Origin of the sequence: Veillonella parvula, assembly GCF_032550495.1 — a bacterium.
GTDB classification, from domain to species: Bacteria; Bacillota; Negativicutes; order Veillonellales; family Veillonellaceae; genus Veillonella; species Veillonella parvula_G.
Genome location: NZ_JAWFZJ010000001.1, coordinates 634387 through 692057, shown reverse-complemented (window position 1 = coordinate 692057; position 57671 = coordinate 634387). Strand labels below are relative to the sequence as shown.

Sequence of the window (57671 nt, the reverse complement as noted above, 5' to 3'; positions counted from 1 at the left end):
TAAAATCCAAAGGTGGTATTGACGTTATGTCTGTTAACCTTCTTTTGGAAAATGATACTGATCCTGTTTTATGGCGAGGTCCTATTCTAGGCAATGTTGTAAAGCAATTCTATACAGATGTTATTTGGAAAGACATCGACTATTTATTCGTTGATATGCCACCAGGAACAGGTGACGTAGCGATTACTGTATACCAATCCTTGAAATTGGATGGCATCATTATCGTTACATCTCCTCAAGACTTGGTATCCATGATTGTTGAAAAAGCAGTAAAAATGGCTGATTTAATGCAAGTGCCTATTATTGGTGTCGTGGAAAACTACTCTTACTTCCATTGCCCAGATAACGGTAAGGATTACCAAATCTTTGGTGAAAGCCACATTGAAGAAATCCTTCAAAAGTACGGTCTTTTATTGTTAAACCGTTTACCAATCGATCCAACTATTGCAAACCTTTGCGACCAAGGTGATATTGAGTCTATCGAAAAAACAAACTTAGAGAACGTATCTCTACCTGAATAGGATTTATATGATAATGAAAGCTGTGCATACTTTGTGATGCACAGCTTTTTCTCACATCTTTTTATCTTGAAATATATTATATTTATGATAAGAAGATATAAATATTTTTTTTGAGCTTTTTCCTATGTAGGAGGTATGTGTATGAAAAAACTATTAAACTGGATTATTCCAGCGGCCTTCGGGGTAGGCCTTTGGTTTATTCCAACTCCAGAGGGGCTAACTCCTCAGTCTTGGCATTTATTCGCCATCTTTGTAGCTACTATCGTAGGCTTTATTACTCAGCCATTACCGATTGGTGGCGTATCCATCGTTGTTATTACTGTGGCTGCTTTGACAGGTACGTTGAAAATTAGCGAAGGCATCTCTGGTTTTGCTAACTCTGCTATCTGGTTGATCGTAGGCGCTTTCTTATTCTCTCGTGGCTTTATTAAAACTGGTTTGGGGAAACGTATTGCGTATAACTTGATTTCTGCTTTTGGTAGCAGTTCATTACGTTTAGCATACGCATTGGCTTTATCTGATTTGATTTTGGCTCCCGCAACACCTTCTAACACAGCTCGTGTGGGTGGCGTTATCATGCCAATTACTACAAGCTTGGCAAAAGCTTTTGGTTCTGAACCACAAAATGGTCCTCGCAAAATTGGTTCCTTTTTGATGCAATCTATTTATCAAGTTAATACAATTACATCTGCTATGTTCCAAACATCCATGGCTGGTAATACCTTGGTGGCGGCTTTAGCACTTCAATCCTTTGGCATTGGCATTACTTGGGGGGATTGGGCTATGGCAGCAATTGTTCCTGGTATCATTGCATTGATTATTATGCCGTACTTCATTTACAAAGTATATCCACCTGAAATTAAAGACGCTCGCGAAGCGCAACAAATGATTCGTGAAGAGTTAAAAGGTCTTGGTAAAATGAGCTTCCAAGAATGGGTTATGCTTGGCGTATTTATTTTAGCCTTAGTATTATGGGCCACTTCACAATTCACAAAACTTGATGCGACAACAGTTGCATTTTTGGGTATTTCCATTTTGCTTGCTACAGGTGTTCTTATTTGGGATGATGTTAAGAGTGAAAAAGGTGCTTGGGATACATTGGTTTGGATGGGGACTTTGATGGGCTTTGCCGGGTTCCTTTCTAAATTAGGCTTTATCAAATGGGCTACAGTTCAAGTGGGTGGTATTATCCCTGAAGGCTCTTGGGTAATTGCTTTTGTTGTAGCAGTTCTTGTTAACACGTATGCACATTATGTATTTGCATCTTTGACAGCACATATTTCTGCAATGTTCGTAGCGTTCTCTGCTATAGCTATCTCTGCAGGTGCACCACCAATGTTGACATTATTGATGATTGCATTCACTTCTAACTTGTGTATGTCCTTGACTCACTATGCAGCAGGTCCATCTCCAGTAATCTTCAATACTGGTTATGTTCCTCAAAACACATGGTGGAAACTCGGTTTCTTTACATCTGTAATCAACTTAATCATCTTTATGGGTCTTGGTTCTGTATGGATGAAGTTGATTGGTATGTGGTAAGACTAGGTACTATAAATTTTATATGTGTAATGTATTTAACTTTAGGATTTCTTAGATAAAAGTTAAATGTAAATTACAATGTATGGTGAAAGCCGTCCCGTTAGGGGCGGCTTTTTATGATAAAATATGAGTAGTTAATAGATAATTAATGTAAATATTGTAGAATAATATACGTAATAAACTATTCAAGCTAATTGTACAAATTTATGTAATTTGTGCATAGGAGGGATCTATGAAGTTTGATAATGAACAATTATTAAAGTATATTGGCGCTTGTACATCTCCGTATCACACAGTAGATACAAGCTTACAAATGTTATTGGACTCGGGTTTTACAGAGCTCAGTTTAGAAGATGAGTGGCAGTTAGATTCTGGGTCTTATGTAGTTAATGTGTTTGGCACCACCTTATTTGCCTTTCATATAGGTAAGAAACCAGAGCACACATTACGTATTGCGTCGGCTCATACAGATTTTCCTGCTATTCGTGTTAAACCAAACCCTATAACCTCTGTCAAAGGATATACAAAATTAAATGTTGAAATGTATGGTGGTCTTATCGAAAATACATGGCTTGACCGTCCATTAGGTGCAGCAGGTACGGTTGTGTTAAAAGGGAAAAATGCCTTTGACGTAGATTCTGTTCTAGTCGATACAAAACGGCCTATCGCTATTGTTCCAAATTTAGCAATTCATATGAATCGCTCTGTTAATGATGGGATTAAACTAAATCGTCAAAAAGAAATGCTTCCTATATTGATGATGGAACGAAGTAATGAAGATAATCCTACAAAGCCTTTAAATAATAGAAATAATCCTAGTTTATTTCCAGAATCAGACACTCAATACGATGAGTGGACGAAGTTTTTAGCTGATGAAGTAGATTGTGATCCTTCTGAAATATTATCTTACGAAATGACTTTATATCCTACGGAACTAGGTTGTGTGCTCGGTACGGAAAGTGATTTTATTAGCTCACCTCGTTTAGATAATTTAACATCTTGCTTTGGTGTACTATCTGGTATTATTCAGGCACGTAAAATGAATGCCAATGGTGTTCGCTGTGCTATTTTCTTTGATAATGAAGAGGTGGGCAGTCGTACAAAACAAGGTGGGGCGGGTATGATATTACCAAATCTCATTAAACGCGTCTATGACGCATTAGGATATTCTAATCAAGAGATGGACAGTTTTATTTCTAAAGGTTTTATGATTTCCTCCGATGTGGCTCACGGATTACATCCAAACTATCCAGAGAAAAATGATATTACGAATATTCCTGTACTTAATAAAGGGTTATCCCTCAAGATTGCATGTAGCCAATCTTACGCCGGAGATGCTAAGGCCATTGCTATCGTTAAAGGTCTTTGTGAAGAAGCGGATGCACAGTATCAGATTTATGTAAATCGTTCAGATACTCCAGGTGGATCTACTGTAGGTTCGATTTCATCAGCTATGTTACCGATGCGTACTGTTGATGTAGGCTTGCCACTTTTAGCCATGCATTCTGCAAGAGAATTGATGGGGGCAGCTGATCAAGAGCAATTAAATCGATTAATGAATCACTTTTTAGGTGATAAATGATATAAAAAAGAATTAATTCGATGTGCATTATTAAAAGACATATGATTTTTTGTAATGAACAGTAAAAAATATATTTTATACTTTCATAATTGGTATAATCCTTTAAATATAATGAAAATATTGTATAATAAGTATATATTATTATGAATATAAAAACTCATCATAAATTTTGATGAGGTCTTCCGTAATATTGATTTATCTGTAAGTATAGGAAATATTCATATATTAATAAAAATGAAAGCTGATAGTTCATATTTGTGGAAGCTAGTAGGAGGCAATACATGAGAAAAATTAAATCCGTATTGGTTGCCAACCGTGGAGAAATTGCGATCCGCGTGTTCCGTGCATGTAATGAAATGGGTATTAAAACTGTAGCCATTTATTCTAAAGAGGATACATTATCCTTGCATCGTAACCAAGCTGACGAAGCCTATCTCGTAGGCGAAGGTAAAAAACCAGTTGATGCATATCTCGATATAGAAGATATCATCCGTATTGCAAAAGAACATGACATCGATGCTATCCATCCAGGTTATGGTTTCTTATCTGAAAATGAAGGCTTTGCTCGTCGTTGTGAAGAAGAAGGTATTATCTTTATCGGGCCTAAAATCAAGCATTTGAATATGTTTGGTGATAAAGTAAATGCTCGTGAGCAAGCTAAATTAGCAAAAATTCCAATGATCCCAGGTTCTGATGGGGCTTTAAAAGATTATGCTCAACTAGAAGAATTTGCTGATACACATGGGTTCCCATTGATGATTAAAGCCGTTAATGGCGGCGGCGGTCGTGGTATGCGTGAAGTTCATCATAAAGAAGACCTTCGAGATGCATATGATCGCGCTAAATCTGAAGCGAAAGCTGCATTTGGCGATGATGATGTATATGTAGAAAAACTTATCGTAGAACCTAAACATATTGAAGTTCAAATCTTAGGTGATGAACATGGTAATGTTGTTCATTTACATGAACGTGATTGCTCTGTTCAACGTCGTCACCAAAAGGTTGTAGAAATGGCGCCAGCTTTTGCGTTGTCCTTAGAAACTCGTAAAGCTGTATGTGATGCTGCCGTTAAAATAATGAAAAATGTTGGCTATGTGAATGCAGGTACTGTAGAATTTTTGGTAACTGCTGACGGTAGCTTCTACTTCATCGAAGTTAATCCACGTATTCAAGTAGAGCATACTGTAACAGAAATGATTACAGATATTGATATTGTTCATGCTCAAATTAGAATCGCTGAAGGCTTTAGCTTACATAGTCCTGAAATAGGTATTCCTGAACAAGATAAAGTCCCTTGTAAAGGTACTGCTATCCAATGTCGTATTACCACTGAAGACCCTAAAAACAACTTTATGCCTGATACCGGTAAAATCTTGGCATACCGTAGCTCCGGTGGTTTTGGTATCCGTCTTGACTCTGGTAATGCATTTACTGGTGCCGTTGTAACACCTTATTATGACTCTTTGCTTGTGAAAGCGACAGCATTTGGCCCTAATAACGAAGAAACTATTCGTAAAATGCTTCGTTGCTTAAAAGAGTTCCGTATTCGTGGTGTAAAAACAAATATTCACTTCTTGATTAATGTATTGGAACATCCTGAATTCCAAAGTGGTTCTTATAATGTAAACTTCATTGAAGAACATCCTGAATTATTCGAATTAAAACCAGATCGTGACCGTGGTACCAAATTGTTACGTTACATTGCTGATGTTACAATTAATGGTTATTCTGGTGCAGGGGCTCAAGAGGTTCCTGACTTTGAACCGATTCAAATGCCATCTACTTTGGATGTAAGTCCTGCAGCTGGTACAAAACAAAAATTTGATGAACTTGGACCAGATAAATTCAGTAAATGGTTATCTGAACAAAAACAAGTATTCTTTACTGATACCACATGGCGTGATGCTCACCAATCTTTGTTTGCTACACGTCTTCGTACCATTGATATGGCTCGCGTAGCAGGTCATGCTGCAAAAGGTGTACCTAACTTATTCTCCTTAGAATGTTGGGGCGGGGCTACATTCGACGTATCTTATCGATTCTTGCATGAAGATCCATGGGAGCGTTTGCGCATGTTCCGTCGCGAAGTTCCAAATACATTGCTTCAAATGCTTCTTCGCGGTGCTAATGCTGTAGGTTACACATCGTATCCAGACAACGTAGTTCGTCAATTCATTCAACGGGCTGCTGCTAATGGTATTGATGTTTTCCGCGTATTTGATAGCTTGAATAGTCTTGATAATATGCATGTTGCTATCGATGAAGTGCGTGCACAAAATAAAATAGCTGAAGTTGCATTGTGCTACACTGGCGATATCCTTGATGGGGCTCGTACAAAATACAACTTGGACTACTACGTAAATATGGCGAAAGAGCTTGAAAAAGCTGGTGCCAATATTATTGCCATTAAAGATATGGCTGGTCTTTTGAAACCTCAAGCTTCTTATAATTTGGTATCTGCCTTGAAAGATGCTGTCTCTGTGCCAATTCATTTACATACTCATGAAGGCTCTGGTAACTCTATTTATACATATGGCCGCGCTGTAGACGCTGGTGTTGACGTAATCGACTTAGCATACTCCGCATTTGCTAATGGTACTTCTCAACCTAGCATGAACTCCATGTACTATGCATTGTCTGGTCATGAACGTCAACCAGAAATGAACATCGATTACATGGAAGAAATGTCTCATTATTTTGGTAGCATTCGACCATACTACAAAGGTGTAGATAAAGCAGAAGCATATCCTAATACTGAAGTATATCAACATGAAATGCCGGGTGGTCAATATTCCAACTTGCAACAACAAGCTAAGATGGTAGGACTTGGTGATCGTTGGACTGACATTAAGAAAATGTATCACCAAGTAAATATGATGTTTGGTGATATCATTAAAGTAACTCCATCTTCTAAAGTTGTAGGCGATATGACATTGTACATGGTACAAAACAATTTGACTGAAAAAGATATCTACGAAAAAGGCGATGTATTGGATTTCCCTCAGTCAGTAGTTGAATTCTTTGAAGGTCGTCTTGGTACTCCATATCAAGGCTTCCCTGAAAAATTACAAAAGATCATCTTGAAAGGTGCTCGCCCAATCACAGTTCGTCCTGGTGCGGTGTTACCACCAACAGACTTTGAACATATTCGTCATGAATTAAGCGAAATGGGAGCCCAAACAACTGATGAAGATATTAGTGCATATTGCTTGTACCCTAAGGTTTACCAAGATTACAACAAATTTGTTAAAGACTTTGGCGATGTATCTGTATTAGATACGCCGACATTCTTCTTTGGTATGAAACGGGGCGAAGAAATCCAAGTAACTATCGAGAAAGGTAAAACACTTATCATTAAAATGAATGGTGTTTCTGATCCTGATGAAGATGGTAATCGTATCATATTGTTCGAGTTTAATGGTCAACCTCGTAGTATTAAGGTTCATGATAAACATGCTAAGACAACTGGTGTAGTTCGTCGCAAAGCGGATGAATCTAACCCTGGTGAAATAGGTGCTACATTGTCTGGTTCCGTTGTTAAGATCCTCGTTAAGAATGGTCAATCTGTAACTAAAGGTGAACCATTGATTGTTACAGAAGCGATGAAAATGGAAACAACAATCACAGCTCCTATCGATGGTATCGTAGAAGAAATCCTTGTACGTGAAGGTAGCCGTATCGAATCTGGTGACTGCTTGCTTCGTATTGAAGATGCTTTAAAACGATAAGCTAACAATCATTTAAAATTAAAAATATTATTTCTCAAATATTTCATAAAATGAAAAATTGAAGAATAATGGAAGAATCCCTAGGAAATCCTAGGGATTCTTTGTATTTTCAAGGGTTTCATGGTACTATATAATATAGAGAAAATGGGCGTATTATGCGTTATTTTAGAATGATTAGTAGAAAAGGAGTAGTAACAGATGAGATGTCCTTATTGCCAACACACAGACACGAAGGTAACAGACTCTAGAACGACTGATGAAGGTAATAGTATTCGCCGTCGCCGTGAATGTATCAATTGTGGCCGTCGCTTTACTACCTATGAAATTATAGAAGAAGTACCACTTATGGTATTGAAGAAAAATGGACGACGTGAATTATTTGACCGCGGTAAGCTACTGAATGGGTTATTGCGCTCTTGTGATAAGCGTACAGTTCCTATGTCTGTGATGGAGCAAGTAGTTAATGATGTAGAGCGTGATATTCGGAATGAAATTAACCAAGAGGTTACAACTGATCGCATTGGTGAGCTTGTGTTACAACAACTGAAAGACATAGATCAAGTTGCATATGTTCGTTTTGCTAGTGTATATCGTAAGTTTGATAATATTGATAGCTTTATGGAAGAGTTAAAAGCTCTGAAGAAGTTAGACGCTAAAAAGCCGAAACGCAAACCTGTCGTAGAAGAATAATTGATTCTGTATTACTGATTGGTTATACATGGTTTTGAAATTAGCAATGTGTGAGGCTTTATGATAGATTTACATTGTGATACGATGATGCAATTGCTAGATCATCCTGATAGTGGTGATTTATATCGCAATACTTGGAAAATCGATATAGAAAAATTACAAAAGGCTCATAGCAAGATACAAGACTTTGCACTCTTTATTAATATGGGTGAGACGAATGACCCTTATGGCCGCTATGAAGAGATGCGTAATTTGTGTGTATCACAAATTCATCACTATGGAGAGCACATACAACATGTGCTCTCTTATCAAGATGTAGAGTCTGTATACAAGACTGGTAAGATTGGGGCACTTATGTCTATTGAGGAAGGTGGCGTACTAGGTGGCGATTTAAATAAACTTAACCAAGCTTACCAAGATGGAGTCAGACTTATAACGCTAACATGGAACTATCCAAATGGACTTGGCGAGCCACATTGTGGTGAGCAACATAAGAAATTAACATCTAAAGGTGTTGAATTTGTAGAAGCTATGCAAGAGTTAGGGATAATTGTTGATTGCTCTCATCTTAACGATGCTGGTACAGAGCAACTAGGAGATATTTTAGATGTTCCTTTTATAGCATCTCATTCAAATGCACGGGAATTACGGTCTCATACGCGAAATTTGCCAGATAATCTTATTAGACTTATCGCTAATAAGGGAGGTATTATAGGACTTAATTTTGCACAGAATTTTCTCGGCACATCGCCAATTAGTCGCATTGAAGATATTGTTAAACATGGTCTATATCTCATCGACAAGGGCGGTGAAGATGTAGTGGCATTAGGAACTGATTTTGATGGGATTCCACCCGACACAGAGATTGCAGATATGTCTCAAATGAGTCGTCTTTATGATGCATTTAAAGAGGCAGGCTTATCTGTGGAACAGTGTGAAAAGTTATTCTGGAAAAATGCAGATAGACTACTAAAGGAGATTTTATAATGACTGATTTAAATCCAATCATTGCAGATCGTTTTACAGAGCATCTTGAAGTGTTTGGTAAAACGATGGAACATATGGATACCATTCAAGAAATCGGATATCGCTGTAAAGCGGCTTTAGAAAATGGTAATAAAATTTTGTTCTGTGGTAATGGTGGCTCTGCGGCGGACTCTCAACATTTAGCAGCTGAATTGATTTGTCGCTTTAAAAAGGAACGGCGCTCTCTTGTAGGCATTGCATTAACTACTGATACATCCGCATTAACAGCTATTGCGAATGACTATGATTTTGAATCTGTTTTTGCACGTCAAGTAGAGGGCTTAGGCCGTACAGGTGATGTTCTCATCGGTATTTCTACTTCTGGTAACTCCAAGAATGTTGTAAAAGCTGCAGAAATGGCCCGTTCTATTGGTATGCATACCATTGCTTTCACCGGTGAAGGGGGCGGCAAACTAGCCGAACTATGTGATATTACGCTGGCTATTCCCAGTAATGTGACAGCGCGCATTCAAGAAATGCATATCTTAGCTGGCCACATTATATGCGAAATTATTGAAGAAGATTACTAACCACTAGGTTATTAGATATAGGTACATGTTATTTCAAACAAAGGCTATTATAAATAAGAAGACATGTATATTTGGGTAAGGAATAGGTGGATTATGATAAATACTACCATTAATCAATTTTTAACAAAGCAACTGCCAAACTTGAAGATTGCCGTTGTAGGCGATGTAATGGTAGATCGTTATGTTTTTGGTGATGTAAGTCGTATTTCTCCAGAAGCACCGGTTCCTGTAAACCGCGTGTCCAAGATGAAAGAGGTCCTTGGTGGAGCTGGTAATGTTGCATCTAATCTGTCTAATTTAGACTGTAAGGTATACCTTGGTGCACTAGCAGGTAATGACGACCATGGCCATTTATTAAAAAATTTACTTGATACTGATAAAATCGATACGACTGGTTTAATCACTAGTGATGACCGTTCTACTATTACTAAGATGCGCATCTTAGGTGATCGTCAACAGATGATGCGTCTTGATTTTGAAACGATTACAGATCTGACGTACCAAGAAGAGCAACAACTAGCTAGTTGGCTCGAAAATCTATGTAAAGTTGGTATCGATGGTATTGTCGTATCCGACTATGGTAAAGGCGTTTGTACACCTACCTTGTTGAAGACAATCTTTAGTTTGGCTAAGGAATATGGTGTGCAAACAATCGTAGATCCTAAGGGTGCAGACTGGTCTAAATATAATGGTGCTACATGTATTACACCGAATGTAAAAGAACTCGGTGAATGTGTAGGCCGTAAATTAGAAAATGATGATGCTACTATCGTAGAGGCTGCTAAGTCTGTACTCGCTACTGTAGATTTAGATTATATTGTAGCTACGCGCTCTGCAAAAGGGATTACGGTTATTGCAAAGGATGGCCGTACATGGCATAATCCTGCTACTCAACAAGAGGTATTCGATGTAAGTGGTGCAGGAGATACCGTTGTATCCATGATGATGACCTGTCTTGCAAGTGGTTTATCGATGCGTTTAGCCTTGCATATCGCCAATGGTGCAGCGGGTATCGTAGTATCTAAGGTTGGTACGTATCCAATACATCGTTCTGAGCTATTAGACTTATGGCATTCCTATAAACATAGTATTCAATCTAAACCATTATATACAAAGGAAGAAATGAAAGAACTCGTTTCACAATGGCAAAGCAAAGGTGAGACAGTAGTGTTCACCAATGGTTGTTTTGACATTCTTCACCGCGGACATATCACGTATTTACAAGAAGCGGCACAGTTAGGTGACCACCTTATCATTGGGTTGAACTCTGATACATCGGTTAGACGCTTAAAAGGGGAAACGCGGCCAATTGTAAGTGAAGAGGATAGAGCGGCCTTGTTGAGTGCGTTGCGATGCATCGATGGGGTTGTGTTATTTGAAGAAGATACACCAGCTGAACTATTAGCATATTTACGTCCTAACACTCTCGTTAAGGGCGGAGATTATAAAATCGAAGATATTATCGGACGGGAGTCCGTTGACAATGTAGAGGTTCTTTCGTTTAAAGAAGGCTATTCTACATCAGATATTGTAGGGAAAATAGCTACTATGGCTAAGGAGGGCAAATTATGATTATCGTAACAGGTGGTGCTGGTTTTATTGGCAGTAATATTGTGAAAGCACTTAACGACAGAGGTCGTACTGATATTTTGATCGTAGATGATCTTACAGATGGTCGTAAGATTCGCAATATTCAAAATCTAGAATTTCTAGATTACATCGATTGTGATGATTTTGATTGTGCCATTTCTGATGGTACATTCGATGTAGGCCCAATTGAAGTCGTATTCCACGAGGGTGCTTGTGCAGATACGATGGAATATAATGGCAAATATATGATGAAGAACAATTATGAAGGTTCTAAAAATTTATTTCATTATTGCCAAGATCGCCGTATTCCATTCATCTATGCATCCTCTGCATCTACATATGGTAATGGTACAAATGGTTTCGTAGAAAAGCCTGAAGCTGAAGAAGCACTTAATCCATATGCGTATTCTAAGCTGTTATTCGACCGTTATGTACGCAAATATGAAGGTGAATATACTGCACAAGTAGTTGGTTTACGTTACTTTAACGTATATGGTCCTAATGAAGCTCATAAAGATAAAATGGCTTCTTTAGTACGCCAAATGTTCTACAAAAATAAAGAAACAGGTATCATTAACCTCTTTGAAGGTACGGATGGCTACGAAGATGGTGGTCAAACACGTGACTTTATCTATGTAAAAGACGTAGTTAATGTAAACTTTTATTTTTGGGAGCACCCTGAAATCTCTGGTACTTTCAACTGTGGTACAGGTAATGCTCATAGCTTTAACCAATTCATGCAAGCTGTAATCGACTACAATGGTCAAGGCAAAATTGAATATGTGCCATTCCCAGAGGTGTTAAAAGGCAAATATCAAAGCTTTACAGAGGCTGATACTACTAAATTGTTAGCAGCTGGCTATGATAAAGGGTTCCATAAAATGGAAGATGCCGTTAAAGAATACTGTGAACTATTAGATAATAATGAAGGGTATTTACGCTAATGCGCAAGGTATTATTTTTAGATCGCGATGGCGTTATTAATAAAGATGTTAGCTATCTATATAAAGTCAGCGATTTAGAGTGGGTAGACGGTGCAAAAGAGGCGCTTGCCTATGCGTATAGCAAGGGATATGATCTCATTGTAGTGACAAATCAGAGTGGTGTGGCTCGCGGTTACTATAAAGAGTCTGATGTTCAAATTTTACATGACCATATGGCTCATGAACTAGACCGCAGTGGGGCACCGATTTTACATTTCTATTACTGCCCTCATCATAAAGAAGGATCTGTTCCATTATACGCGGTGGATTGTGAATGTAGAAAACCTAAACCTGGCATGATTAATCAAGCCATTAAGGATTATGATGTAAATCCTGCAGAGAGTTTCCTTATAGGTGACAGTCAGCGTGATGTTGATGCCGCTGAAGCCGCTGGGGTTAAAGGTTACCTATTTACAGGTACAAATTTATTAGATTTTATTAAAACAATAATTTAGTGTGTGTATTGAGTTGTTGTATTTGGGGGTGGAGGCTATATGAAAGATTACAAGAATATACTCATCATCAAGATGAGTTCCTTAGGCGATGTAATTCACGCATTGCCTACCTTGTACGCTATGCGAAAGAATTGGCCTAATGCTCATATTACATGGGCCATTCACGAGCAGTTTGCTAGCCTCTTGCCTGGTACACCTTGGGTCGATGATGTGATTATTATCGATAAAAAACGACTCAAAAAGCCTGCTTATTTATATCAATTGCGCAAAGATTTGCATAGTCGTCATTTTGATATGACCCTGGACCTTCAATGTATTGCTAAAAGCGCCATTGTATCTTTATTATCTGGTTCACCTGAAAAGTATGGCTACTGGGAGCTTCGCGAAGGAAGTAATCTAGTTAATAAAGCCTTAGTAGGTGAGCATAAATACGACCATGTTATCGAACGGTATCTTGATACTGTACGTGCACTTGGTGGCGAGGTAGAGGAGATTGAATTTCCTATGCCAGCCTACGTTGAGGCTGAGAAATCTATAAAACAAAAGTTGAAATGCCATGGTGTAGATGATGAATATATTGTAGTTGTACCAGGGGCACGATGGATTGTTAAGGAGTGGCCACTTCTTAATTTTGGAGAACTTTGTATTCGTCTATGCGAATCTGGTAAAAAGGTTGTTGTCGCCGGTGCCCCTGATGACGCAGAGAAGGGTACTTTTATTGAGAACTACGTAAAGAATGATAATCTCATTAATTTAGTGGGATCTACAACAATGCCTGAACTCATTGAGTTGATTCGTCATTGTCAAATTTTTATTAGTGCCGATACGGGACCATTGCATATTGCAAATGCCTTGAAGCGTCCTTTGATTGCCATGTTTGGCACAACATCTCCTAAACGTACAGGTCCTTATGGTGGCAGTCATGTACATCTCATTATTTCACCTACATCTAAGGCTACACCTGAGCAACCACTAGTAGATGATCCAGACTGTATGGCACAAATTCCTGTAGACGCAGTATGGTCAGTGTATGAACAAGTACTTGGAAAGGAACTATAATGGAACTAGATTATAAGCGCATTGTGGTACCCTTTTTAATGCATTTAGGAGATGTTATATTAACGACTCCATTTTTAGAAGTGCTTCGCAAAGCGGCTCCTCATAGTCATATTACGTATGTAATAGATGAAAAATTACAACAAGTAATGCAATATAATCCAAATATTGATGAACTTATTGTTGTAGATAAAAAAGGTCGCCATAATAGTATCTCAGGTCTCAATGAAGTTGCTCGTGAAATTAATGCTAAGGGAAAACCTGATATTGTCATTAATTTACATCCTAATGAGCGTACTTCATATTTAGCATGGAAGATTCATGCACCTATCACAACTGGTATGAGCCATTTTTTATTTAGACCATTCATGACAAAATATACGCGGTTAGATCGTAAAACTCGTCATGCCGCGGATATGTACATTAATGTACTAGAGCAATTAGGTGTAACAGATACTTCTAACTCTGGTTTACATATTGAAACCTGTGAAGAATGGCGTCGTCAGGCTCAAGAGTTTTACGCTACACATGGAGTAACTGATACTGATATACTCATTGGTTTTAATATCGGTAGCGCCGTTCCTGAGAAACGCTGGCCTGCTGAACGTTTTGCTCATGTAGCAGATTACTTTGGTTGTTTAGGTTGTAAGACGATTTTCTTTGGCGGACCTATGGATCTTGAAATGGTGCAGCCCGTAGTGGAACAAATGGAAACAAAGCCTATTGTGGCTACGGGGAAATTCCAGTTAGGGCCTTTGGCAGCTGCTATGAGCCGTTGTAATCTGTTAATTACTAATGACTCTGGACCGATGCATGTAGGCATCAGTCAAGGTGTGCCAATTGTGGCACTGTATGGGCCATCAAATCCATTCTTTTATGGACCTTATCAAGCTCATGCTATCGTTCTTGAAACGATGGATTCTTATGAGATTGGTAAAAGTATGAAGAAAATTATTAAAGAAGGAAATTATAAAGGATTATCTATAATTTCTGAAGAACAGGTTATTAAAGCTGCGGAAACGTTGCTTTTAGAATCGAAATAAACATATGAACTATATTGTATTTGATTTAGAATGGAATCAACCTTATAGCAACGACATCAGCTTTATGAAGCGCACTAAAATGCCGCTGACAGGGGAAATCATTCAAATCGGAGCGGTAAAACTGAATGAAAAGATGGACATTATAGATCATTTTACAATGTTCATTAAACCTCAATACTTGCCACGTATGCATAAACATGTGCGCGAATTGACGGGCATAACTTCTCGTGAACTCGATCATGGTGTGCCGTTCAAGACGGCTATGCAATACTTTCAAAAATGGTGTGGTGATGAACACATGCTACTTTCATGGGGGTCAGACGATATTCTTATCCTACGAGAGAACCTTATGCTCCATAAGATGAAAGCATTATCTTATGATCAATGGGTCGATGCGCAGATGATTTATTCCTATCAACGATATGGAACAAGTCAGCAGTATTCTGTGGCTCATGCTATAGAGGATCTCAATATATCGACGGAGCATTTATCTGCTCACAATGCTTTGCATGATGCTGTCTTTACGGCTCATATATGTCAGACTCTAGATATTGCACAAGGGATTTTGTATTATGATCTAATTCGCAAGGAAAGTAACAATCCTTTCCTATATCCTCCTATTTTGACATTTTTTATGTATGAAAATTTCTCTGAGAAAAAACGTATTGTTCATGATAGAAGAGTACGTATGTCCTTCTGTCCGTACTGTCAAACTCGTTTAGAAATGACAAGACCTGAACGATTACAAGGGGATAAGCACTTAGCTATCGGAGTGTGTCCTAAACATGGCGATTTTGCGGTGCAACTTAAAGTTGGAAAATATACGATTAAGTCCGGTAGTTGTAAATTCTACATTACAAAGGTATTGACCCATTGTACGGATGAAATTCGTTCTCTATATACTCAGAAGTCTGAAATCAATCGCGAAAAAGAGCGAAAATATTTAGAATATCGCAGGGCGGAACTTGAAAAGGACCGCCAAAAATAATTTTGTAAACTTAGGTTCATCACTCTAAGTTGTACTAAATATTAGAGTGTGAATTTTTAGAAAGGATAGATTATGGAACGTAAATATGCATGGCATAATTATGATGATGCCACTATGGAAAAGGTATATGCTTTAAGTGATACATATCGTCAATTTTTAGATAATGGTAAAACAGAACGTGAATGCGTTGTGCAAGCTGTGGAATTGGCAGAAACAAAGGGCTATGTAAATCTAAATGACATTATTAAAAGCAATACGTCAATTAAAGCTGGTGATAAGATTTATTACACACATATGGATAAATCTATTGCTTTATTTAATATTGGTACTGATGATATCGAGTTGGGCATGAATATCTTGGGGGCTCATATTGACTCTCCACGTATTGACGTAAAACAAAATCCTCAATACGAAGATAGTAATCTTTTATTTTGGGACACTCACTATTATGGTGGTATTAAAAAGTATCACTGGGTTGCAATGCCACTTGCCATTCATGGTGTTGTGGTAAAAACAGATGGAACTCGTATCAATATTAATATTGGCGATAAAGAAACTGATCCTGTATTTTGTATTACTGACTTGTTGCCTCATTTAGGTCAAGAGCAAATGCAAAAGAATGCAGCTAAAGTAATTGAAGGGGAAGCTCTTGATTTACTCATCGGTAGCCGTCCAGTTAAAGACGAAGAAAAAGACGGGGTTACTAAGTTTATCAATACTCTTCTTGAAAAAGAATATGGTTTTGTTGAGCGTGACTTATTGTCTGCTGAATTAGAAATCGTACCAGCAGGTAAAGCTCGAGATATGGGCTTTGATCGTTCCATGGTAATGGCGTATGGTCAAGATGACCGCGTATGCGCGTATACATCCTTGGTGGCAATGCTTGAGGTTGATAATGTAAAGCGCACTACTTGTTGTTTACTCGTCGATAAAGAGGAAATTGGTTCTGTAGGTGCTACGGGCATGCAATCTCGTTTCTTTGAAAATGCAGTGGCTGAAATTTTAACACTTATGGGTAAACCTAACTCGGTGAGCGTGCGCCGTACGTTGGAAAAATCCCGTATGTTGTCCTCCGATGTAAGTGCAGGCTATGATCCACTCTATGCGTCTGCATATGAAAAGAAAAATGCTTCTTATCTTGGTATGGGTGTAGTATTCAATAAATTTACTGGCTCTCGTGGTAAAGCTGGTTCTAACGATGCCAATGCTGAGTACATGGGCTTTATCCGCCGTGTAATGGAGTCTAATAACGTAACTTATCAAACTGCTGAACTTGGTAAGGTAGACCTCGGTGGCGGCGGTACGATTGCGTACATCATGGCCCTTTATGGTATGAATGTCATCGATTGTGGTGTAGCCGTACTTAGTATGCATGCTCCTTGGGAGGTTACATCTAAGGCTGATATTTACGAGGCAAAACAATGCTACGTTGCATTCTTAAATGCGGCGGATGAAACAATCTAATGCGATGGGACTTTTGCCGATGGTGAAAGTCCATTCTATGTGAGGTATATATGAATCAAACAGATTTAGGTGCAGCTATTGAGGCGGCGAAGGGAGAGGCGACAGAGGTTAAGACCGTAAAGGTAGATATCTTTGACATCCCCGAAACGAAGGCTGAAGAGTATATTGCAAATCGAGAAGAAGTAGCAGAAGCGGCAGCACAAGTAATGAAACCATACTGTGTTACAGTAAAACGTGAAACCTTAGATGCTGAAGAAGGCGAAGCAGTGGTTGGCTATTATGTAACCGGTGAAATTTTGATGTGCGTTATCCTCGATCCCTTTGAAGTGCCGGTTATGAAGGTCGCTCTCGACAAAGGAACTCTTAAGGACTATATTTTAGCGGCAAATGAATTGACTGAGGATATGTTAGCATCGTTAGATTAATAGGTGGATTTCTTATTTTATTTTCGCATATATAAAAAATAAAATACTTTAACCTGCTACATTGATGTAGTAGATAAATTTGTTTATAATAAAAGTATTATAATCTTTGCAGATAGGAAGGAAATCCCCATGAACTTAAAAAAAGGTATTGCCCTAGCGCTCACGGCGGCAGCACTAATGGCGTTTACAGGCTGTGGCTCAAATGGAACTATATCGAATGGTGAATACAAAGTTGGTGTTGTACAATTGGTAGAGCATCCTGCATTAGATGCGGCAAATAAGGGTTTTGTTGATGCGCTAAAAGAAAAAGGTTTAGCAGAAAAGATTACTTTTGATCAACAAAATGCGCAAGCTGATCAATCTAATTTGAATAGCATTGCGCAGCGTTTCGTATCCGATCGGAAAAACTTGATTTTAGCAATTGCTACGCCAGCGGCTCAATCCATGGCGAATGCAACTCATGATATTCCAATCTTAGGTACAGCTATTACTGATTACGAGGCAGCTAAACTTGTTAAATCTAATCAAAAACCTGGCGGTAATGTGTCTGGTACATCCGACATGAATCCAGTAGAGCAACAAGTAGATTTAATTTTACAAGTAATGCCGAATGCGAAAACAATTGGCACTATTTATAGCTCTAGCGAAGTAAATTCTCAAATTCAAGTGGAGAAGATGAAAGCTTATGCGGCTACAAAAGGAATTAAAGTTGAAGAAGTTACAGTTTCTAATGTAAATGATATTCAACAAGCGGCACAAAACCTCGTATCTCAACGTGTAGATGCTGTATATGTACCAACAGATAATGTTGTAGCTTCTGCTATGAGCAATCTCGTAGCTATTACCGACCCAGCAAAAATTCCTGTATTTGGCGGTGAAGATAACCACGTGAAAGGTGGAGCCGTTATGTCCTTGTCTGTAGATTACTACAAGCTTGGTTACCAAACAGGCTTGATGGCAGCAAAAATTTTAACTGGCGAAGCTAAAGTTGAAGACATGCCTATCGAAATGCAGAAAGAATTTAAATTAGTTGTGGGGAAAGATAAATTAGAAAAATTGGGCATCACCTTACCAGAGGATTTGATGAACAAGGCGACTATGATTTAATACATAACTGGTAAGGAGTTATACATGAACTGGAAAAAAGGTATTGCAGTGGCACTTAGTGCCATTGCTGTTATGGCAATGGTAGCCGGTTGTGGTTCCAATACCGCAACTAATGACCAAAAAAAAATTGGTGTTATTCAATTAGTAGAACATCCATCTCTTGATGCTGCTAATAAGGGCTTCGTAGATGCTTTAGCGGCTAAAGGTTATAAAGATGGTCAAAATATTAAAATTGACCAACAAAATGCACAGGCTGACCAATCTAATTTGAACAGCATTGCACAACGTTTCGTATCTGATAAAAAAGATTTAGTATTAGCTATTGCAACACCTGCGGCTCAGACGATGGCAAATGCTTCTCATGACATGCCAATCATGGGTACAGCTATTACAGACTACGTGACAGCTAAACTCGTTCAATCTAATGAACGCCCTGGTGGTAATGTATCTGGTACATCCGACATGACACCTGTTGAAAAAGAGGTTGATCTTATCATAGCATTAGTACCGAACGTAAAGCGTATTGGTGCCATTTATACATCCTCTGAAATCAACTCCCAATTGCAAGTTGAAAAAATGAAAGCGTATGCTGCTACAAAAGGTATTACTGTCGTAGAGGCAACTGTTTCCAACGTAAATGATATTCAACAAGCAGCTACAAATCTTGTAAACCAAGATGTGCAAGCTATTTATACACCAACAGATAATGTATTAGCATCTGCTATGGCTAACTTGGCACAAATTACAGATGCTGCTAAAATCCCGGTATTTGCTGCTGATGAAGGCATGACAATGACTGGTGGCGTAGCAACATATTCTGTTGATTACTATCAATTGGGTTACCAAACAGGTTTAATGGCTGCAAAAGTTCTAGCTGGTGAAGCAAAAATTGCAGACTTAGCTATTGAGACACAAAAAGAGATTAAGTTAACTGTTAACGAAGAACGTGCTAAAAAATTGGGAATCACGATTCCTGAAGCTCTTCGTAAAGACATGAAACAATAGAGGAGATTTTAATGTTAGATTTAGTGGTAGGCACCATAACCACAGGCCTTTTATGGTCTTTGTTAGCGGTCGGCGTATTCATAACCTTCCGTGTATTAGATGTGGCTGACTTAACTGTGGAAGGTACGTTCCCAATGGGGGCGGCCATTTCCGCTATTTTAATTACAAGTGGTATGAATCCAATCCTTTCCATTTTACTTGCCGGTGTGGGTGGTATGATAGCAGGTGCTGTAACAGGCTGGATTCATACAAAATTGAAAATTCCTGCATTATTGGCCGGTATTTTGACAATGATTGCATTGTACTCTGTAAACCTTCACATCATGGGCAAAGCTAATGTATCTTTGCTTCGAATGGATACAATTTATACGATTCTTGGTGGATTTTTCCACACGCCGAATATGTGGTCTGCAGCCATCGTAGGTATTATCGTTGCTGTAGTTGTATGTTTGCTTTTATTTTGGTTCTTCGGTACCGAAATTGGTACAGCCTTACGTGCTACAGGTGTTAACCCTCAAATGATTCGCGCTCAAGGCGTAAATACTGATAATATGATCGTTCTTGGCCTTTTGATTTCCAATGGCTTTGTTGGTATGTCTGGGGCTCTTATCGGTCAATTCCAAGGCTTTGCTGATGTAGGCATGGGTATTGGTACCATCGTTATTGGTTTGGCTTCTGTAATCATTGGTGAAGTAGTATTTGGTACGAAATCCTTCGTACGCAGTCTCATCGCTGTAGTACTTGGTTCTATAGTATATCGTATCGTTATTGCTGCCGTTCTCTACATGGGTATGCCACCAAATGATTTGAAATTATTCACTGCAATTCTTGTTGCCATCGCGCTTTCCCTACCTACATTGAAAGCAAAATGGTTGGCTCGTTAAGGAGGACACTATGTTAGAAGTAAAAAATATGGTAAAAACCTTCTTTAAGGGCACAATTAATGAAAAGACTGCATTACAAGGCATCAACCTTCGTCTAGAAGAGGGTGATTTTTGTACTGTAATTGGTGGTAATGGTGCTGGTAAAAGTACTTTGCTAAACTCCATCGCCGGTGTATTTCCAGTAGATGAAGGATCCATTACAATTAATGAGATTGATGTGACAAAAATGCCAGAATACAAACGTGCTAAATACATTGGACGTGTATTCCAAGACCCTATGGTTGGTACTGCTGGTAATATGCAAATCGAGGAAAACTTGATTCTTGCTATGCGCCGTGGTAAAAGCTTAGGTCTTAAATGGGCTTTCAAAGATAGTGAACAAGCATTTTTCAAGGAACGTCTTGCATTATTAGGCTTGGGCCTTGAAGATCGTTTATCTGCTCGTATGGGCCTACTATCTGGTGGTCAACGTCAATCCATTACATTGTTAATGGCTACCATGCTTCGTCCAGAACTCTTATTATTGGATGAACATACTGCGGCACTTGACCCTAAGACTGCAGAAAATGTGTTGCAACTAACAGATAAACTCGTTGCAGAACATAATTTAACAACTCTTATGATTACCCATAATATGCGTGATGCATTGCGCTTTGGTAATCGCCTTATCATGATGGACGCTGGTCGTATCATTTATGATGTTAAAGGGGAAGAAAAGAAACAATTAACAGTTGCTGATTTACTTCAAAAGTTCGAAGTGGCTGGGGAAAATGCATTGAGCGACCGCATGGTACTTGGTGCAAAATAATAGAAGAGGGCGTAGACCCTCTTTTGTGTATTTATTGTATTTTTGCTTTACAACATAGGGCAGATACTGTATACTAAATTAGGTCGTAAGACATATCGTAAGCGAAGTATTCGATTCTCCAACGGTTACTTAGGCTTATCGGGATTATAATTTTTTAGGAGGTAACATTAATGTTAACTACAGAAGCTAAATTAGCAGTAATTAAAGAATACGCTACTCATGAAGGTGACACTGGTTCTCCAGAAGTACAAGTTGCGATTTTAACAAGCCGCATTCAATACTTAACAGATCACTTAAAAGAGCACAAAAAAGACCATCATTCCCGTCGTGGTTTGTTGAAATTGGTTGGTCAACGCCGTAACATGCTTGACTACCTTCGTCGTAAAGATATTGAACGTTACCGTTCTCTTATCGAACGCCTTGGTCTTCGTAAATAATAAAATTAGCCGTCCACTTGGACGGCTTTTTTTTGAATTGGCTATTTAGCCTTAATTGATATATAATTAGAAGGTATACATATAAGAAGATTTTTAGGAGGAATAGGAATGGAACAATTCCAAATGGACCTAGCTGGTCGTACTTTTACGATTGAGACTGGGGAACTTGCAAAACAAGCTGGCGGTGCCGTAATGATTGGCTATGGCGATACTCGTGTACTCGTTACTGCTACAGGCTCTAAAGAGGCGAAGGATATCGATTTCTTCCCACTTACAGTAGACTATGAAGAAAAAATGTATGCGGTTGGTCGTTTACCAGGGGGCTTCATTAAACGTGAAGCGCGTCCACCTGAGTCTGCGATCTTGAATAGCCGTTTGATTGACCGTCCTATTCGTCCATTATTTGATAAAGGTGTACGTAACGAAGTACACGTAGTAGCAACAGTTATGTCAGTGGACCAAGATTGTGATCCAGCCATTTGTGGTATGATTGGCGCTTCCGCCGCATTGTCTATTTCTGATGTTCCTTGGAATGGTCCTATTGCAGGCGTTCGTATGGGACGTATCAATGGTGAATTTGTTGTAAATCCAACGAAAGCACAATTAGAAGAAACAGATCTTAATATCGTTGTGGCTGGTACTAAAGATGCTATCCTCATGGTTGAAGGTGGCGCTGAAGAAGTACCGGAAGATATCATTCTTGAAGTTATCATGGCAGCTCACGAAGAAATCAAAAAAATCGTAGCATTCCAAGAAGATATGACTGCAAAAGTAGGTAAGGAAAAACGCGTATTTGAATGTAAAGATGTTCCTGTTGAAATCAGTGATGCAGTTCGTGCCTATGGTCATGATAAACTTGATGCTGCAGTTCGTTGTGCAGATAAACAACAACGCGATGCACAAGAAAGCGAAGTACGTTCAGATGTATTAGCTCACTTTGAAGAAATCTATCCAGATAACTTGGCTGATGTAAATAAAGCATTTGATGCAATGACAAAAGAAATCGTGCGTCATATGATTACTGTTGAAAAAATCCGTCCAGATGGTCGTCAACTTGATGAAGTTCGTCCAATCTCTTGCCGTACAGGCGTATTACCTCGTACTCATGGCTCTGGCTTGTTTACACGTGGCCAAACTCAAGTGTTGAATGTCACAACAGTAGCGCCTTTATCCGAAAAACAAACCATCGATGGTCTTGGTGTTGAAACTGAAAAACGTTATATTCATCATTATAATTTCCCATCTTTCTCCGTTGGCGAAACTCGCTCTTCTCGCGGTCCTGGTCGTCGTGAAATCGGTCATGGTGCATTGGCTGAACGCGCGTTGGTGCCTGTGATTCCGAGCGAGGCAGACTTCCCATATGCGTTGCGTTTAGTATCTGAAGTATTGGAATCGAATGGTTCTAGCTCCATGGCGTCCGTATGTGGTTCTACATTGTCTTTGATGGATGCTGGGGTACCTATTAAAGCTCCTGTAGCAGGTATTGCTATGGGTCTTGTAACTCAAGGGGAACATTATACAATTTTAACTGACATTCAAGGCATGGAAGATGCTCTTGGAGATATGGACTTTAAAGTTGCTGGTACAGCTAAAGGCGTAACAGCAATTCAAATGGATATCAAGATTTCCGGATTATCCCGTGAAATCCTTCAAGAAGCATTAGAACAAGCTCACAAAGGCCGCATGCATATCATGGGTATCATGCTTGATACAATTGCTGAACCACGTCAAGAAATGTCTCAATACGCTCCACGTATTATTACAATGAAAATTGATCCTGATAAGATCCGTGACGTAATCGGTTCTGGCGGTAAAGTAATCCGCAGTATCATCGAAGAAACAGGCGCTAAAATTGACATCGAAGATGATGGTACAGTATTTATCGCTTCTGTAGAACAAGAAGGGGCTGCGAAAGCTCAAGAAATCATCACTAACCTTACTAAAGAGGTTGAAGTAGGTGAAGTATACCTTGGTAAAGTAACTCGTTTAATGGCCTTTGGCGCATTCGTAGAGGTATTACCAGGCAAAGAAGGTCTTGTACATATTTCCAAACTTGCAAAAGAACGCGTTGAAAATGTAGAAGACGTAGTAAGTGTAGGGGATGAAATCATGGTAAAAGTTATCGAGATTGATAAACAAGGCCGTGTAAACTTGTCCCGTAAAGATTGTTTAAAATAAGAGGTGTTACATGGATATTCGTGGCTTTGAAGTAGTTTCTGCTTTTGAAGAACAAGATATCAACTTACCAACACGTAAAACAACTGAAAGCGCAGGTTATGATATTGAATGTGCTGAAGCTGTTACTTTAGAACCTGGTCAAGTGGTTTTGGTGCCAACGGGTATTAAAGCTTTTATGGCATACGATGAATATCTTGCCATTCATATTCGTTCTAGCATGGCTATTAAACGACATCTGGCACTTGTGAATAGTACAGGTATCATTGATAGTGATTACTACAACAATGAGGATAATGAAGGTCATATTATGATTGCCCTTCTTAACTTTGGCAAAGAAACAGTTACCCTTGATAAAGGCGAACGCGTTGCTCAAGGTATATTCTCTAAATACCTTATTACAAACGATGATGATGCCACAGGTGTAAGAACTGGTGGTATTGGAAGCACAGGGACTATGTAAATAATATATGGTTTTGTATAAATTAGTAAAAACCGCTCAACTTTGTTGGGCGGTTTTTGTGTGTTAATTAATCTCTTCAGCTATAATTCTTTTACATAATACTATATAATAATTATTATAGTTAGTAGAAAATTCGGGAGGCTTTATGAAACAGGAGTCTAAACATAAAAAGAACGTAGGTACATCAGTTATGGGTAATGATATTGAGACTACACAAAATACTATGCATGTATTGGATGAGAACAAGATACTTAAAAAGAGTTATGAAGATGTAGTATATATCTCTCAACCTTTTGGGGCGACCTCGTTGAACACTTTAGCAGCACGAGCTTTGTTATTTGGATTAAACCCAGTGCCTTTAAAAAAGGCTCGTGTCCTTGAGCTCGGATGTTCTTTTGGTGGAAACATTATTTCTCAAGCTTTATATTACCCTGAAGCGTCCTTTACGGGCATCGATCTATCGTCTTCGCAGATTGAGATGGGGAATGAATTGATTGCGTCGATGGGACTTACCAATATACATTTAATAGAGAAGGATATTCTAGATATTGATGAATCATTCGGCACTTTTGACTATATTATTGTACATGGGATTTGGTCTTGGGTTCCGGATGTGGTAAAAGATAAAATTCTATCTATCTGTAATAAGAATTTATCTGACAACGGTGTAGCTTATGTATCGTATAATACCTATCCTGGATGGAAACGATTAGAACAGTATCGAGAAATTATGCAATATGCAGAGCAAAAAGAGCTAGAGATGCCGTTGATGGAACGAACTCTATATACCAAGAATATATTGAAGCTCGTAGCTGATACGATGGGGTTAGATAATCGGATAAGTCAAAAAGCGAGCTATAAAATTGATAACATCCAAAATGTGTTAAGCTCTAACGATTATTATGTGGCTCATGAATATTTAGAGCCTTTTAATGATCCTGTATATATACATGAATTTATAAAACGTGCCAATGATCAAGGTTGTGTATATATTGGGGATGTATTTCTTTCACGATCTTTTATAAGTTGGTTACCAGAGGATATTCACGATAATATAGCTCAATTGGCAAATGATGATTATATTGCAAAAGAGCAATATTATGATTACATTTATGATACGCAGTTTAGAATGTCCCTATTAACGAAAGAGAAACATAGTAAAAAGATTGTTCGCAATGAACGAGTTAGTATAGATGTATTATCAAAATTATATTATTGCAGCGTTGTTAATACAGGTATTCCTTCCAATATGACGGATAGTATCCATATTGCTATTAAAGAGGTTATGGATCGGGGTGATATATTTACTGTTCAGGATATAGTAGATCATATACATAGAAAGCTACCTGGTTATACTATAGAAATGGACAGAGTTTATTCTCGTTTACTATATTTAATCATTGTAGATAATCTTGATATGTATGCCGAACCATATGAAAGAGTTGCTTTTGAAGATAATAAGGTGTATATACCTCAACGTTTTATAGATTTTATTTCTACTATAGTAGAAAAGGAGGGCAGCTCCTATATTGGTATAGGCGACATGTATAATAAAGTACAACAAGATATAGATAATGGATTTCTTTTTGTAATAAAGCAAATGGTGGAGCCTACAACAAGAGAAAAGATTCTTGCTATTATGGATGACAATATTACAGTTCAGCGTCATACGCGGGATAATATTGATTTTATTGTTCCTAATAAAGTGTACTTAGAGGAAATTTTACAACGTATAAGAAGGCTCGGGTTTTTACATAAAATAGAAGATTAGAGGTATATATGGCAATTAGTAAGGAAATACAGAAGTCTAGTGAAGTGAAATTTGATGGTAAATTGATTCAAGTTACCTATGATATTGCCGATGTAAATGGCAAAGATGCATGGCGTGAAGTGGTGCATCATCCTGGAGCTACCGCTATTGTGGCGGTAACAGAGGATAATAAGATCGTTATGGAACGTCAATTTAGATATGCTTTGCAGCAGCCATTACTGGAGGTACCTGCAGGAAAACTAGATCCAAATGAAGAACCCATTGTTTGTGCTAAACGGGAGCTTGCTGAGGAAACAGGCTATCGTGCAGCTCAATGGATCTCACTAGGGACTATTGCTACGAGTCCTGGTTTCTGTAATGAAGTATTACATTTATATCTTGCTAAGGAGCTTACCATGGGGGAAACTAATTGGGATCCTGATGAATATGTAGAGTTAGAATACTATACTTTACCGGAACTATTGGAGGTTATCAAGAATGAGACTATTAAGGATAGCAAATCTTTGGCGGCTCTTATGCTTGCTATGCCATACCTTAAGTCATAAATTATATAATTTACCACTTTTTACCTTATAGATTTTTACTAACTCATGTTTATGAGTTTAATTGTAATCTGATACAAAATATTTTCACATTATATGAGTAAATAATCTTATATAAGTTTAGGAGTACATATGTATAATCGAATTATTCTACTAGTAATGGATAGTGTCGGTATAGGGCATGCAGCCGATGCGATTAAATTCGGCGATGAAGGTTCGAATACATTAGGACATATCGAAGCTGTAGCAGGACCTATTCGCTGTCCAAATTTAAAATCCATAGGTTTAGCTAATATTGCCGATATTTCAGCGTTTGATGAGCCTGTTATTGGTGCTTATGGTCGTATGGCTGAAACGAGTTCCGGCAAAGATACGACAAGTGGTCATTGGGAGATGATGGGGCATCCTGTAACGGTACCATTTCCGACATTTTATGAAGGATTTCCGAAGGAACTGATGGATACTTTCACAAAAGAAACGGGATATGGATTTCTTGGTAATGAGGTAGCCTCTGGAACAGAAATTATTGAACGCCTCGGAGAAGAACATATAAGAACAGGTAAGCCAATCGTTTATACATCGGCGGATTCTGTCTTTCAAATTGCTGCTCATGAGGATATCATTCCTTTAGAAGAGTTGTATCGCATGTGTCAAATTACACGCGATAAGGTATGTGTCGGTGATTATTATGTGGGGCGCATCATAGCTCGGCCTTTTGTTGGTACACCAGGGCATTTTGTACGTACTTCAAATCGTCATGACTATAGTCGCATGCCTGAAAAGAAAATGGTGCAACAAGAGTTACAAGACGCAAACATTTCGACAGTGGCAGTTGGCAAAATCGGCGATATTTATGCTCATGTTGGCTGGGATGCATCATATCCGACAAAGTCTAACGCGCATGGTATGAACGTAGTTCCTTATCTATTGGGCCAAAGCTTTGCACGGGGGTTCATGATGGTCAACCTTGTTGAATTTGATAGTCTGTACGGTCATCGGCGTAATGTAGAAGGATATAAGCGTGCTATTGAAGACTTTGATTACCAATTAGGTGGTTTGTTGGACTTGCTTAAAGATGACGATTTACTTCTCATCACCGCAGATCATGGAAATGATCCGACTTGGAAAGGTACAGATCATACGAGAGAAATGGTGCCTTTGCTAGCTTATAGTCCAAGTATGAGTCATTCAGTAGCTTTGGGTGATAGACATAGTTTTGCAGATATAGGGGAAACCATATTGCAAAACTTTGGATTGAAACAATGGGGGATTGGGACTTCATTTTTAGATTCTCTGAAGGGATAGATCTAGATTTTATATTTATGTAGAGTTGAATAGCTTTACATTATTGATTTTATAAATAATTACATATGCGAAATACTGCAGTATATATTTACTTTAATTGAGTTAAATACATACTGCGGTATTTTTTTATAGAGTAGATTTTAATAAAAAACAGGAAATTCTTACTTATATGTGGAAATATATAAGTATAAAAGAATACACCCATAATCGTAAGTACGAGAGGAGGAATCATTATGAGAGAACAAGTACAAGGTAGTGTATGGGACAAAGTATTCAAGATTTCAGAACGGGGCTCATCCGTATCGAGAGAGTTATTTGCGGGGGCCACTACATTTCTTTGCATTTCTTATGTATTAGCTGTAAATCCTGCTATTCTTGGCGCTGCCGGTATGGATGTAGGCGCCGTATTCACGGCAACGGCTGTTAGTGCTATTATTATGACATTATTGCTAGCTTTATATAGCAATATGCCATTCGCCGGCTTATCTGGTATGGGTATCAATGCATTTTTTGCTTACACTATTGTGGTCCAAATGGGACATAGCTTTGCCTTTGCGTTAACGGCTCAATTAATCGCAGGTTTAGCATTTTTACTAATCGCAGTTACACCGTTAAAAGAATATCTGTTTAATGCCATACCGCATACGATTAAATTGGCTGTAACAGCGGGCATCGGCTTGTTTATCGCTCTCATTGGTCTTAGTAGTGCAGGACTTATCGTCAGCAATCCTGCTACTATTGTGAGCATTGGGGACTTACAGGCGCCATCTAGCTTGATATCCATTTTGGGAATCATATTAATCGCCGTTTTTACGGGGCGCAATGTAAAAGGAGGAATATTTCTAGCCGTTATAATTGCTGCGGTTGTTGGGTTCTTCTGTGGGATTACAAAGTTGCCGTCGACGATATTTTCTATGCCACCATCGTTGGCACCGATTTGGTTTCATTATGATATGAGCGAACTTTTATCTGTAGATATGGTTTTTGTGGCCTTTACGTTCTTGTTCGTTAATTTATTTAATGTAGTTGGCGTATTGATTGGTCTTACAAATCAAGCTGAGGTGCCTCAAGATAAACAGTTGGGTGTACAAAGCTCTTGTATGAAAGTATCTGCATTAGGCACTATCATTGGTAGTGCACTAGGTACATCTCCTCACATTGTAGCTGTTGAATCGGCAGCGGGTATCGCAGAAGGCGGCCGTACAGGCTTGACCGCTTTAACCATTGCAGGACTCTTTATAGCATCCTTATTTTTAGCGCCGTTACTCATGGTTATTCCTGTAGCGGCTACTGCTCCGGTACTTATCGTAGTAGGTCTATTTATGATGGCCTCTGTTAAAGATATAAACTTCGGTGATATTTCTGAAGGATTACCAGCATTCTTAACTATAATTATGATGCCTTTTGCTTATTCCATAGGTGTAGGTATTGAATGGGGTCTCATCAGTTATGTATTAATTAAGGTTCTGACTGGGAAATATCGAGATGTTTCTGGTGTCATGTATTTCTTGGCGCTCATTTTCATTTTGAAAGAAATCTTTATGTAAGGAGGATCCTTATATGATACAATTTAATGCAAAAATTTCTCGACAGGCACAGGGGCTGGACAAGGCTTCTGTCGTATTGAAGGGGGCATCTGTTTTAAATGTATTCACCGATGAATGGGTGAAAGCAGATATTGCCGTTCATAATGATACGATTATAGGTGTTGGTACTTATAGTGGTGAAACAGAATATGATTATAGCGGTAAATATATAGTACCTGGCTTTATCGACAGTCATCTACATTTAGAGTCTACATTAGTAAATCCTAAGGAATTAGTCTTTGAAGCATCTCAAGTAGGGACTTTAGGCTTTATAGTAGATCCTCATGAAGCAGGCAATGTTGCAGGTATTGCAGGTGTTGAGTACATGATCAATGAAACTGCATCGGCTCAAGGTGATGTGTATGTTATGGCTCCATCCTGTGTGCCCGCTGTACCAGGTGAAGATAATGGCGCTATTCTAGATGGAGATATGTTACATAAGCTACAAGCTAATCCACGTATTTTAGGATTAGGTGAAGTCATGGACTGTTATAGTGTTATCAATAGTGATCCTTACATGATGAAAAAGTTAGATTACTTTAAAGATACAATTATGGATGGTCATATTATTGGACTTTCACTAGAGCAACTAGCAAGCTATCGTTTGGCAGGCATTACTACAAATCATGAATGTATTTCCTACGAAGAAGCAAAAGAGCAAGTTAAAAATGGCATCTATGTATGGATTCGTGAGGGCAGTGCGGCTCATAATCTAGACTCCATTGTGAAAGGGCTTGTAGAAGAACAAGGGAATACGGAACGTTATGGTTTCTGTACAGATGATAAACATATTGAGGATATTCGTTCAGAAGGCCATATCAGCTATAATATTCGTCGTTCTATTGAACTGGGACTGACACCAATCCAAGCTTATAAAATGGCCTCCACTCATCCGGCATCATGCTACGGTTTGAAACATTTAGGCGCTATTGCGCCCGGCTATAGTGCTAATCTTGTAATTCTTAATGATGAACAACGCGTAGATATTCACGAGGTGTTTTATAAAGGAAAACAGATTGAACGTGTTCTCGTAAGAGAAGAGAAGATTGTACCAGCTGAATTACTGCATACGATTAATATAGGTGCTTTCACAAAAGAAAAATTAGACGTTTTTGTTGAAGGTCCGCAAGCGATTATTAATATCGTGCCTGGGCAAATAGTTACACAAAAAACGGTTGAAAAGGTTCCTGTTGAAAATGAATTGTTTAAACCAAATGCTGAGTACAATAAAATAACTTGTATCGAGCGGTATAAAGCATCTGGTAGAAATGGTGTCGGTATTTTGAAAGGCTTCAATTTAAAAAATGGTGCTATTGCGTCATCCTTTGCACATGATTCACATAATCTGATTGTTGTTGGCGACAACGATGCAGATATGATGGTCGCTATTGAGCGTATTCGCGAAATTGGCGGCGGATATGTCATTGCTAGTGAAGGCAAAGTAGTAGAGGAACTAGCTCTTGAAGTAATGGGCTTAATCACAAATCGACCTCACGAAGAAGTAGATGCAAAAGTGGCTAAGATGAAAGATATTGCTTACGGTATGGGCGTGCCGAAAGGCCTAGATCCTTTTATTAATTTGAGTTTCCTTGCATTAACTGTAATTCCAGAAATTAGAATAACTACTACAGGTGTGATGGAGTTCTAGTATTAAGTTTGATGAAAAGTTAATATAAAAAGGGGCTGTAACAGAATGTGGTTTTACCACATTCTAGTTGCAGTCCCTTTTGCTTTTATCCTTAAAACAGGATGAGTTTATTTAATTATAGCAAGCCTTGATTTTCCATCATATCTTTAATATCAAGAATGGTAGATTTACATACTACATCATAATCTAATGAACCAAGGAAGTCTGCAAATTTAGTGTCATCTTCATTTTTACAGTTTCCATATGGAATTTTACCAAATTTTTGATATGGCTCTAGAATGCGATTTCGTTTGTGTTTCCACATATTGTAATAAGGACCTTTGAATTTAGTCATAAAACCATTGCTATCGACTAATACAAAGCCTTCAGATTCATGGAATGAATTCAGCTCCTCATTTATGATGGCTTGAAGCTCATCCATGGTAGAAACTTGTTGAACTGTTTTAACAATGGAAATCAAGTCAGTGTCATATTTTTGTAGGATTGTATAAAGTTCAGATAATTTTTCTCTAGAGAATGGGACATCTATATGTTTACCATTTACGTCTAGAGTATTTTGAATCATATCGAGCACATAGAGATGATCTTGGTCGTATTTAATGATATGAGTATCCTCTTGGCTGATGACTTCAAACATCATAGAGCAGCTATTACGTGCTAATAAATCTTTGATTTCTGCTTGTAAGCCTTCCGGTAATCTATGGAATAGGTTTTTAAATAAATCCACATGTATACCCTCTGTTGTAGATTTAGAGGCAAATACTAATTCTTCGTTGATAACGCCAAGAATGGTAAGGTAACCATTTTCTTTAGTTCTAATTTCAACTGGGAAGGAGAGAGTATTAGCTAGATTATCTAACTCTGTTTCTGGGCGCTCACCAAGATTAAAGAATTTATTATAACTACGTAATTTCACATCTCCTGTAATTCGATCCACAAATAATCCACGAGCTTGTACTGTACTTTCATTCCATAATCGTTTATGAAATACACGAGAGGTAAAGTTTAAGGAATATAGGTTAGGGAAACACTGTTTTACTTTTACTAATTTTGAATTGCCAATAATATTAATATCTTCATTTTGTGTGAAGATGACATGTTGTGTCATATTTTGGAATTCATGGCGCATATAATCTTTATCATATACATCATTTTTTATTCCATTTTTTGTGAAAGTATTAGCTGTGATATCAATGTATTTTAGTTCTCCACCAAACTCAACTTCTCCTTCCAAACAGAAGGAGTACTTTCCATCTGGAACGCCACGATGACCGTGAATTTGAATGAAGTCCTGACACATGTTTTGCTCGTAATTAGTATCATAGATATTAGCGATATTTGTTTCGTAAGCTCCAAACCCATTAATAAAGGTTGAGGTAGCTATGAAGGTCATGTTGGGCACATAGGAGATACCACCATGGGAAACTAAATATTTTTTGCCATGAAAGCTAAATGGATAACATTGACGAAGTGATTTATAAAAGAGTCGCAGTTCTCGTTGGAGTGATTCCACTTCTTTTTTCGTCATATCCTTTATGATAGGTGCTACCACATCTTTCATAAAGCGTTTGGAACGATTTAAATTTGTATGGAATGCAAAGTTTGCAATATGTCGTTCGTGATTGCCTTCTAACATAATTGTATTAGGCAATGTGCTGAGACGCATCATTTCGTACATCATTTCTTTGTTTTCAATACCGCGTTCTAAATAGTCACCGCAGAAGATGTATAATGTTTTTTCATCCCATGGTGTAATAGCTTGTTGTAATGCGGTGTAGCAACCGTGAATATCACCGATAACACGCACTCGATCATATCTATTTGTTAGATTAACCGTGAAGTAATTGTTGATTTCATCAATGGAGTTAATTTTTTTACAAAACTTTGGTAATGTACTTGTTTTAATCATTTTGTACATAGGATGAATGACTTGCTCTGGCACGCGTTTGTAATCGGCGCGAGCCGAATTACGGGCCAAGCAATCCTCCAAGGATGTATCTGGTTCATAGTAATATACAGTATATTTATATTTATTAAGCAATTCTTTGTAAGCATTAACAGCTTTAGATGTAGTGTGGGTAGCATCTAAGACGACAAAGTCGCCATTGCTCATTCGTTTTTCTAAACAATCTAGTAGGAGCTTCCATGCTGGACCATTATCCTCTTGTGAAATATACCAGCCGTTCTCACTAAGGGAAGGGCTACGTAAAAGCATACGGAAATGATCGGCTTCAAGGGTGTAAGCCTCAAGATTGTTGTCACGAATCCACTGAGACTTACCACTAGCAGGAGCACCACGCATTAATAATAGTGTTCTCATAGTAATAGTCCTCTAATCTGCCCATAGGGCGTAATAATATAACTGTATAACAAACGAAAAATATTTTATGATTAAATAGAAAAGGCCATAAAAAAACAGTCTCAACGGATCCCCGAGAGACTGTCTTGCTTGCTTTTAAAATTATAAAGCGTTTACTTTAGCTGCAAGGTTAGATTTTTTGCGAGCTGCAGTGTTTTTATGAAGTACACCTTTGGAGGCTGCTTTATCAATTACGCTAGTAGCATGAACAAGTGCTTGTTTTGCTTCTTCTACTGCGCCTGCTTGAACAGCTTCAACGGTTTTACGAGCTGCTGTACGAATTTGAGATTTTACAGCGGCGTTTTTCGCACGACGTTCAGCATCCGTTTTTACGCTTCTAATACTGGATTTAATGTTTGGCAATTGAGTCACCTCCTTAAAAATCGTTTCTTATACCTGAATGATTATATCATACCAAATATTGATACGCAAGGACTTTTCAGCCCAATATTTTCCTTAATGACATGATTTGTAAAACATTTTCTACTGTTTATTAACGAAAGCATATATGTGGTTTTTAAAATCAGATTACTTATTCATTTTCTAGTGGAACAATATATTAATTTTTATTTATAAAAGTTAAAAGGGTCCTTATGTTATAATGAAGAATAGAATTAAGTGAGGTGTATTATGAAAAAATTAATGATTATAGATGGCAGCAGTTTGTTATTCCGTGCATTTTTTGCATTACCACCATTAAAATCCGCTTTGGGAACACCAACCAATGCAGTATATGGTTTCTTAACAATGCTCATTAAATTGTATGAAGAAATTAATCCTGACTATATTGCTGTAGCTTTTGATAAAGGTCGTCAAACATTCCGTACTGAAATGTATAGTGAATACAAAGGAAATCGCCCAGATGCACCTGAGGATTTGCGTCCACAATTTAGTTTAATTCAAGATGTATTAAAAGCATTGGGCATTTGTGTCATCGAAGAAGAAGGCTTTGAAGGGGATGATATTCTTGGATCTTTAAGTAAAAAGTTTGGAGCCCCTGAAATGGCTGTCCAAATTATTACAGGTGACCGCGATAATTTACAGCTTGTAACAGAACATAGTCATGTGTTCTTAAATAAAAAAGGTATTTCTGATATGTTAGAAGTTACTCTAGATAATATGGAGGAGCTTTATGGTTATGGTCCTGATAAGGTTGTCGAAATGAAGGCGCTTATGGGTGACTCTTCCGATAATATTCCAGGTGTACCAGGCGTAGGTGAGAAAACAGCGCTTAAATTAATTACCGAATATGGCAATCTTGAAGCTGTATACGAACATATTGAAGATATTTCTGGTAAGAAATTAAAAGAGCGCCTTGTAGAGAATAAAGAGTTAGCCTTCTTATCTCGTGAATTAGCAACAATAAAAACAGATATGGAGTTATCTTATAAAGTGGAAGATTTTGTACAAAACTTCCATACCTCTGAAGTACAGCCTTTATTTGAAACTTTAGGCTTCACTAAATTAACACCTCGCATTGTTCAAGTAATGGGGGGCGAGGAAGCAGCTTTTGGAGATCCAGGCTCTTTATTTGCACCACAAGAGGAGATTTCCTTAGATGATTTAGCAGATGCTAAAGCATTAACAGCCGACTTCTATAAAGATAAGACGGTAGCAGTACATGTTATATTAGATGGAAAAACACCATTTAGAACGGTAACGAATACGTATCTATCTAATGGTGATACTATTGTAAAAACAGATGATACTAAAGCTGTTTTAGCCGTATTACAAGGTGCTAAATTCATCGTTACAACTCAAACTAAGGAGATTATTGAAGCCTTTGGTGCAGCTGTGCCAGCTGAGATCTCTTTGTTTAATGCTGATAAAACTGCTCGTGTTCACGATATGTCTCTCATTGCGTATTTATTAGATCCTACACGTACTAATTATGGATATCTATATCTAACTGAGCGCTTCTCTGTGCCTAGCATTGCTAGCGGTAGTATAGACGTAGAATGCGCGTCCATGGTGAAAGCATTACTCGCTATGAACGAAGCAGCTTGTGAATCTGCACGTCGTGAAGAGTTATGGTCTTTATATGAAACGATTGAGTTGCCTTTAATCCATACTTTAGTTGTGATGGAGAAGAATGGTATCTATATCGATACAGAGAAGTTGGCGGAAACAACGGCTCGCTTTAAAGAGGAACTAGCTCAAGTACAAGATGAGATTTATGAACTAGCTGGAGAAACTTTCAATATCAATTCACCTAAACAATTGGGTGTAATCTTGTTTGAAAAGATGAACTTGCCAATCATCAAGAAAACCAAAACTGGTTATTCTACAGATGCAGAAGTACTGGATATGCTTCGTCACGAAAGTCCGATTGTTGAAAAAATCTTGGCATACCGTTCTGTTGCTAAATTAGTATCTACCTATTGCGAAGGTTTGGCAGTTCTCATCAATGATAAAACTCGTCGTATTCATACGACTTTCAATCAAATGGTTACGGCTACAGGTCGACTTAGCTCATCTGATCCGAACTTGCAAAATATTCCTGTTCGTACCGAAAAAGGCCGTGAAATTCGTGCCTTATTCTATCCAGGTGCTGGATATGATACATTGGTGAGTGCTGATTACTCCCAAATTGAGTTGCGCATTTTAGCTCACTTATCTGGCGATGAAGCATTGATTAAAGCCTTCGTAGAAGGTAAGGATATTCATCGCTTTACAGCGGCAGAGGTACTTGGTAAAGCTCAAGATGATGTAACTAGTGAAGAACGTTCCCATGCGAAGGCTATTAACTTCGGTATTATTTACGGTATTTCTGACTTTGGGTTATCTCGTGACCTTGGTATTACACGTGGTGAAGCTAAAAACTATATTGATCTTTACTTTAGCCGTTATCCTAAGGTTAAAGAGTATATGGATCGAATGGTTCAAGAGGCTCATGAAACTGGCAAAGTTCGCACTATGTTTGGTCGTCAACGTGAGTTACCTGATATCAATAGTCGTAACTTTAACCGTCGTTCCTTTGCTGAGCGGACCGCAATGAATACGCCAATTCAAGGTACCGCCGCAGACATCATTAAGTTAGCTATGAATCAAGTGGAGCAAAAGTTAGAAGAACAAAACTTTACGTCTCGACTCTTATTACAAGTGCATGACGAACTAGTACTTGAAGTGGTGAACTCTGAATTAGAAGCTATAGAAGAGTTACTACGTAGTACAATGCAGTCTGTTGTAGAGTTACAAGTGCCTCTTATTGTAGACGTACACCATGCAGAAAACTGGGCATTAGTAAAGTAATATGTATTTATAATTAATAGAAGGTATATATGTTTAAAATTGGCTTAACTGGTGGCATCGCATCGGGCAAAAGTACAGTTCTTACATATTTTAAGGATAAAGGTATACCATATATCGATGCTGATATTGTGGCTCGTGAAGTTGTTGAGCCTGGTACAAAGGGTTTAGAAGCAGTTGTAGATGCATTTGGAACCGATGTATTGCGCGATGATGGGACATTAAACCGAGAAGCATTAGGAGCTATTGTCTTTCATAATGCAAAAAAGCGCCAACAATTGAATGGTTGTTTAAAGGAGCATATTCAAAATCGAATTATGGAACTTACAGCTCATTATGAGGAGCTACATACACCAGTTTTACTATATGATATCCCTTTACTTATCGAGGGAGAATGGTATACCATGATGGACGAGGTGTGGCTCGTATATGTGAATGAGTCGACTCAAATTGAGCGCTTAATGAGCCGCAATGGATTGACTGAGGAGGAGGCATTGGCTCGTATTAATAGTCAAATGTGTCTTGAGGATAAACGGTCTTACGCGGATGTAATTATTGACAATAATGGTACACCTTTAAATTTAAGGGAACAATTAGATAACATTTGGGATGAGCGCATCGAATCAGTTTTATAAGAACCTCAATGATAGTCATTTTATGTGTCAAAATTGGTATATAAAAATTACTATTAAATGGTATAATAAGCCCATAAAACTTCGTATAATATTAACCTAGTATTTTGTTATATTTTATATCTTGGTGACTATGTATAGTTTCTATATAGAAAGGGGGATATATGAAACGTGCAACGGCAACAGCACTATCTTGTGTCGTACTAGGATGGTTTTATTTTACATATCTAGATGACCATTTGGCGCGTCAGATTGCGTATCCCTTTAACTATAAAGAGGAAGTTATAGCTGCAGCTGAGAAAGAGCAGGTACCTCCATCTTTGGTAGCTAGTGTTATCTTAGCAGAAAGCAAGTATAAAAACACAGCGGAGTCTGAAACGGGGGCTCTTGGATTGATGCAACTCATGCCAGATACGGCTCGTTGGGTGGCACAGCAAGTGGGGCATGGTAACTATACAGATCGTCAACTTAAAGAGCCTACTATAAATATTGAGTTAGGTACATGGTATTTAGGTCACTTGTTAAAGGAATTTAATGGTGATCAGGTGTTAGCATTAGCTGCTTACAATGCTGGTCGTGGTCATGTGGAATCGTGGCTTCGTGAAAATAACTGGAATGGAATGGTCGATACGATTCCGTTCCCTGAGACCCGTAGCTATGTAAAGGCGGTCTTACAGTATCAAGAAAGATATGAGGCGTTATATGGAAACAATTATTGAAGCTTGTAAAGCCTTAGACTATTCTTGGTTACCTCAAACTGTTGACGGCTTTACGTTAGTTACATCTACTGAAAGTGACTATACAATATTAGCTAATCGTATTAGTGCTGGTGAAGACGTATTAAAGGTGCCTATTTTCCACTATCAAAATGAATTGGGGTGGCGTTGGTCTGCCTTATATGATAAAGAGGTAGAGGACTATACAGTACATATAGAAATGCCACTATTTTCCTTTGTGGACATTTCTTTTGTGCGAGCCGATTTAGAGTCTTTTTGGACAGGGCTACAAGAACGATGTGTAAAAGGGTTAACCAATATGTTAATAGAACCTGCTAATAATTTTACTTTTACTTATCGTCGCCGAGGGATTCCTGAATGGGACTTCTCACAAGTTATGCCTGAGGAGTTAGAAGGTTTTGTACGCGATATTGATCCAGCCCATGCGATTCGCATGATTAATGGGTCTTTTATCATCGGCGAATACCACAAGATGGATGAGTGTACAGGCTTACTATTGTATTATAATGAATTGCGTGATGAATACTTTGCGGAACTTCGCTATAAAAGCTATCCAGAAATCGACCATCATTTAGATGCAAAAAATCTAGATGATTTAGCAGTGCTATTGCGTGAGCATTTAGGTGCTATACTAAAAGGCTTGAATGAGCGCATTGATTAAAGTTTGGATAGATTTAACTATGCTATTTTTTGTCATTTTTTGTTTTTATAGAATGACTTATGTGGGATTGGTTTCTTTAATACCCATTCAAAAGCGTAGAATTTGTATATACACAGCAAATGTGATATACTATATATGACTTTTATATAATCTTTTAAAAGAGTGGGCTTATGTCCACTCTTTCATTTATGATTAGCTCAATTTTAGAGTATTTAGAATCAAGAGATATATACAAGATGTAGTAAGTAAGGAGGCGATGGCTATGAAAAGAGAAGCAGTGGAGGAGTTTGTATCCTCTGTAGTTGAAGGTATTATAGCCGGCACCGATATGGAACTCGTCGATGTAGACTATGTACGTGAACGGGATTGGTATTTACGTGTCTACCTTGATAAACCAGGTGGTGTAGATTTGGATGACTGTCAGTTGGTGAGCGAAAAATTAAGTGCTGTCCTCGACGAAAAGGATCCAATTACGGAAAATTATTTATTGGAGGTATCTTCTCCTGGCCTTGATCGAGTTCTAAAGAAAGATAAGGATTTAGTTCGGTATAATGGCCGTGATGTAGATATTCAGTTGTTTAAGCCTGTTAATGGCAGTAAACAATTTACTGGTGCATTACAAGGTTTTACGGACACATCTATCGACTTTACTATTAATGGTGAAAGCATAACATTTGAACGTTCTGCTATTGCACAAATTCGATTACATCTTGATTTTTAATATATGGAGGCATACGAGTGAGTCAAGAATTAATTCAAGCGGTAATGGTGCTTACAAAACAAAAAGGTTTTGCTCCTGAGGTTATTTTTGAATCCTTAGAGGCTGCATTACTGCAAGCATATCGCAAAGAACCAACATCTAATCCAGATGCGTACGTTGTGATTGACCGCGAAACAGGTGTTTATAAAGTAATGGCCAAAAAACAAGTTGTGGAAACTGTTGAATTGCCTGAAACAGAAATTAGCTTGTTGGATGCTCGCAAAAAAGATAAGCGTTTTGAGATTGGTGATGTAGTAGAAGTCGATGTAACTCCTGCTAACTTTGGTCGTAGTGCTGCCCATACTGCAAAACAAATGCTTATTCAACGTTTGAAAGAGGCTGAGCGCAGTGTAGTATATGAGGAATACTACAGTCGTGAAGGTGATATCATCACTGGTGTTATTACACGTGTCGAAGGTAAAAATGTGTTTATCGACCTTGGTAAAACAGAAGCAATTTTACCTCCAACAGAGCAAATTGCTACTGAAACATACCGTGAAGGGGATCGTATTAAATGCTATATCGTAGAGGTTAAGAAAACTACGAAAGGCCCTCAAATTATGATTTCTCGTACACATCCAGGTCTATTAAAACGTCTATTTGAATTAGAGGTTCCAGAAATCTTTGAAGGCGTAGTAGAGCTTAAGTCTGTAGCTCGTGAACCGGGGATGCGTTCTAAAATCGCCGTATATAGTCGTGATGAAAATATTGATCCTGTAGGTGCTTGCGTAGGTCCTAAAGGGCAACGTGTACAACATATTGTTGATGAATTACACGATGAAAAAATAGACATTGTTAAATGGGATGAAGATCCAGCAATTTATATTGCTAACTCCTTAAGCCCTGCGAAGGTTGTATCGGTAGATGTAAGCGAAGAAGAAAAAGCTTCTTATGTAGTCGTACCTGATTATCAATTATCTTTAGCTATTGGTAAGGCTGGTCAAAATGCTCGTTTAGCTGCTAAGTTGACTAACTGGAAAATTGATATTAAAAGCGAAACTCAAGCTGCTGAAGAACCTTTCACAGGTTTTGGCAATGCTGAGGATGGTGAATAGTCATGAAACCAAAATCCCAACCTATGCGTACTTGCGTAGGATGTGGTGAACCTAAGGCAAAACGAGAGTTGATTCGCGTAGCCTTGAGTCCAGACGGCAATATCACTATTGATCGCAGCGGTAAAGCACCAGGACGTGGAGCTTATTTATGTGAGTCTATGTCGTGTTTTGAGCAGGCTTATAAGGCAAAACGATTAGAACGATCATTAAAACATAGTGTATCTAAAGAGATATACGAAGCATTACAACGTGATTTACAAGAGAATGAGTAATCACTGATATACATGAATGAAGATAAAATTTTGAATCTCTTAGGCTTAGCACAACGAGCAGGAAAAGTTATTTCTGGTGATTTTATCGTAGAAAAAGCTATAAAGAGAAAGGAACCGAAATTGGTACTTCTCGCTGGTGACTGTGCAGCCAATAATGAAAAGAAATATACTCAATTAGCAGAAACCCATCACATTCCACTTCACAGTATTGCCAATAAAGAGGCTTTAGGAACGGCCATTGGTAAGGAAGTTAGGGTAGTAGTTGCCGTACTAGATGATGGATTTGCAAAGGCATTACTTAAAGAGATTGATCGATAATAAGGGGGTATGTAGATGTCCAAAAAGCGCGTTCATGAAATCGCCAAAGAGTTCGGCGTAGAAAGTAAGCAGGTCATTTCTATCTTGCAACAAAATAATATCAATGTTACGAAAGCAGTTAATTCTGTAGATGATTCAGGTTATGAAATTGTAAAAAAACAATTAGGTAAAAAATCTGAAGCTCCTAAAGTAGCACAAAAAATAGAAAAAAAGGTAGAACAAAAGTCTGCTCCTGCAGCTCATAAACAAGAAGTTGCGTCACATAAACAACATCCAAATCGTTCTAACGAACAGAAAAAAGATAAACATAAACAATCTGGTCAAAAACAAGACGATCAATCTAAACAAAAGGACCATAAAAAAGGCAATGTACGTCATGTACAAATCTCTGAGCCTACACGCAAATCCGATGGTAACCAACATGGTGGAGACCGCGCTAACAATCGCCCTAATAATACCCGCAATAATGATAACCGTAATAACGTTCGTTCTAATGATGCGCGTAATAATGATAATCGCAACAACGATAATCGTAATAACGACAACCGCAATAACGATAACCGCAATTCTAATAATGATCGCCGTAACAAGAAAAATAAAAAAGGTGGCAATAACCGCCCTCAATCCTTGTTATCTACATCTATGCAAAAAAAGAAGAATCGCGTAAAACATCGTAACGAGCAGTACTTACAGCAAAAAGCAGAAGCTGAACGTAAAGCTGAAGCAGCAATTGCTACAGAAATTGAATTGAGCGGTCCTTTAACTGTTAAAGAATTAGCTGAAAAAATGGGTCGTGAAGTATCTGAAATCATCAAGAAATTGATGCTTTTAGGTGTTATGGCCAGCATTAACCAAGAGGTTGATGTAGATACAGCTACTATTGTAGCTGAAGAGTTCGGTGTAACTGTAACTGAAGTAGAACCAGAAGAAGATCCTACAGATGTTATCGAAATTGAAGATGCACCAGAAACGTTAAAACCACGTCCTCCTGTAGTAACTATTATGGGTCACGTTGACCATGGTAAAACATCTTTGTTGGACGTAATTCGTCAAACTAATGTAACAGCTGGCGAAGCTGGTGGTATCACTCAACATATCGGTGCGTACCAAGTTCGCTACAAGGATAATAAAATCACATTCCTTGACACACCTGGTCATGAAGCGTTTACTGCTATGCGTTTACGTGGTGCAAAATCTACAGATATCGCAGTTCTCGTAGTAGCTGCTGACGATGGAGTAATGCCACAAACTATCGAGGCCATTAATCATGCGAAGTCTGCAGATGTACCTATTATTGTAGCCATCAACAAAATGGATAAACCAGGTGCTAACCCAGACCATGTTAAACAACAATTGTCTGAACATGGTCTTTTACCAGAAGAATGGGGTGGCGATGTCATCATGGTTCCTGTATCTGCTAAACAAAAACAAGGTATTGATGACTTACTTGAAAATATTTTGCTTGTAGCAGAGGTTATGGAATTGAAAGCGAACCCTAACCGTAAGGCATATGGCGTAGTTATCGAGGCTCAACTTGATAAAGGTCGTGGTGCTGTATGTACTGTCTTGGTACAAAAAGGTTCTCTTCGTGTAGGTGATACAGTACTTGCTGGTACTGCATACGGTAAAGTACGTGCCATGACAAATGAGCGCGGTGAAAAAGTAAAAGTTGCTCGTCCGTCTATGCCGGTAGAAATTTTGGGCTTCTCCGAAGTTCCACAAGCCGGTGAAATTATAAATGGTATGGATGACAACGAAGCACGTGCAATTGCTGAAAAACGTATTGCTAAGCAACGGGTTCAAGAATTGCAAGCTACACATAAAGTTACATTAGATGATATTTTCAACCAAATTCAACAAGGCGAGTTGAAGGATCTTAATATTATCATCAAAGCCGATGTTCAAGGTTCTGTAGAAGCATTGCGTCAATCTTTAGAAGGCATCAAAAACCCTGAGGTTCGTATTGTTATTGTTCATGCTGCAGTAGGTGCCATTAATGAATCGGATATCATGTTGGCATCTGCATCTAATGCGATTGTAATGGGCTTTAATGTACGCCCTGATGCTAATGTTCGACGTGCAGCGGAACAAGAAAAGGTTGACTTGCGTACATATCGTGTAATTTATGATGCTATCAATGACGTTGAATCTGCTATGCGCGGTATGTTGGCGCCTCAATTTAAAGAGGTTGTCGTAGGTCGTGCAGAAGTGCGTCAGGTTATTTCCACACCAAAGGCTATTGTAGCTGGCTCTTATGTAACAGAAGGTCGTATTACTAACGACTCTGAAGTTCGTTTAATTCGTGACGGCATCGTTGTATTTGAAGGTAAGGTTGATTCTTTACGTCGATTTAAAGATGAAGTTAAGGAAGTTAAAACATCCTTTGAATGTGGTATCTCCTTAGAAGGATACCGCGACATCAAGGAAGGCGACGTTATTGAAGCTTACTTGATGGAAGAAATTGCACCTCAATTATAGGAGGTTTATATGAGTGATGTTCGTGTCAGAAAATTACAAGAATTTATCAAACAAGAGGTAAGTCAAATGTTGATGCGCGGATTGAAAGATCCGCGTATCGGCTTCACTACTATTACCGATGTTCATGTAACAGGTGATTTACGTGAAGCTACGATTTATGTCTCCTTGTTTGGTTCCGATAAGGAAAAAGAAGATACCCTTATCGCATTAAAGCATGCAGCAGGTCATATTCGTACAGAGCTTGGTAAAGTACTTAAATTACGCCATATTCCTTCCATCACCTTTGATAAGGATACGTCTTTAGACTATAGCATGCATATTGAATCCCTTTTGAATGAAATCAAAAAGGATGAAGAAATAAATTAACAAAAAGGATACAGAACATGAGTAAGATTACTATTAATCAATTACATATGGCTCTGTGTGAAGCTAATTCTATTATGCTAACCGTCCATATTAGACCTGATGGTGATGCTATTGGGTCCATGGTAGCCTTTTACGAAGCCCTTGTAGGACAAGGTAAAACTGTATATATGGTAGTGGATGATGTAGTTCCTGAGAAGTACACATTCTTACGATATACGGACCACATTCATGATGTAGCGTATTTTGAAACTAATCCAGTTGATATTGATATGCTTATGGTTTTGGATGCTAGCACGTATGAGCGAATTGGCAAAGTAGGTGCACTTTGGAGTGCACCTATTTTTAATATAGATCACCATATTTCTAATACAGAATTCGCGGACCATCTATATTTAAAGCCTGACTTTGCTGCTACTGGTGAAATTGTTACCGACTTATGTACAAAATGGAATTGGCCTATCACTGAGTCTATGGGTATCGCGTTATATATGGCGATAGCTACGGACTGCGGTTTCTTTAAGTTTAGTAATACTACGGCGAATACCCTTGAGATGGCTGCTAAATGTGTAGCTGCAGGGGCTAGACCAAATGTTATTTCTGAAACCATTGAAGCCGTATCTGCCAGTCGCTTAGAATTAACAAAACAAGTTATGCAAACTATCGAGTTTCATAAAAATAATACAGTGGCCACTATCGAGCTAAATCGTGATACCATGAATATTCTTGGCGATGATACAGATGGTTTTGTAGACATTATTAGAAATGTTGATACTGTAGATGTGGCAATTTTATTAAAAGCAGAAGCTGATAATAGAACACGTGTAAGTTTACGTTCTAAAGGTATTGATGTGAACGCTGTAGCAAGCCATTTTGGTGGAGGTGGTCACATTCGTGCTGCTGGGTGTACTATTAATTTGCCGTTACAAGAAGCAAAACAGGCTCTCATTGAGGTGATTTAATAATGGATGGCATTTTACCATTTTTAAAACCTCCTGGTATTACGAGTCATGATGCCGTTGCTATTTGTCGTCGTATTTTAAAAGAAAAGCGCATTGGTCATAGTGGTACATTAGATCCTATGGCTTATGGTGTATTGCCTGTATTTCTTGGCAAGGCTACTCGCCTTATAGAATACACCGAGGATTTTGATAAAACTTATGTAGCAGAATGTAAATTGGGTACTTTTACAGATACTGAAGATAGCTCAGGACAAACTGTATTGCCAGATACTAATATGGTATTGCGTGATGGCGTTGTATTGAATCAAGCTATTCAATCTACAGAGATCTCAGCAACTATGGTTAAACCAAGCTTTGAAGAACTGGTTAGTATCTTGAAAAAATTTGCAGGTATTCAGGACCAAAGACCGTCTAAGTATTCAGCTATTAAAGTAAACGGCATTCGAGCTTATGAATATGCCCGTAAAGGTATTCCTGTGGAGCTACCATTACGCCAAATTCATATTAAAAATATTGAGCTCATTGCTTATGGATTCCCTTTTTTCACGGTTCGCGTGACATGCACAGGGGGGACTTATATTCGCTCATTATTACGCGATATTTGTATTGCTTTAGGTATTCCTGGCACTATGACTTCTTTGGCACGTACTCAAGTAGGGCCTTTTGACATCGGTTCCGCTAAGATGGCTGAAGAGATAATGCTACATGGTAAAAGCCTTTTGTTACCAACGGATGCGGCGGTTTCTCATCTTTCAAAAGTGACTGTAAATAGTGTACAATTAAGGATGATGGTGCAAGGGAAGGAATTACCTATTGAAAGGGAATTTTCTTTTACCGAGCCAGATAATTTTTATAGAGCCTATGGACCTCTTGGTTTCATAGGTATTATGAGACGAACAAACCACTCATTAAAGGTGGAAAAAAATATTTTTATTGAAGGATAAGTATGAAGCAAATACATTCGTTTGATGAACTACGCCAAATCAAAGATACAAAAGTATATGCCCTTGGTACCTTTGATGGCATTCATCGAGGTCATCAACGAGTTATACGTAAGGCTGTTGAAGAGGCTACATCAGTCAATGGCGTAAGTATTATCATTACCTTTGAACATCATCCGTTGACTATATTACATCCAGAACGAGTACCTAAACGGGTGATTCAAGAAGAGATTATGGATACTGTGCTAGAAGAGCTCAAAGTTGACTATATTTTACGATTACCTATGACTGAAGCATTATTAAAAATGACTGCAGATGAATTCTTACATGATCTCTGCAATGATATGAATGTGGAAGCTATTGTAATTGGTGAAAACTTTACATTTGGTGCAAAGGGGCTTGGCAATCCAGAATATATGAAAAAAGTGGTAGCGGATAAGAATATACGAGTTCTTGTACAGCCTTTACTGCCATGTGATGGTCGTAGTACACCTATTTCTAGTACAGAAATTAGAAAGGCTATTCATGAGGGACGTTTGGAGGATGCAAATCATTGGCTAGGTAGGCCATTCCAGTTTAAAGGAACTGTGATTAAAGGTGATCAACGGGGACGCACATTAGGATTTCCAACATTAAATCTATTACTTCCTAATGAAATGGCTACACCTCCAGATGGAGTCTATGCTAATCGTGTATGTATTGGTGGTATTTGGTATGATGGGGTAGGCAATATTGGAGATAATCCAACCTTTAGAAATCAGTACCATAGATGTGAAGTACACGTTTTTAACTTTGACCAGGATATATATGGAAAAGAAGTGATTGTACAGTTCATTTCTTATATTAGAGGAGAAGTTAAATTTAATAACTTACAAGACCTTATCGATCAAATGAAGGTAGATGAAGAACAGGCTCTAGCTATTTTAGCTAATGCATAAAAAGGGGGTTCTCATGGATATTAAAGAAGCTCGAAAACAGATAGATAGTATTGATTCTGTATTAGTTACGGAGTTTGAAAAGCGACTCACATTGATTAAAGAAATTGGTAAATATAAGGATGAACATCATTTACCACTTATTGATGAAGAACGGGACGAAAGTATCATTGCTTTACATACTCAAAATTGTAAAGATAAAGTTTTAGCACCTTATGTTGAAAATTATATAAAAACCGTCGTTTCTATGAGTAATGAGTTCTTAAAAGAACACATGCATAAGCATATTTTTCTCATTGGTATGCCTGGCGCAGGTAAGACTACTGTTGGTAAGGTTCTAGCTAAAGAGTTGGGGCGAGATTTTTTTGACTTAGACCAAACGATTCAAGACAAAGTGGGTAAATCTGTTCAAAATATCTATATTTACGATGGTAAAGATGCTTTTAGTGAATATGAATATACTACAATTAAAGAATTAATTCATAACAAACCATCTGTTATTGCTACCGGTGGCGGTACTGTTACCTATGACAAAACTGTAAAATTGATGCGCAATAATGGTCTTGTTGTATTTGTTAATCGCGATGTGAATCATATTTTAGATGATTTGGATTTGGAGATTCGTCCGCTTGTAAAAGAAAGTATCGAATATATTTTTAATGTATATGAAGAACGATATCCTTTATATGAAGAAGTAGCACATATTAAAATTGGTAACGAAGGCAGTATTACCGATGCAGTGCAAGAAATTATTGAAGCTTTGCCGAATACGGAGAAATAATGGACGCCATACGAGGATTTGTATACCGAACTATATATGAGAATACACAACGTACATATTGCGTGTTTATCCTAAAAGATTATAATGAGGAATACATTACTTGTACTGGCAAATTTGAGTCTCCTAAAGAAGGGGAAGACATCGAAGTACGGGGCCGCTATGTAGAACATGAAAAGTACGGCCGCCAATTTGATGCGAGCAGTGTTGAAAAGTTAAAACCTGATAATATGGGTGCTGCCAAGACTTATTTGTTGAATCTAGGAATAAAAGGTTTTGGTGAAAAATCCGTAGAGAAGGTACTAGAGTATTTCGGTATTCGTATTTTAGAAATTTTACGGGAAGAACGTCCAGAAGAGATTAAAGATATTCCAGGTCTCCGAAAGAGTGTTAAGGATGAGCTATTCAATACCTTACTTGGCGAAGGTATTTTATCTGATTTAAATCATTTTTTTGAAAGTCATCACATTTCATCGAAATGGAGTCGTATTGTATATACCTATTATGGTGTGCAGTCCGTCGCAGTTATAGAGGATAATCCTTATACATTATTACGTGTAGCACCGGATATGCTCTTTGGTACGGCCGATACACTAGCAGAGCATCTTGGTATTAATGGTAGTGATACACGCCGTTTAGAGGCTGGTTTAGAATGGATTCTACGTAGTTTAGATAATCAAGGTCATACATGTTTACCAGTAGACCAACTTATCGGTCGACTTGACGATTTATTACAAACTGATGTAGATGATATTGCGAACTTTATTGAAAGCCTGCTGGAACAAGGTGCACTGTATAGTACGTATTATGAAGATATCTTATATATCTATCCGCCAGAGATGTATGTTTCTGAAGTGGAAGGGGTCAACTATACTCGTGAGTTTCTATTACAAGCTGATCCAATAGCATTAGATATTTCTAGTTTTATTGAAAAGTTTGAACGAGACAACTACATTACTTTTGGTGATGCTCAAAAAGAAGCTATACAGCTCTCATTTTTTGAAAAGTTTTCTCTTATAACTGGTGGTCCTGGCACAGGTAAAACAACTATCATCAAGGCGCTAGTAAAAGGTTTCCAACTCGGTGGATTGGGGCGCATTATACTTTGTGCTCCTACGGGACGTGCTGCAAAGCGTCTGACCGAGGCCACTGAGTTTGAAGCTACTACAATTCATCGTCTATTGGTACCTGTTCAAGGTAGTGACTCCTATGACTTTACAAAGAATGAAGATGATCCTCTAGATATAGATGTCATTATCATCGATGAAGCATCTATGCTTAATGTGCGTTTATTCTATTCTTTGATGGCTGCTATTCCAAAGGAAGCCCATGTCATTATTGTGGGTGACGTAGATCAATTACCACCTATAGGTGCTGGGTTCGTATTAAAAGATTTATTAGATAGTGATTGTGTGCCCTATACACGACTTAATCAGATTTATCGTCAAAGCTCTGGTAATACTATCGTTGAAAGTGCTTACGCAATTAACCGTGGTGAAATGCCTAACCTGGAAGGTGTGAGCGAAGAGTTTTCTTTTATTCCTGTTAAATCTTATGATATGATGATGAAAGCCATCATTGATGTATATAAACGTGAACAAGAGACGATAGAGGATGAATTAGATATTCAAATTATTTCTCCTATGCGCCGTGGTGAAGCAGGTAGTACATTGATATCACAATATGTACAACAAGCCGTAAACCCTCCAGATAGCTATAAGGGAGAAGTTCGTGTCAATGGCATTACGTATCGCGTTGGGGATAAGGTTATTCAAATTCTCAATGATTATGAGTTAGAAGTGTTTAATGGCGAAATTGGCGTTATCTATGCTATTACGCGGACCGATATTTGTATTCGATTTATCCATAAAGAGGTTCGTCTACCTATCGATGAAGCACATATGATTATGCCTGCTTATGCTATTACAGTTCATAAGAGTCAAGGCAGTGAGTATGGTGTAGTTATTATTCCATTTGTTCCACGTTATGGTGGCATGTTACAACGTAATTTGTTGTATACTGCTGTTACACGGGCAAAGCGTAAAGTAATCATCGTTGGTACTACGAGCGCAGTTGAACGTGCTGTGCGTACTGTTAATGCCGATGAACGTTACACATTGTTTAAAGAACGACTACAAGGGAGATGTGATTCGTAATGAGTCTTTGGGATTTCTTATTTCCACCTGTATGCCCTCACTGTGGTGCACCTGTGGCAACACAAGGAGATTGGTGTAAAGCTTGTTTTACAGATTTATTACATATTCGTCATATACCACATAAATTTTTACACTATGTAGATGATGTATGTGTGTTGGCCGAATATCGTGGTGGTCTAAAGTCTATGATTTACGATGTAAAATTTAATGAAAAAAAGGAGCAGTCCAAAGGGGCCGCTCCTTTTTTAGTATCGTACAACTTTTACATGAAATATAATGAGTCTAACATTGTGAACAGTAATTGTAAAATTATGTATGATTATATTGTTCCCGTACCATCTAGCGAAAAGAAAAAAGCTAAGAGAGGATATAATCAAGTAGATTTATTCTTTCTTGAATGGGCTCATTCTTTATGGGAGATAGATAGAAAAAAATTTAAATGGTTAGATTGTATATACAAGTTTGATACTTCTCGAGATATGTGGAGATTAACAAATAAAGAAAGACATCAAAATATTGATGATGCCTTTGTTATATGTGCTGATTATAAGGATATTGATTTTACCAATAAGAATATATTAATTGTTGATGATATATATACTACAGGTGCGACAATTGAAGCTGTAGCAAAAGTCTTACAAAAGCATAAAGCGCTACGCGTTGATGCCCTTACGCTGGCTAGTGGTAGTTTCTAATCTTTATTACTAAATGTAGGAATATAATATTTGATTTCATATTAGCCAAGCACATCAATAAATGCTTTAACTACATCAGGATCAAAGAGAGAACCAGACGCACTAAAAAGTTCTTCTTTTGCTTTAGCTTTTGTTTTAGCCCAAAATTCAGTAGAAGGATTAACTGTTGTATCATAGTAATCTGCTACAGCAATGATTCGAGCTCCTAACGGAATATTGGCACCACGTAGATGTTTAGGATAACCGGAGCCATCCCATTTTTCATGATGGTAACGAATATAAGGTAAAATTTGTTGGCAGCAAGGATAGTTTTCAATCATATTGGCACCACTTGCAGCATGTTGTTTATACTTAGACATTTCTTGCTTATTAAGATATGGAGATTTTTGGATTAATGCATTAGGTACCATTAATAGACCTACGTCATGAAGTAAAGCTGCATGACGAATCTGTTCAATTTCATTTAATGGTAAACCCATTTTAGCTGCGATGCTAACAGCATAGTTTGAAACCTGAATAGAATGTGTATAGAGATGATAGCTTTTCATTTGTATCATCTGTAAAAGTTGTGCGCTTATGGCTTCTAAACTGTCTTTCTCCAGTTCATACAAACCTGATGGTTGCATCAATGATAACATAAACATAATAAACCCCTCTAACTAACAAACTGAACATATGGTACAACCCCTCGTACTTATGTTCATATCGTACAACTTTAGGCCGTTCTAATTTAACAGTATACAAATTATACACCATAAATAATTTTTTGTGTATGATACGTATGTTCTTACAAATATGTTGTATTCATATTTGGCATACAAAAAATAATTGACAATTTAAGAATCCACTAGATATGGTACTTAAAAAATGTGATTTTAGAAATATTAAAATATTATGAAGAATATTTTAGGTTTTCTATTCCAATTTTCTATACATCAACAAATAGGGGTTGCAAAATTTATTCTCATTGTTCTAAGAATTATGCGATAGTATGTTTGGTAAAAAAATTATATTTGGCTACTTAACTATATAATCAAAATTTTTTAAAATAATAGTAAAACTAGACATGAATACTGTTATTCTTTATAATACGTCTATACGGGTCTGTGGTTGAAAGTCGAGGCTAGTCGCAGGCAAAACGATCCACATAAGCAGCCCAAAGGGTTGTGAGCATGGTGCGGCTTAGGTGTAAGTCCTGCCGATAAAATCGAGAGAGGTAGTAGTGGGGAGTCTTGGACTTATGAGCGAACCTTCCAGCAGGCGAGTGTGGGGGCAAAGACCAGGTCAGCCGTATAGGGGCACATGAGGCTTTTCTCATGTGCTTTTTTTATACAGTTGTATATTATAAAATTTATAGAAAACCACTAACTATGGGAAAGTTTTTATACATAGCCGTAATATTTATACAAATAATGCATAAAATTAAAATATAAATATAGTGATTTTGCGATTATATCTAAAGTTATATACAAAATTATTGACATAATTATACTTAATCTATATACTATTATAAAGTAGTAGTAAGTTAAAATAATGAGGTTGATAATATGTTAAATAGCAAAGTAAAAAAAATAATTCTTGGCGGTTGTATGTTAGTGATGGCTGCTTCTTTAGTTGGTGGATGTGGTTCCTCTAATCAACCTACATCTAATAAACTTATCGTTGGCACTAATGCTACATTTGTTCCATTTGAGTTTAAAGATGAAAAAACTCAAGATTATACAGGTTTTGATATTGAATTGATTCGTGCGATCGGTAAACGTATTAATAAAGATGTAGAGCTAAAAAATGTAGCTTTTGATGCTTTGATTCCAGCTTTGAACACACATGATATTGATGTTGCTGCATCTGGTATGACTATTACAAAAGCGAGAAGTGAAAAAGTATTATTTTCTTCTCCTTATTATGAAAATGCCTTAGCAGTAGTATATAAAGATGGAACGGCTGTGAATTCTCTTGATGACTTAAAGGGTAAAAAAATTGCAGCCCAATTAGGTACTACTGGTGCAGATTTAGCTCATAAAATTGAAGGTACTACTGTAAAAGAATTTGACCATAGTAATGAAGCTTTGTTAGAATTACAAAATGGTGGAGTAGATGCAACTGTAATCGATTTACCTGTAGCTCAATATTACAGTACTAAGCATCCTGACCAACATATTAAATTTATGGCATATCCAAATACTAAAGAATACTTGGGCTTAGCAATTAATAAGGATAACAAAGCATTGCAAGAAGAAATCAATAAAGCAATTGCTGATATGAAGGCTGATGGTGAATTTAATACATTATATAAAAAATGGTTTAATGTAGATGCACCTGCTGATATGCCAGTAGTTTTAGAATTTAAATAATAGGAGAGATTATGAGTTTTAATTGGGGGTTAATTGCGGATAATTTACCGCTCTTGCTACAAGGTGCTCTAGTGACTGTAGAAATTACAGCCATGTCTGTAGGTTGTGGCTTTTTTATCGGTCTTTTAGTATCTTTAGCAAATTTATCTAAATTTAGATTAGTTAGATTGCTTGCAAAATGTTATGTAGATATCATTCGTGGTACACCATTACTGGTGCAAATTTTCCTAATTTATTTTGCCTTGCCTATGATTACAGGTCAACGGATTGATCCATATATTGCGGCTGTTACCGCATGTAGTATTAACTCTGGTGCTTATGTATCTGAAATTTTCCGTGCTGGTATTCAATCTATTGATAAAGGTCAAATGGAGGCCGGTCGTTCTCTTGGTTTAACTTGGGGACAAACTATGCGTTACATCATTATGCCTCAAGCTTTTAAAGCAATTATTCCTCCGTTAGGGAATGAATTTATTGCCATGTTGAAAGATTCCTCTTTAGTTTCTGTTATCGGTTTCGAGGAGTTGACACGTCGTGGTCAATTAATCATTGCTAAAACCTATGCATCCTTTGAAATCTGGGGTACGGTTGCTGTGATTTACCTTATTATGACAGTGACTATCTCACAATTAGTTGGATATCTTGAAAGGAAATATAGCATTAAATGATTAAATTAGAAAATGTACATAAATCTTTTGGTAAAAATGAAGTACTAAAAGGTATTAATTTACATATTGAACAAGGTCAAGTTGTTGTAATCATCGGTCCTTCTGGTTCTGGTAAAAGTACGGTACTGCGCACTATGAACTACTTAGAAGAACCTACATCTGGTAAGGTTATCGTAGATGGTATGGATCTTTCTGATAAGAAAAAGTTAAATGACGTTCGTGCTGAAGTAGGAATGGTATTCCAAAACTTTAATCTATTCCCACATATGACGGTTATGGAAAATCTTACTTTAGCACAAACTAAGGTTCGTAAAACATCTATGGAAGAGGCTAAGAAGATAGGTCAAGCTTTACTTGATCGAGTAGGTTTGGCGGATAAAGCCAATGCATATCCTGATTCTTTGTCAGGTGGTCAAAAGCAGCGTGTTGCTATTGCTCGTGCTTTAGCTATGAGACCTAAAGTAATGCTTTTTGATGAACCTACTTCAGCTCTTGATCCTGAAATGGTTAGTGAAGTACTAGATGTAATGAAGTCTTTAGCTGAGGAAGGTATGACGATGGTCATCGTTACTCATGAAATGGGCTTTGCGAAAAAAGTAGCGGATAGAGTTTTATTTGTTGATGGTGGCTTGATTTTAGAAGATGATACACCTGAACGCGTATTCGATGCTCCTACAAATGAAAGAACAAAATCATTTTTAGACAAAATTTTAATAGATTAATTAATGATATTATAGGAAGCAAATTCTAGAATTAGAAATTGCTTCCTGTTTTTTTACATTAAATTTAACCTATTTATTTATATTAATTTTTATTATATATGTATAGCTTAATATCTATTAATATATTTGATAACCTTTAGGCTGTATTTATTAATTATAAAGAGTTTGTATAAAGATTTAAAGTGTAGATTAATCTGAAAAATACGATTATTGCTATAAATATTTGTGATATAACAATAATTTATACAGTCATTTTTAAAAACAATAATTTTTAATTCACATATTTTTATGATTATAAAAATATACAATTAATTTATAGGGCTTATATAATTATTTATGACATGTATAGATATAGGGATTTTTGAGATTTACAGCAAATGATATTCTTATTTCTAGTGTTTGTATATTCATTAAAAATGTAAATATTGTTGTTTGATATTTTATACATGCTGTGTTATGATACACATATAGAGCAAGACAGTAAGACAATATATATATTTTTTAGGAGGATGTTACCATGTTAGGTAAAGTAAAATGGTTCAGCGCAGAAAAAGGTTATGGTTTTATTGAACGTGAAGACGGTAGCGATGTATTTGTACACTACTCTGCAATCCAAGACGAAGGTTTCAAATCTTTGACTGAAGGTCAAAATGTAGAATTTGAGATTGTTGATGGAAACCGTGGACCTCAAGCCGCTAACGTTGTTAAAGCGTAACTACATACCAAAAAAATTATAAAAACAATATATAATTGGCCCCCGATAGTATATACTATCGGGGTTTTTTGATTTTCTATATACATTTTATACATAATTCTACAAAAAATATAAAATTTTTACATAAAAAAGAAGGAGTTTTACAGTTAGATGTAGAAATACTAAATATAACACGAGAGATAAGGTTATATAATACCACACACTCGCATCTCGTGGATGATTTTTAGAAAGGGTGTTGACTTATGAAAGTAGCAATTAGAGGAAAAAACATTGAAGTGACAGATGCCTTAAGAGCATATATCGAAAAAAGATTAAGTAAATTGACTCGTTACTTCGATGATGAGTTAAATGCACAAGCGGTTTTATCCGTTGTAAAAGATAAATCTACAATTGAACTTACATGTTTTGTTGATAAAATCGTTCTTCGTGGTGTGGAAACTAATGATGATATGTACGCAGCTATTGATTTAGTAGTGGATAAAATTGTTCGCCAAATCCATAAATATAAAACTCGTTTGGCTAAACGTTTCAAAAAACAAGAAGCTTTCCATCCTGAAGCTTTGGCAGCTCCTGTGGAAGAAGAAACTATTGAAGTTGTAAAACGCAAACACTTTGTTGTGCGCCCTATGGATGTTGAGGAAGCGATTTTACAAATGAATCTTATTGGTCACGATTTCTTTATGTTCTTTAATGCTGAAACTGAAGCGATGAACGTTGTTTATCGTAGACATGATGGTTTCTATGGTTTGATCGAGCCAGAACTTCAATAATATATAATGTCGGCTGAACTTAATCCTAACTCCTTTCTACTTTAAATCAGCCGATTATTATATTAAGGTGGATGACTTAAAATAGTCATCCACCTTTTTTGCCAAAATAATACTATAAATAATCTTGAAATGCCTTGAATTCTTTGACTATTCAAGGCTTTTTCGTTATAATAAGTTAGATAAAATAATGTAAGATGTCCCGTAGAGGAGTGATTTGTTTGTTAAGCTTTTTACAAAGGCTATTAGGCAATAATAACGCAAAAGAAATTAAAAAAATGCGTGCTATTGCAGATCATATTAATGAAATTGAACCTAATTATATTAAATTAAGTGATGCTAACTTAGTGGCAAAAACTGATGAGTTTAAACGTCGTTTGCAAAAAGGGGAAACGTTAGACGACTTATTGCCAGAAGCATTTGCTGTAGTTCGTGAAGCATCTAAACGTGTTTTAGGTATGCGTCATTTCGATGTACAGTTAATGGGGGGCATTTGCCTACATAATGGTAATATCGCTGAGATGCGTACTGGTGAAGGTAAAACATTAGTAGCTACATTGCCTGTATATTTGAATGCATTGACCGGTAAGGGTGTACACGTTGTAACAGTAAATGATTATTTGGCGACTCGTGATAGCGAGCAAATGGGACGTTTATATAATTTCTTAGGACTTTCCACGGGCCTTATTGTGGCTAATCTTGACTTTAATCAACGTAAAGAAGCCTATGCGTGTGATATTACATATGGTACAAATAATGAGTTTGGTTTTGACTATTTACGGGATAACATGGTAACCGATGTTGTTCAAATGGTACAACGACCATTGAATTATGCCATTGTGGATGAAGTAGACTCCATTCTTATTGATGAAGCAAGAACACCATTAATTATCTCAGGCCCTGGTCAACGTTCCACTGATAATTATTATAAATTGGCTAAAATTGTTCCTCACCTTATAAAAGATGAAGACTATGTTATCGATGAAAAACAAAAAACTATTGCCCCTACAGATTCTGGAATCGCAAAGGTTGAAAAAATGCTTGGCGTTGAAAACCTATATGATGCAGAAAATATCGAGTTGAATCATTTGCTTGGTGCTTCTTTGCGTGCTTATGCTATGATGCATCGTGATACTGATTATGTGGTTAAAGATGGTGAAGTTGTTATCGTCGATGAGTTTACGGGTCGTTTGATGTTTGGACGCCGTTATTCTGATGGTTTGCATCAGGCTATTGAGGCTAAAGAAGGTTTGAAAGTTGAACGCGAAAGCCAAACTTTAGCATCTGTCACATTCCAGAACTATTTCCGTATGTATGATAAATTAGCAGGTATGACAGGTACTGCTAAAACAGAAGAAAAAGAATTTATCGATATTTATGGATTAGAGGTTATACCAATTCCACCGAATAAGCCTTTAATCCGGATGGATTTGCCAGATCAGATTTTTAAAACTAAAGCTGCTAAATATCGTGCCGTAGTACGTAATGCAGTAGAACGGCATCAAATAGGGCAACCTATTTTGATTGGTACTACATCTATTACACAGTCTGAAGAACTTTCAGATATGTTGTTGCGTGCAGGTGTACCTCATAAAGTATTGAATGCTAAACATCATGAACAAGAAGCAGAAATCGTTGCAGCTGCTGGCCAAATGGGAATGGTAACAATCGCTACTAATATGGCTGGCCGTGGTACTGATATTACTCTTGGAGAAGGTGTGCCAGAACTAGGTGGGTTAG

Annotated in this window: 52 protein-coding genes (2 of these 52 only partly in view); 49 read left to right on the top strand and 3 right to left on the bottom strand. The window is 37.5% G+C overall.

All coding sequences use genetic code 11. The annotated features are described in order from the left end of the window. From E6X37_RS03425 to ade, 27 genes are all read left to right on the top strand, one after another. Positions 1–521, top strand: the 3' portion of a protein-coding gene (locus tag E6X37_RS03425; RefSeq protein ID WP_009350926.1) for an Mrp/NBP35 family ATP-binding protein. 313 nt of this gene lie to the left of the window's left edge; only the last 521 of its 834 coding nucleotides appear in the window; its start codon lies off the left edge, out of view; the stop codon is at positions 519–521. Between the two features lie 141 nt (positions 522–662). Then, the gene (locus E6X37_RS03420) at positions 663–2063 is read left to right on the top strand and encodes an anion permease (protein WP_174892325.1); all 1401 of its coding nucleotides are present in this window, start codon (positions 663–665) and stop codon (positions 2061–2063) included. Between the two features lie 232 nt (positions 2064–2295). Further along, complete coding sequence (locus E6X37_RS03415) at positions 2296–3645, top strand: M18 family aminopeptidase (protein WP_174892324.1); 1350 nt, start codon at positions 2296–2298, stop codon at positions 3643–3645. A gap of 281 nt (positions 3646–3926) precedes the next feature. After that, positions 3927–7373 carry a pyruvate carboxylase gene (locus E6X37_RS03410; protein WP_174892323.1) on the top strand — a complete coding sequence of 1149 codons (3447 nt, stop codon included), beginning with the start codon at positions 3927–3929 and terminating at the stop codon, positions 7371–7373. Positions 7374–7571: 198 nt separating this feature from the next. Continuing rightward, positions 7572–8063 (top strand): transcriptional regulator NrdR, encoded by a 492-nt coding sequence (nrdR, locus tag E6X37_RS03405; protein ID WP_004692976.1) that lies wholly within the window; start codon positions 7572–7574, stop codon positions 8061–8063. Positions 8064–8123: 60 nt separating this feature from the next. Continuing rightward, positions 8124–9050, top strand: a complete 927-nt coding sequence (locus E6X37_RS03400; RefSeq protein WP_174892322.1) for a dipeptidase — start codon at positions 8124–8126, stop codon at positions 9048–9050. Next, complete coding sequence (gene gmhA / locus E6X37_RS03395; RefSeq protein WP_060918811.1) at positions 9050–9619, top strand: D-sedoheptulose 7-phosphate isomerase; 570 nt, start codon at positions 9050–9052, stop codon at positions 9617–9619. Before E6X37_RS03400 ends, gmhA begins: the two co-directional genes overlap by 1 nt. 93 nt (positions 9620–9712) lie before the next feature. Beyond that, positions 9713–11191, top strand: a complete 1479-nt coding sequence (rfaE1, locus tag E6X37_RS03390) for a D-glycero-beta-D-manno-heptose-7-phosphate kinase (protein ID WP_174892321.1) — start codon at positions 9713–9715, stop codon at positions 11189–11191. Further along, entirely contained in the window at positions 11188–12153 is a 966-nt protein-coding gene (gene rfaD, locus E6X37_RS03385; protein ID WP_174892320.1) for an ADP-glyceromanno-heptose 6-epimerase, read from the top strand. The genes rfaE1 and rfaD overlap by 4 nt, the downstream gene beginning before the upstream one ends. After that, positions 12153–12647 (top strand): D-glycero-alpha-D-manno-heptose-1,7-bisphosphate 7-phosphatase, encoded by a 495-nt coding sequence (locus E6X37_RS03380; RefSeq protein ID WP_174892319.1) that lies wholly within the window; start codon positions 12153–12155, stop codon positions 12645–12647. The genes rfaD and E6X37_RS03380 overlap by 1 nt, the downstream gene beginning before the upstream one ends. 39 nt (positions 12648–12686) lie before the next feature. Next, positions 12687–13706, top strand: coding sequence for a glycosyltransferase family 9 protein (locus tag E6X37_RS03375; RefSeq protein ID WP_174892318.1), 1020 nt, complete (start codon positions 12687–12689; stop codon positions 13704–13706). Continuing rightward, complete coding sequence (locus E6X37_RS03370; protein ID WP_174892317.1) at positions 13706–14746, top strand: glycosyltransferase family 9 protein; 1041 nt, start codon at positions 13706–13708, stop codon at positions 14744–14746. The genes E6X37_RS03375 and E6X37_RS03370 overlap by 1 nt, the downstream gene beginning before the upstream one ends. A 4-nt stretch (positions 14747–14750) precedes the next feature. Continuing rightward, entirely contained in the window at positions 14751–15734 is a 984-nt protein-coding gene (locus E6X37_RS03365) for a 3'-5' exonuclease (RefSeq protein ID WP_316689515.1), read from the top strand. A gap of 72 nt (positions 15735–15806) precedes the next feature. Continuing rightward, positions 15807–17198, top strand: coding sequence for an aminopeptidase (locus E6X37_RS03360; RefSeq protein WP_174892315.1), 1392 nt, complete (start codon positions 15807–15809; stop codon positions 17196–17198). 50 nt (positions 17199–17248) lie between these two features. Then, on the top strand, positions 17249–17623 hold the full coding sequence (locus E6X37_RS03355; RefSeq protein ID WP_060918816.1) for a hypothetical protein: 375 nt from the start codon (positions 17249–17251) through the stop codon (positions 17621–17623). 129 nt (positions 17624–17752) lie between these two features. Continuing rightward, complete coding sequence (locus E6X37_RS03350) at positions 17753–18730, top strand: ABC transporter substrate-binding protein (RefSeq protein ID WP_174892314.1); 978 nt, start codon at positions 17753–17755, stop codon at positions 18728–18730. 24 nt (positions 18731–18754) lie between these two features. After that, positions 18755–19735, top strand: a complete 981-nt coding sequence (locus E6X37_RS03345; RefSeq protein ID WP_060918818.1) for an ABC transporter substrate-binding protein — start codon at positions 18755–18757, stop codon at positions 19733–19735. A gap of 11 nt (positions 19736–19746) precedes the next feature. After that, complete coding sequence (locus tag E6X37_RS03340) at positions 19747–20619, top strand: ABC transporter permease (RefSeq protein ID WP_004697183.1); 873 nt, start codon at positions 19747–19749, stop codon at positions 20617–20619. A 10-nt stretch (positions 20620–20629) separates the two neighbouring features. Beyond that, a complete protein-coding gene (locus tag E6X37_RS03335) occupies positions 20630–21427 on the top strand; it encodes an ABC transporter ATP-binding protein (RefSeq protein ID WP_004697427.1) in 798 nt (265 codons plus the stop codon). Positions 21428–21597: 170 nt separating this feature from the next. After that, positions 21598–21864 carry a 30S ribosomal protein S15 gene (rpsO, locus tag E6X37_RS03330; protein ID WP_005386879.1) on the top strand — a complete coding sequence of 89 codons (267 nt, stop codon included), beginning with the start codon at positions 21598–21600 and terminating at the stop codon, positions 21862–21864. A 108-nt stretch (positions 21865–21972) separates the two neighbouring features. Continuing rightward, positions 21973–24042 carry a polyribonucleotide nucleotidyltransferase gene (locus E6X37_RS03325; RefSeq protein WP_174892313.1) on the top strand — a complete coding sequence of 690 codons (2070 nt, stop codon included), beginning with the start codon at positions 21973–21975 and terminating at the stop codon, positions 24040–24042. A 10-nt stretch (positions 24043–24052) separates the two neighbouring features. Beyond that, positions 24053–24502, top strand: coding sequence for a dUTP diphosphatase (gene dut, locus E6X37_RS03320; protein WP_060918820.1), 450 nt, complete (start codon positions 24053–24055; stop codon positions 24500–24502). 145 nt (positions 24503–24647) lie between these two features. Beyond that, positions 24648–26273, top strand: coding sequence for a class I SAM-dependent methyltransferase (locus tag E6X37_RS03315; RefSeq protein WP_174892311.1), 1626 nt, complete (start codon positions 24648–24650; stop codon positions 26271–26273). Positions 26274–26281: 8 nt separating this feature from the next. Then, on the top strand, positions 26282–26818 hold the full coding sequence (locus E6X37_RS03310) for an NUDIX hydrolase (RefSeq protein WP_174892310.1): 537 nt from the start codon (positions 26282–26284) through the stop codon (positions 26816–26818). A 129-nt stretch (positions 26819–26947) separates the two neighbouring features. Then, positions 26948–28120: a phosphopentomutase gene (locus tag E6X37_RS03305; protein ID WP_077708360.1), complete on the top strand. Its 1173-nt coding sequence runs from the start codon at positions 26948–26950 to the stop codon at positions 28118–28120. A gap of 233 nt (positions 28121–28353) precedes the next feature. Then, a complete protein-coding gene (locus E6X37_RS03300) occupies positions 28354–29667 on the top strand; it encodes an NCS2 family permease (protein ID WP_174892309.1) in 1314 nt (437 codons plus the stop codon). Positions 29668–29680: 13 nt separating this feature from the next. Further along, a complete protein-coding gene (ade, locus tag E6X37_RS03295; protein ID WP_174892308.1) occupies positions 29681–31354 on the top strand; it encodes an adenine deaminase in 1674 nt (557 codons plus the stop codon). 115 nt (positions 31355–31469) lie between these two features. Here ade and E6X37_RS03290 read toward each other — a convergent pair whose 3' ends face one another. Both E6X37_RS03290 and rpsT read right to left on the bottom strand, forming a co-directional pair. After that, positions 31470–33674, bottom strand: coding sequence for an RNA ligase (locus tag E6X37_RS03290; RefSeq protein WP_316689514.1), 2205 nt, complete (start codon positions 33672–33674; stop codon positions 31470–31472). A 141-nt stretch (positions 33675–33815) separates the two neighbouring features. Beyond that, a complete protein-coding gene (gene rpsT, locus E6X37_RS03285) occupies positions 33816–34076 on the bottom strand; it encodes a 30S ribosomal protein S20 (protein WP_004692998.1) in 261 nt (86 codons plus the stop codon). 267 nt (positions 34077–34343) lie between these two features. On the opposite strand from rpsT, the gene polA reads away from it, so the two are divergent. The 16 genes from polA to E6X37_RS03205 all read left to right on the top strand — a co-directional run bounded on the left by polA (position 34344) and on the right by E6X37_RS03205 (position 50705). Then, positions 34344–36965 carry a DNA polymerase I gene (gene polA, locus E6X37_RS03280; RefSeq protein WP_174892306.1) on the top strand — a complete coding sequence of 874 codons (2622 nt, stop codon included), beginning with the start codon at positions 34344–34346 and terminating at the stop codon, positions 36963–36965. 29 nt (positions 36966–36994) lie between these two features. Further along, positions 36995–37597 (top strand): dephospho-CoA kinase, encoded by a 603-nt coding sequence (gene coaE / locus E6X37_RS03275; protein ID WP_004693000.1) that lies wholly within the window; start codon positions 36995–36997, stop codon positions 37595–37597. A gap of 161 nt (positions 37598–37758) precedes the next feature. Then, positions 37759–38313 (top strand): lytic transglycosylase domain-containing protein, encoded by a 555-nt coding sequence (locus tag E6X37_RS03270; RefSeq protein ID WP_004693001.1) that lies wholly within the window; start codon positions 37759–37761, stop codon positions 38311–38313. Beyond that, positions 38297–38992 (top strand): hypothetical protein, encoded by a 696-nt coding sequence (locus E6X37_RS03265; protein ID WP_004693002.1) that lies wholly within the window; start codon positions 38297–38299, stop codon positions 38990–38992. Before E6X37_RS03270 ends, E6X37_RS03265 begins: the two co-directional genes overlap by 17 nt. 262 nt (positions 38993–39254) lie before the next feature. Then, positions 39255–39713 (top strand): ribosome maturation factor RimP, encoded by a 459-nt coding sequence (locus E6X37_RS03260; protein ID WP_004693003.1) that lies wholly within the window; start codon positions 39255–39257, stop codon positions 39711–39713. Positions 39714–39730: 17 nt separating this feature from the next. After that, complete coding sequence (gene nusA / locus E6X37_RS03255) at positions 39731–40807, top strand: transcription termination factor NusA (RefSeq protein WP_004693004.1); 1077 nt, start codon at positions 39731–39733, stop codon at positions 40805–40807. Between the two features lie 2 nt (positions 40808–40809). Continuing rightward, complete coding sequence (gene rnpM, locus E6X37_RS03250) at positions 40810–41079, top strand: RNase P modulator RnpM (protein WP_004693005.1); 270 nt, start codon at positions 40810–40812, stop codon at positions 41077–41079. A gap of 12 nt (positions 41080–41091) precedes the next feature. Then, on the top strand, positions 41092–41397 hold the full coding sequence (locus E6X37_RS03245; RefSeq protein ID WP_004693007.1) for a L7Ae/L30e/S12e/Gadd45 family ribosomal protein: 306 nt from the start codon (positions 41092–41094) through the stop codon (positions 41395–41397). A gap of 15 nt (positions 41398–41412) precedes the next feature. Continuing rightward, positions 41413–43875: a translation initiation factor IF-2 gene (gene infB, locus E6X37_RS03240; protein ID WP_004693008.1), complete on the top strand. Its 2463-nt coding sequence runs from the start codon at positions 41413–41415 to the stop codon at positions 43873–43875. A 9-nt stretch (positions 43876–43884) separates the two neighbouring features. Continuing rightward, a complete protein-coding gene (gene rbfA / locus E6X37_RS03235; RefSeq protein ID WP_004693011.1) occupies positions 43885–44241 on the top strand; it encodes a 30S ribosome-binding factor RbfA in 357 nt (118 codons plus the stop codon). 17 nt (positions 44242–44258) lie between these two features. Further along, positions 44259–45200, top strand: a complete 942-nt coding sequence (locus tag E6X37_RS03230) for a DHH family phosphoesterase (protein WP_174892305.1) — start codon at positions 44259–44261, stop codon at positions 45198–45200. Positions 45201–45202: 2 nt separating this feature from the next. After that, positions 45203–46144, top strand: coding sequence for a tRNA pseudouridine synthase B (locus E6X37_RS03225; protein ID WP_012864262.1), 942 nt, complete (start codon positions 45203–45205; stop codon positions 46142–46144). 2 nt (positions 46145–46146) lie between these two features. Continuing rightward, positions 46147–47079, top strand: a complete 933-nt coding sequence (locus tag E6X37_RS03220; protein WP_021148068.1) for a bifunctional riboflavin kinase/FAD synthetase — start codon at positions 46147–46149, stop codon at positions 47077–47079. A gap of 13 nt (positions 47080–47092) precedes the next feature. After that, positions 47093–47857, top strand: a complete 765-nt coding sequence (locus tag E6X37_RS03215) for a shikimate kinase (RefSeq protein ID WP_174892304.1) — start codon at positions 47093–47095, stop codon at positions 47855–47857. Further along, positions 47857–50010, top strand: a complete 2154-nt coding sequence (gene recD2, locus E6X37_RS03210; protein ID WP_174892303.1) for an SF1B family DNA helicase RecD2 — start codon at positions 47857–47859, stop codon at positions 50008–50010. The genes E6X37_RS03215 and recD2 overlap by 1 nt, the downstream gene beginning before the upstream one ends. After that, the gene (locus E6X37_RS03205; RefSeq protein ID WP_156697503.1) at positions 50010–50705 is read left to right on the top strand and encodes a ComF family protein; all 696 of its coding nucleotides are present in this window, start codon (positions 50010–50012) and stop codon (positions 50703–50705) included. Before recD2 ends, E6X37_RS03205 begins: the two co-directional genes overlap by 1 nt. Before the next feature lie 41 nt (positions 50706–50746). Here E6X37_RS03205 and E6X37_RS03200 read toward each other — a convergent pair whose 3' ends face one another. After that, the gene (locus tag E6X37_RS03200) at positions 50747–51349 is read right to left on the bottom strand and encodes an HD-GYP domain-containing protein (protein ID WP_004693025.1); all 603 of its coding nucleotides are present in this window, start codon (positions 51347–51349) and stop codon (positions 50747–50749) included. Between the two features lie 903 nt (positions 51350–52252). Between E6X37_RS03200 and E6X37_RS03195 the strand changes: the two genes are divergently transcribed. From E6X37_RS03195 to secA, 6 genes are all read left to right on the top strand, one after another. Then, the gene (locus tag E6X37_RS03195) at positions 52253–53059 is read left to right on the top strand and encodes a basic amino acid ABC transporter substrate-binding protein (RefSeq protein ID WP_012864267.1); all 807 of its coding nucleotides are present in this window, start codon (positions 52253–52255) and stop codon (positions 53057–53059) included. Positions 53060–53070: 11 nt separating this feature from the next. Further along, positions 53071–53727, top strand: coding sequence for an amino acid ABC transporter permease (locus tag E6X37_RS03190; protein ID WP_004693053.1), 657 nt, complete (start codon positions 53071–53073; stop codon positions 53725–53727). Further along, positions 53724–54449 (top strand): amino acid ABC transporter ATP-binding protein, encoded by a 726-nt coding sequence (locus E6X37_RS03185; RefSeq protein ID WP_118091533.1) that lies wholly within the window; start codon positions 53724–53726, stop codon positions 54447–54449. Before E6X37_RS03190 ends, E6X37_RS03185 begins: the two co-directional genes overlap by 4 nt. 517 nt (positions 54450–54966) lie before the next feature. Further along, the gene (locus tag E6X37_RS03180; RefSeq protein WP_004693056.1) at positions 54967–55164 is read left to right on the top strand and encodes a cold shock domain-containing protein; all 198 of its coding nucleotides are present in this window, start codon (positions 54967–54969) and stop codon (positions 55162–55164) included. A gap of 242 nt (positions 55165–55406) precedes the next feature. After that, positions 55407–55934, top strand: coding sequence for a ribosome hibernation-promoting factor, HPF/YfiA family (hpf, locus tag E6X37_RS03175; protein WP_101928219.1), 528 nt, complete (start codon positions 55407–55409; stop codon positions 55932–55934). A gap of 218 nt (positions 55935–56152) precedes the next feature. Continuing rightward, positions 56153–57671: the 5' portion of a preprotein translocase subunit SecA gene (gene secA / locus E6X37_RS03170; protein WP_012864271.1), read on the top strand. The gene runs 917 nt beyond the window's last position; the window shows 1519 of its 2436 coding nt (coding positions 1–1519); it begins with the start codon at positions 56153–56155; its stop codon lies off the right edge, out of view.

What these genes read in the sequence shown, in the direction of transcription:
- E6X37_RS03420 (WP_174892325.1), top strand. Translation starts at nt 663, where the DNA reads ATGAAAAAACTATTAAACTGGATTATTCCAGCGGCCTTCGGGGTAGGC.
- E6X37_RS03415 (WP_174892324.1), top strand. Translation starts at nt 2,296, where the DNA reads ATGAAGTTTGATAATGAACAATTATTAAAGTATATTGGCGCTTGTACA.
- E6X37_RS03410 (WP_174892323.1), top strand. Translation starts at nt 3,927, where the DNA reads ATGAGAAAAATTAAATCCGTATTGGTTGCCAACCGTGGAGAAATTGCG.
- nrdR (WP_004692976.1), top strand. Translation starts at nt 7,572, where the DNA reads ATGAGATGTCCTTATTGCCAACACACAGACACGAAGGTAACAGACTCT.
- E6X37_RS03400 (WP_174892322.1), top strand. Translation starts at nt 8,124, where the DNA reads ATGATAGATTTACATTGTGATACGATGATGCAATTGCTAGATCATCCT.
- gmhA (WP_060918811.1), top strand. Translation starts at nt 9,050, where the DNA reads ATGACTGATTTAAATCCAATCATTGCAGATCGTTTTACAGAGCATCTT.
- rfaE1 (WP_174892321.1), top strand. Translation starts at nt 9,713, where the DNA reads ATGATAAATACTACCATTAATCAATTTTTAACAAAGCAACTGCCAAAC.
- rfaD (WP_174892320.1), top strand. Translation starts at nt 11,188, where the DNA reads ATGATTATCGTAACAGGTGGTGCTGGTTTTATTGGCAGTAATATTGTG.
- E6X37_RS03380 (WP_174892319.1), top strand. Translation starts at nt 12,153, where the DNA reads ATGCGCAAGGTATTATTTTTAGATCGCGATGGCGTTATTAATAAAGAT.
- E6X37_RS03375 (WP_174892318.1), top strand. Translation starts at nt 12,687, where the DNA reads ATGAAAGATTACAAGAATATACTCATCATCAAGATGAGTTCCTTAGGC.
- E6X37_RS03370 (WP_174892317.1), top strand. Translation starts at nt 13,706, where the DNA reads ATGGAACTAGATTATAAGCGCATTGTGGTACCCTTTTTAATGCATTTA.
- E6X37_RS03365 (WP_316689515.1), top strand. Translation starts at nt 14,751, where the DNA reads ATGAACTATATTGTATTTGATTTAGAATGGAATCAACCTTATAGCAAC.
- E6X37_RS03360 (WP_174892315.1), top strand. Translation starts at nt 15,807, where the DNA reads ATGGAACGTAAATATGCATGGCATAATTATGATGATGCCACTATGGAA.
- E6X37_RS03355 (WP_060918816.1), top strand. Translation starts at nt 17,249, where the DNA reads ATGAATCAAACAGATTTAGGTGCAGCTATTGAGGCGGCGAAGGGAGAG.
- E6X37_RS03350 (WP_174892314.1), top strand. Translation starts at nt 17,753, where the DNA reads ATGAACTTAAAAAAAGGTATTGCCCTAGCGCTCACGGCGGCAGCACTA.
- E6X37_RS03345 (WP_060918818.1), top strand. Translation starts at nt 18,755, where the DNA reads ATGAACTGGAAAAAAGGTATTGCAGTGGCACTTAGTGCCATTGCTGTT.
- E6X37_RS03340 (WP_004697183.1), top strand. Translation starts at nt 19,747, where the DNA reads ATGTTAGATTTAGTGGTAGGCACCATAACCACAGGCCTTTTATGGTCT.
- E6X37_RS03335 (WP_004697427.1), top strand. Translation starts at nt 20,630, where the DNA reads ATGTTAGAAGTAAAAAATATGGTAAAAACCTTCTTTAAGGGCACAATT.
- rpsO (WP_005386879.1), top strand. Translation starts at nt 21,598, where the DNA reads ATGTTAACTACAGAAGCTAAATTAGCAGTAATTAAAGAATACGCTACT.
- E6X37_RS03325 (WP_174892313.1), top strand. Translation starts at nt 21,973, where the DNA reads ATGGAACAATTCCAAATGGACCTAGCTGGTCGTACTTTTACGATTGAG.
- dut (WP_060918820.1), top strand. Translation starts at nt 24,053, where the DNA reads ATGGATATTCGTGGCTTTGAAGTAGTTTCTGCTTTTGAAGAACAAGAT.
- E6X37_RS03315 (WP_174892311.1), top strand. Translation starts at nt 24,648, where the DNA reads ATGAAACAGGAGTCTAAACATAAAAAGAACGTAGGTACATCAGTTATG.
- E6X37_RS03310 (WP_174892310.1), top strand. Translation starts at nt 26,282, where the DNA reads ATGGCAATTAGTAAGGAAATACAGAAGTCTAGTGAAGTGAAATTTGAT.
- E6X37_RS03305 (WP_077708360.1), top strand. Translation starts at nt 26,948, where the DNA reads ATGTATAATCGAATTATTCTACTAGTAATGGATAGTGTCGGTATAGGG.
- E6X37_RS03300 (WP_174892309.1), top strand. Translation starts at nt 28,354, where the DNA reads ATGAGAGAACAAGTACAAGGTAGTGTATGGGACAAAGTATTCAAGATT.
- ade (WP_174892308.1), top strand. Translation starts at nt 29,681, where the DNA reads ATGATACAATTTAATGCAAAAATTTCTCGACAGGCACAGGGGCTGGAC.
- E6X37_RS03290 (WP_316689514.1), bottom strand. Translation starts at nt 33,674, where the DNA reads ATGAGAACACTATTATTAATGCGTGGTGCTCCTGCTAGTGGTAAGTCT.
- polA (WP_174892306.1), top strand. Translation starts at nt 34,344, where the DNA reads ATGAAAAAATTAATGATTATAGATGGCAGCAGTTTGTTATTCCGTGCA.
- coaE (WP_004693000.1), top strand. Translation starts at nt 36,995, where the DNA reads ATGTTTAAAATTGGCTTAACTGGTGGCATCGCATCGGGCAAAAGTACA.
- E6X37_RS03270 (WP_004693001.1), top strand. Translation starts at nt 37,759, where the DNA reads ATGAAACGTGCAACGGCAACAGCACTATCTTGTGTCGTACTAGGATGG.
- E6X37_RS03265 (WP_004693002.1), top strand. Translation starts at nt 38,297, where the DNA reads ATGGAAACAATTATTGAAGCTTGTAAAGCCTTAGACTATTCTTGGTTA.
- E6X37_RS03260 (WP_004693003.1), top strand. Translation starts at nt 39,255, where the DNA reads ATGAAAAGAGAAGCAGTGGAGGAGTTTGTATCCTCTGTAGTTGAAGGT.
- rnpM (WP_004693005.1), top strand. Translation starts at nt 40,810, where the DNA reads ATGAAACCAAAATCCCAACCTATGCGTACTTGCGTAGGATGTGGTGAA.
- E6X37_RS03245 (WP_004693007.1), top strand. Translation starts at nt 41,092, where the DNA reads ATGAATGAAGATAAAATTTTGAATCTCTTAGGCTTAGCACAACGAGCA.
- infB (WP_004693008.1), top strand. Translation starts at nt 41,413, where the DNA reads ATGTCCAAAAAGCGCGTTCATGAAATCGCCAAAGAGTTCGGCGTAGAA.
- rbfA (WP_004693011.1), top strand. Translation starts at nt 43,885, where the DNA reads ATGAGTGATGTTCGTGTCAGAAAATTACAAGAATTTATCAAACAAGAG.
- E6X37_RS03230 (WP_174892305.1), top strand. Translation starts at nt 44,259, where the DNA reads ATGAGTAAGATTACTATTAATCAATTACATATGGCTCTGTGTGAAGCT.
- E6X37_RS03225 (WP_012864262.1), top strand. Translation starts at nt 45,203, where the DNA reads ATGGATGGCATTTTACCATTTTTAAAACCTCCTGGTATTACGAGTCAT.
- E6X37_RS03220 (WP_021148068.1), top strand. Translation starts at nt 46,147, where the DNA reads ATGAAGCAAATACATTCGTTTGATGAACTACGCCAAATCAAAGATACA.
- E6X37_RS03215 (WP_174892304.1), top strand. Translation starts at nt 47,093, where the DNA reads ATGGATATTAAAGAAGCTCGAAAACAGATAGATAGTATTGATTCTGTA.
- recD2 (WP_174892303.1), top strand. Translation starts at nt 47,857, where the DNA reads ATGGACGCCATACGAGGATTTGTATACCGAACTATATATGAGAATACA.
- E6X37_RS03205 (WP_156697503.1), top strand. Translation starts at nt 50,010, where the DNA reads ATGAGTCTTTGGGATTTCTTATTTCCACCTGTATGCCCTCACTGTGGT.
- E6X37_RS03200 (WP_004693025.1), bottom strand. Translation starts at nt 51,349, where the DNA reads ATGTTTATGTTATCATTGATGCAACCATCAGGTTTGTATGAACTGGAG.
- E6X37_RS03195 (WP_012864267.1), top strand. Translation starts at nt 52,253, where the DNA reads ATGTTAAATAGCAAAGTAAAAAAAATAATTCTTGGCGGTTGTATGTTA.
- E6X37_RS03190 (WP_004693053.1), top strand. Translation starts at nt 53,071, where the DNA reads ATGAGTTTTAATTGGGGGTTAATTGCGGATAATTTACCGCTCTTGCTA.
- E6X37_RS03185 (WP_118091533.1), top strand. Translation starts at nt 53,724, where the DNA reads ATGATTAAATTAGAAAATGTACATAAATCTTTTGGTAAAAATGAAGTA.
- E6X37_RS03180 (WP_004693056.1), top strand. Translation starts at nt 54,967, where the DNA reads ATGTTAGGTAAAGTAAAATGGTTCAGCGCAGAAAAAGGTTATGGTTTT.
- hpf (WP_101928219.1), top strand. Translation starts at nt 55,407, where the DNA reads ATGAAAGTAGCAATTAGAGGAAAAAACATTGAAGTGACAGATGCCTTA.